Source organism: Vibrio sp. S234-5 (genome assembly GCF_000960595.1).
In the GTDB taxonomy this organism is placed as follows: domain Bacteria; phylum Pseudomonadota; class Gammaproteobacteria; order Enterobacterales; family Vibrionaceae; genus Vibrio.
In genome coordinates, this window is record NZ_JZAM01000360.1 from 228,013 (window position 1) to 285,683 (window position 57,671).

Here is a 57,671-nt window from a genome sequence, read left to right on the forward strand (position 1 = left end):
ATTGAAAAACCATACGAGAAGCTGAAAGAGCTCACTCGTGGTAAGCGCGTAGACGGTGAAGCGATGCGTCAATTCATCGACGGGCTGGAGCTTCCAGAGCACGAAAAAGCGCGTTTGAAAGAGATGACGCCAGCGAACTACATAGGTCAGGCGATTGAGCTGACTGATAAACTGTAAGTCGCTCAGTGTTAAAAAAGGTTGATGTTTTTGCATCAACCTTTTTTTGTTCACCAAACTTTATTATTGCTTTTGGAAAAAGAGAGTAATCGTCCCTACCTCGATACCAAACTTCTTTATTTTGGTTAGATTGAACACGTGCTTGTCATCTTGACGATACAACCAATCGTCAAAAGCAACCGTCACCGTGCCGTCATCCATTTTCAGTTCAAAGTCGTACTGCCATTGCAGTGCATTACCCTGCTCGGCGCCGTGAGCCACACCAATAATATCGTCAGCTTCTCCTTGATACTGGCCATTCGCTAGACGGGTGATTGTCCAGATGCGCTGGTCGAGTTCGCCATCATCAAACACGAAGTCTTCCACCAGCGTAAGTTGGTTACCAGTGACTTGGCCGACAATAGTGACCTCGAATCGCCGCGTCTGCTGGCCACTGAAGTCTTGTACCATACCCCATGCGTGTGTCTTTCCTGCAAAATAGCCAAAAAGGTCAAAAGTCGGCGAGGTTGCTTTGTACTGGGTGAGATCCGTTGAACACGCACTCAACAAAAAACACAAGCAGGTGATCAGCCAGCTTTTCATCCCATTCGCTGTCAATGTCAATGTCCATTTCATCGGCTTACCTGCCCTATCAGTTGTTGACGAAGCTGCGGATAATTACTCTGCGGCGATAACCAAATGGATAAAAAAGCGTCATTGAGCTCTTCATCGGCCACATAGCCAATCACTTCGTACTCACTTTGTGCCAAGCGTTTAAACATCAATTGCCCAGTTTGCCCGTCGGTCAAATAAGTAAGGCTATCACCCGCTTGAACATCCGGAAAGAGCTCACTGAGTACTGCTATCCAACGTTGTTGCGCCGCTTTAGCAAAACCGAGTTTTTGCCACTGCTCCTGCGTTGCTTTGAGCAGATCTTTTTGGCTGATATCGCGCAGGTAATTGATCTCCAGTGCTAATGGATGAGGGCTGACATCCGCCCCCTCTTCAAAACGCCCAGTTGAGGTCAAAAGGCGGGACTGGTAGATATCAAAAAACAGCCAGCTCAGCTGCGCCTCGCCAACGGTACGCCATTGTCGCCAATTCTGGGTATCAGCACCGCTCAGTTGCGCTTTCACCGGCAACGCAGCACTCGCCAACACGCACATCATTGCAATCAGAGTTTGCTTAACACGCGCTTTCACGAACGAAATTTTCATTGTCGTATACCTTGAGTATGCAAAACGTTATCACTATCCACTGCATCAACAAAATGAGAGAGGTCATCAAAAAGCCGTAACCAAACTGCACCGCGCCCAACTGCTCACCCGCGATGTAACTCAACGCTCCTGCGACGCCGCCAATCGCGCAGACTTGCGCGCAGCGAAAGCGCTTGAGAACCAAAATGAGCTGACTGGCATACCAAGCAAACAGCCACCACAAGCAGACCATCCACAGCGGTAACGCATCGGAGACAAAGTTGAGCAGCTCAACTTGCTGATTTATGCTGTCCAACACTGTGCCACTGATGGCAACTATAGCGATGCTTTTCAGCTGCCGAGGCTGGGTTTTACAGTTCCATAGCAAGGTGGCAATCACATAACCGAGCGCCACCCACTGCCAAGTCTCTTTGCCGAGCACGCACAGAAACCAACCAAGTTGGAACCAAGTCGAGACAAGCAACAATCGCATCATGCTGGCCGCTGAAAAGTCATGTGCACTGTGCTGATGGTGCGTGCTAAAAAGCCCCCTTCACAGTAGCTCAGGTAGTAACGCCACATGCGAATGAAGCGTTCGTCATAACCCAAAGCACGCACTTCAGTTTCGGCTTGATTAAAACGACGGTGCCACTGAGCCAAGGTTTTGGCATAGTCGAGGCCGATATCGTAAAGATCCCTCAACAGCAAGTCGCTATGTTGTGTCGTTGCCTGAGCCAACGAGGTCACGGAAGGCAAAAAGCCACCGGGGAAAATGTATTTCTGGATGAAATCGACGTTATCGCTGTAGTACTCATAACGCTGATCGGCGATGGTAATGGCCTGAATCGCCATCAGACCACCAGGTTTCAGCAGTGATTGGCAGGTCTTGATGTAAGATGGCAAGTACTGCTTACCTACCGCTTCAATCATTTCAATCGAAACCAGTTTGTCGAATTGACCGCACAGATCGCGATAATCTTGCTTGAGCAGCGTGATCTGCCCAGACAAGCCAAGCCTATCGACCTGCTGCTGAGTGTATTCATATTGCTGCTCGGAGATGGTGGTAGTGGTCACCTTACATCCGTAGTGCTTAGCCATGTAGACAGCCATCGCTCCCCAGCCTGTGCCAATTTCGATCACGTGGTCACTGGGCTTGAGTTTCAACTGTTGGCACAAACGATCCATCTTATGGATTTGCGCTTGCTCTAAGCTGTCGGTCTCCTGCTGAAAAATCGCCGACGAGTAGAGCATATTTTCATCTAGAAAAGCACGATAGAGATCGTTACCAAGATCGTAGTGCGCATGAATGTTCTTTTTCGAGTTTTGCTGGGTATTGCGATTTGCCCAGTGGGCCATTTTATACACCAGCTTGCTCAGCCAGCTGCTTTGCTCTTCCAAACCGTCTAAGGCCGCTAAGTTGAGGGCCATCAGCTTCATCAGAGCCGTCAGATCCGGGCTGTCCCACCAACCGTCCATGTAGGCTTCTCCGGCAGCAATACTGCCACCGCGTAACACACGCGAGTAAAAGCCGGGATGTTTGACTTCGATCGTCGCAACGACATTTGCCCCAGAGTGATCGTTACCCGTGGTACCAAAACGCTCGCTGCGTTCGCGACTCTCAGTATGAAAGCTTTCAATAACGGTCAGAGTGCCCGTTTCCATCTTCTGCAGACATTGGAAAATGATTCTGCGCGCCGCCTTTTGCGTGGTAGAGAGTTGACGAGGCATAACCATGGATGACGTATTTAGCATGCAGAATTCTCCTTGTGCTTTTTATTTTTTGTCTCTGTTGCTGACGTTTGCTTATCTGAGTGCGAATCAGACTGGTATTTAGGATGGGAATAAAAGGGCGCCCCTTTTAGCCACAGCTTTAACGCATGCCAATAAATACCGAACACCACTTTTACTGTCTGGCTCGGCATTTTGATCAACTGCATCAACAAGTTTCTGCTGTTGAATGGCAACGCTTTCATCGCCATGGTCGCATCGAAGTGTTTTTCGCCTTTGTGGCACTCAAGATGAACACTCAAGTGATCACAAAGTGGTTTCAGCCGCCATTGATATTGTTGATCAAGCGGATTAAAAGGCGACACATGGAACGCTTTTTGTTGCGTCCAACCATATGTTTCATCGTCTTGATTGGCAGACACCACATAGTAGTGGCGCTCATTCCACGGAGTATTACTCACTTCCGCCAACATATAGCGCCAATTCCCTTCCGCGTCATGCAAGTAATAAAAATTGACCGGACTGAAATAGAGCCCGAGATAACGTAGATGACAAACTGCGATCACTTTGCCCTGGCAATCCACCCCAGTCAGTTGGCGTACTTTTTCTTGCACCGCCGTTTTCAGATCGCCGCTGCCTAGGTAGTCACTGCGTTTCCATCTTGCCCAATGCCACCAGCGCTGGCCAAACCCCCAAACGGACTGCTGCAATGTTTCCAGTTCATCGAGATCAATCGCGGGCATAAACAGTGGGTAATTCAACGCGTGTTGTACCGGCGTAAAGCGCCTATGACGCACTGTGCCGACGTACAGCTGACTTTGGGTTGGGCTTGCCATATCATGCCGCTCCTTTGCGCTGCGCTTCAGATTGCGTTGCAGCAGAGATTGCTTTCACCACGTCGATCGCGCTGCGCACGCCGTCTTCGTGAAAACCGTTGTACCAATAGGCGCCGCAAAACCAAGCTTGATGTTGTCCTTGGATCTCTTCGCGACGTGTCTGGGCGGCAATCGACTGAGTGGTAAAGACCGGATGGTGATAGACAAAACGGCGCAGAATTTTGTCTTGTTGAATCGCTTCGCTGCGATTTAGCGTGACGCAAAACGTGTGCTCTGATTGGATATGCTGCAAAATGTTCATGTTGTAAGTCAGTGCAGGCAGGCGCTGCGCTTCTTCGGCATGACCATCTAAAAAATAGTTCCATGAGGCCCAAGCGGCTTTGCGTTTAGGCAATAACGATGTGTCAGAATGCAGTACCACTTCATTGGCCTGGTAGGCCATATTAGACAAAATCTCTGTTTCCGCTGCGCTGGCATCCTGCAACATGTACAGCGCTTGATCGCTGTGACAGGCGAAAATCACTTGATCGAACCACTCCGTTTGCCCATTGACATGCAGTACCACCTTGTCCGCTTGACGTACCACTTTGCTGACTGGGCTATTTAAACGAATCTTATCGGCGAAACCTTGTGTCAGCGGAGGAATATACGCCTTGGAGCCCCCCTGAATCACATACCACTGTGGGCGGTTGGTGATGTCCAATAAGCCGTGATTGAGGAAAAAACGCAAGAAGAACGTCAGCGGAAACGCGCGCATATCAGCCAAGGTCGAAGACCAGATTGCCGCGCCCATAGGCAGAATATAGTTATCACTAAAGTAGTCACTGAAGCTATGTAACTGCAAAAACTCGCCGAGTGTCTGCACTTGCGCTGAGGAATCCTGCGCCGCCTGCTTGGCCAGACGGTTGAAGCGTAAGATTTCGCTGATAAAGCGATAAAACTGTGGCTTAAACCAATTGCGTTTTTGCGCAAACAGCGTGGTGGCGGTGTGTCCGTTGTACTCCAGCCCATTGCTGTCGTTGCGCACACTGAAACTCATCTGCGTCGGCAAGCCTTGCACACCAATTTCGTCCATCATTTTCATGAAGTTGGGATAGGTGCGGTCGTTATAAACGATAAACCCAGTATCAATCGAGTAGTTCTGTCCGTCTTTTTCTATCTCCACCGTGGCGGTGTGACCACCGATATAATCGTTGGCTTCGAACAAAGTGACATCATGTTCTTTGTGCAGGTAGTAACCGCAGGTGAGGCCTGAAATGCCAGTGCCTATGATCGCAATCTTCATGCTTGATCCTTTTTGTTAAACAGCAGTTTTGACGTTAGCCACCTTTGCCATCGATAAGGCAAGCAAGCAATTAAGCGTAGGATGGTGGTAAAGCCCGCAGGGAAATAGAGGTACTCTTTACCCGCATTCAGTTGAGCTCGAATGGATTGTGACGCTTCATCGACCGATATCATCATCGGCATAGCAAAGGTGTTTTTATCGGTCAAAGGTGTTTGTACAAACCCAGGAAAAACCACCGAGACAGCGATACCTTTGGGTTGCAAATCCAGAGCTAAGCTTCTGGCAAAGTAGCTCACTGCAGCTTTCGACGCGCCATAAGCTTCTGCTCTTGGTAGCGCAAGCTCTGAGGCAATAGAGCCAACAATCACTAATCGATGCCCTGCTTGAAAGTGATGCTGGCAAGCCTCAATGCAGTTCACCACGCCCATCACGTTCACATTCATCACTCTTGCCACCAATTTGGCATCTACTACGCCATGGTCGAGGTATTCGCAATCACCAGCGTTGAAAATCCACATACTTGGGGTAAAAGGCAGAGCCGCCAAAGTCTCCTTCGTCTGCTCGTAGTCGGTGACGTCAAATTGCAAGCAGGAAATACGGGGGCTGTATGCCGCCAGCTCATTCAATGCCGCTTGGTTACGCCCACACGCAATCACATCAACGCCACTCGCCGCGTAATCTTGGGCAAGTTTTTTGCCGATGCCTGAAGTCGCGCCAGTAATGAAAACCGCTGTATTCATTGCCCTAGCCTCTTTTTAATCGCCTTAATCACACTGCCGAGCAGCGGTAGATGTTCATAAAGCATTTCGCCAAGATCAAAGTAGTCGCGGTGATAAATCACCTTACCCTCAGAAAAATGCAGATGAGAAACGCCCTGCACTTCAATCGCACAGCCTTTTTTGAGCTTGGGGTGTTGCAGTGTCATGGTCCAGGTAATAAAACCTCTGTCTTCCGCCTGGCAGCGCTCATGAATAGAGAAATCACAGCGAATCACATTGCGATACAAAGCCTGAAAGTAATGGAAGAGATTGGAAAAACCTTCGAGACGATGCGCAGCATCTTCAAAAACCACGTCTTGGTGGTAAATCTGCTCAAGTAAAAACAGATTGTCCTTACTCAAGGTTTGATAACATTGCGCCACCCGTGATACATCCATTAACACCGCCTCCCAGATTAGTTGTACAACTTTTATCTACGTACAAGATAGAACAGCTTACCAAAGTTGTACAAGAATTATTTTGTATAAGTTTGTTGTGCAATTTGATACGCAAAAAAGACGGGTAGAGATCACTGAATACGAAAAAGGCTTGGTTTTTCAACCAAGCCTTGAGTAAGAGAAGATGCACTGGAGTTAGAACTGTCCACCACGCAGAGCAGAGATTCGTTTATCCAGTGGCGGGTGGCTCATCAGCAGTTCAGTCAGCGACTGTTTACCATTGATGCCAAACGCCATCATGGTGCCATCCAGTTTCGACTCTTGGCTGATCTTCAAACGCTCCAGCGCCGCAATCATTTTCTCTTTACCCACTAAGCGAGCCGCGCCTGCATCAGCGTGGAACTCACGGTGGCGGCTGTACCACATGGTGATAAAGCTAGCGAGGAAACCAAAGACCAACTCCAGAGCGATAGAGACACCAAAGTAGACCATCATATTGCTGCCTTCGCCCTCTTCATCGTCGTTTGAAGCCACTAGATTGGCAATAAATCGCGATAGGAAGATAACAAAGGTGTTCACTACGCCTTGCATTAACGTCATGGTCACCATATCGCCATTGGCAATATGGCTCACTTCATGGGCCAATACCGCTTCAGCTTCATCACGGGTCATGTTATGCAACAGCCCGGTTGAAACAGCCACCAGTGAATCATCACGTTTCGCCCCTGTGGCAAACGCATTGATGTCTGGTGAATCGTAGATGGCCACCGTCGGCATGCCAATGCCCGCCTGCTGCGCCTGACGGCTAACCGTTTGCAGCAACCAATGTTCGGTTTCGTTACGTGGGCTTTCAATCACCATGCCGCCAACAGAGCGCAATGCCATGCTCTTTGACATCATCAGCGAGATGAACGCACCACCAAAACCAAACACCGCCGCCATAACCAGTAACCCGGATAGGCTACCCGGTTTCATTCCGGTAACGGCGTAAACAATATTCAACACTAAGCTCAGTACCAATACGACAGCTAGGTTGGTGATTAAGAACAACATGACTCGCTTCATGACTTTTCTCCAGGGAAGCTTTTTACTTTAACGTCAGTGTGATCTGACTTCTTTGACTGATAGATATAGTCTAATTTTTTTAAAACAAGGTTAAGCGATAAATTGCAACATTTGTTTACTAATACATAGTGCGTGATGATGTGCAAAATAAGCAAAAATAATGCATAGTTATTTAAACGAAATCGTTAGACTTTGGTCTTATTGTGGTTCTCGTTGATCATGATAGATTCTCTAGCAGACAAAACAACGTCGATGAATTCTCGAAGTACAGCTAGGTAGGGAATTGAGATTGACGTCATCCATCAAACTAAGGGAATGATTATGGTAGAGTCAAACAACTATCAAATGGCGATTGATCTATTGTGCTGCCATCTGGGAATTTCTGAAGAGGAAGCGAAGCAGCAACTGGGCATTTCGACAGAACAGCAGGTTGCCAAGCAACTCTCTGATACTCAGCAAGCTCTTATGGGGCTGGTACAAGATAAATAAGTATTGAATACGCAGAAGGGCTACCAATGGGCGGCCCTTCTGCGTTGTTATCTGACAGATAAATGTAGTTCGTTATGAACTAAGCAATACTGTTACATCAATGTACTTACCCAAATCTTTTCGTTTTGCCTTGGGAATATAAGGAATTTCTCCGAGCTTAGGCACCGCTAACCGCGTTTCTAACATCTCAATGATGTCGGCATAGTGTTCGGTCCCCGGATTCACTCGATTAGCCACCCAGCCAATCAGATTCAAGCCATCGGATTTGATTACTTCTGCCGTCAACAAAGCGTGACTTAAACAACCCAACTTGATACCGACCACCAAAATAACGGCGAGTTGCTCTTGTTGCACCCAAGTAGACAAACTTTCTTCATCTGAGATGGGCACACGCCAACCGCCAGCGCCTTCGACTAACACCACATCGGCATTTTGCTTATGCTGCGCCAATTTGTTGCTTAGAAGGGCGTAGTCGATGGTGACCTGTTCATGTTTCGCCGCAATATGAGGAGAAGCGGGTAGTTCAAGCGCATACGGATTAACATCCTCATAGGCAACGTCAACCGTTGCAGCGGCTTGCAAATGCAGCGCATCGGAATTTCGCCAACCTTCTGCGGTTTTTTCACTGCCCGCAGCCACGGGCTTGTAACCGATCGTTTTTACCTCTCTCGCTGCCAACGCATGAAGAATGGCTTTTGAAGCCACGGTTTTGCCAACATCGGTATCCGTACCTGCAACAAAAAATGCCCTACTCATATCTCTATAACCCCTAAACAAACCTTATAACTGGCCGGTACATGCCCCAGATGGTTTTGAAATGTTTGATACTCGCGCTCAACCTGCATCAATACCTTGCGGCTGGTTAAACCATGTGAACGACCACTTACGTGATTCGCCCCAATACCTTTGAGATCTCGCATCACGGCAAACGCTGATGGGTACCAAACTGTGATGTCGGTCAAGTCTAGATGATGGTTATGGCAATGAGATTGCGCTAACGCAATTTTTACCTGATTGGCAGAGATGAAATGGTTGACGTGTTGATATACATCAATTTTTTTCCACGCGGTTTTCAGCTCCAGCAGTGAACCATCCAGCAATGTGGAGAAAAACGCCGTGCCTTTTGGCTTGAGCACGCGTTTGATTTCTCTTAACGGATAGGCCAAATCCTGACACCACTGCAAAGCCAGGCTGCTAAAAACGTAATCAAATTCAGCGGCGTAAAAAGGCAAAGCTTCGGCATCAGCAACCTGATAGGTGACGCGCCAATCGCCACAACGTTTGCGAGCCGTTGCTAACATCTGTGACGAGAGATCAGCGCACACCACCGAAGCTCCCCTATCACGCAGCAACTCTGAGAAATAGCCAGTACCGCAGCCTAGATCTAAAACACGCCGCCCAGTGAGGTCTTCAGGCATTTTCTCTAGTAACCGGTGGCCAACATCACGCTGAAACGCTGCGTGTTGGTCGTAAGTTTTCGCAGCTTTACCAAACGCCAATGCAATCGCCTGTTTATCGCTATTGGCAGTGTCGGATAATAATACACTTTCTGCTTGCTTCAATTGCTCTCTCCCATCGCCTGCAGCAAACTGCGAGCCAGCACTCTAAGTTGCTCGGCACTGTGGTTAGCGGTGAGGGTAATTCTCAAACGCGAAGTTCCTTGCAAAACCGTTGGCGGACGAATCGCCGTCAGCCATAAGCCTTGCTGTCGACAGTGATCAGAGATAGCCATCGTGCGTTGTGCATCGCCTATAATCCAAGGTTTTATTGGTGTCGATGTATCCACGTAACCCGTCTCATTTTTCAGCAACAGAGCATACGTTTGTTGCAACTCATCTAACTTTTCTCTTCGCCAACGTTGCGTACGTATCATCTCAATCGCGTGTGTTAAGGCAAACGCCTGAGCGGGTGGAATCGCCGTCGAATAGACATGATGACGGGCAAATTGGGCCAGATAGTCGCCAGTGGATTGGTCGCATAAGATCGCCGCACCGGACAAGCCGAACGCTTTGCCAAAAGTGACCACCAAAAGCTCTGGTTTAATCGCAGCCAGATCGCAACTGCCCCGCCCCTCCTCACCAAGCACGCCAATGCCGTGCGCATCATCGATCGCCAGCCAAGCGTTTTTTTGCTTGGCGACCTGAGCGATGTTTGCCAACGGAGCGAGATCGCCATCCATACTGAAAACGCCCTCAGTAACCACAAGGCTGCGCCCTTTGGCATCCAGAAAAGTATCGAGATGATGAGTGTCGTTATGCTTCCACCGTTTCATCGTCGCGGGCGAAAGGTGGCCAGCTTCCTGCAAAGAGGCGTGATTAAGTTTATCTTGGTAAAGAAAATCGCCTTTTTCTAACAAACTGAACAACATGGCTTGATTGGCCGCAAAGCCCGAGCCAAACAAGATGGCCCGTTCAAAGCCTAACCAATCACATAAGGCTGCTTCGAGGTTGCTGTGCGCCGGGGAAAACCCCGTCACTATCGGCGACGCACCACTGCCACAGCCGTATAAACTCAGTCCTTGCTGCCATGCGCGTACTAGCGACTGGTCGTTTGCTAAGCCGAGATAATCATTGGCAGAGAAGTTGATATAGCGTTTGCCATCACATTCGAGCTCGGTTTGGTTGCCAGAGAAAATCACCTGAGTGCGCCGGCTCAAACCTTGCTGCGCTCTTTGCGAAAGCGCGCCTTCAATTCTGGACTTAAACGCTGGCGTCATAAAACAGGTCGTCTTTCGCCGGACGAGCAGCCACTCGTTCTACCACGCGATCAAGCAAGTCGTTTTCTTCAATTTCATCCGGTTTTTGCGACACTTGCTGGCGGTTAATCCCCAGCTTGTTAAACAGCAACATGTCTTTGTCTTCGGATGGATTGGGAGTGGTCAAAAGTTTGCAACCGTAGAAAATGGAGTTGGCACCCGCCATAAAGCATAAGGTTTGCATCTGCTCATTCATATTTTCGCGGCCAGCAGAGAGACGTACCGCCGATTGCGGCATCATGATGCGGGCGATGGCAATTAAGCGAATAAAGTCAAAAGGATCGACATCTTCTGCGCTTTCCAGAGGCGTCCCTTTGACTTTGACCAGCATATTGATCGGCACACTTTCCGGATGCACTGGCAAGTTGGCTAATTCCACCAGCAATCCGGCGCGGTCATGGGCACTCTCACCCATGCCAATGATACCGCCAGAACAGATTTTCATTCCCGCGTCACGCACGTGAGAAAGTGTATCTAGGCGATCTTGATAGGTGCGAGTGGTGATGATGTTGCCGTAAAACTCTGGCGAGGTATCAAGGTTATGGTTGTAATAATCAAGGCCCGCTTCGGCAAGCTGATTCGCTTGTTCGGGCGTGAGCATGCCCAGCGTCATACAGGTTTCTAGCCCCATCCCTTTAACGCCTTGGATCATCTCTTTGAGCAGCGGCATATCACGCTCTTTCGGATTTTTCCACGCAGCACCCATACAAAAACGCGTAGAACCTGCGTTTTTCGCTTTCTGCGCGGCATCCAGCACCCGTTCGACTTCCATTAAACGCTCTTTCTCAACGTCCGTTTGATAACGGGCACTCTGCGGACAATACTTGCAATCTTCAGGGCAAGCGCCGGTTTTAATCGACAGCAAAGTGCTGACTTGCACTTGGTTGGCGGGATGGTAATGACGGTGAACTTGCTGCGCTGCAAAAAGCAAATCCATAAAAGGCTTATCCATTAGCTCACGCACTTGCGCATGAGTCCAGTTGTGACGTACTTCCACGTGTATTCCTTGCGTAACTTTTTGTTAAGTCGTTTTCGTTTTGTTGACAGTCTACTGAGTCCCGATAAACTGTCAACGAAATCAAACACAACAAAGTTTACATTGGGTTATTTTTTAAACATCAAGTTATTGGAACAACACATGGATTTAGCCTTCGACCGCCGCCACATCTGGCATCCTTACACTTCAACCTTAACACCTCTGACCTGCTATCCGGTCAGTGCCGCGCAAGGTGTGACACTGCAGTTAGAGGACGGTCGAACGCTGGTTGACGGCATGTCCTCATGGTGGTCAACCATTCATGGCTATAACCATCCACACCTGAACGCTGCGGCGCACGCTCAGATTGATCGAGTTTCCCATGTCATGTTTGGTGGCATCACGCACCAACCCGCCATTAATCTATGCAAGAAACTGCTGTCACTCGCACCGAGCAACCTTGAGCACGTCTTCTTAGCCGATTCGGGATCAGTGGCTGTGGAAGTGAGTTTGAAAATGGCGTTGCAATATTGGCACGCCAAAGGCGAGTCTCGCCCTAAGTTCCTCACGTTACGCCACGGCTATCACGGTGACACGTTCGCCGCAATGTCGGTCACCGACCCTAACAACTCCATGCACTCTTTATACAAAGGTTTTTTACCAGAGCACATTTTCGCTGATTCACCTACTGTCGGTTTTTGGGATGAGTGGAACCCAGACGATTTAGCCGATTTCACACAGCAAATCGACCAGCACCATGCTCAGGTAGCGGCGGTGATCTTAGAGCCTATCGTCCAAGGTGCGGGCGGCATGCGTATCTATCATCCTGAGTTTTTAAAAGGCGTCCGATCGGCTTGTGACCAATATGGCCTGCTGCTGATTGCCGATGAAATCGCCACGGGTTTTGGCCGCACGGGCAAACTGTTTGCTTGCGAACACGCGGATATTCAACCAGACATTTTGTGCGTAGGAAAAGCGTTGACGGGCGGCTATATGACGCTGTCCGCTACCTTGACCAGCAAACAGGTCGCCGACACCGTGTGCAGCGGGGAAGCTGGCTGCTTTATGCATGGGCCGACATTCATGGGCAATCCCCTCGCCTGCGCGGTTGCAACGGCGAGTTTAGAGCTAATCGAACAAGGAGATTGGCAGAAGCAAACGAGTGAGATTGAACAGCTGTTTTCTCAATTACTGCCATCACTGCAAGCCTACCCAATCGTCAAAGAGACGCGCTGGCTAGGCGCGATTGGCGTAGTTGAAACTCATCGTCCAGTCAATATGGAAGTGGTCCAAGCTCTGTTTGTCGAGCTCGGCGTGTGGATTCGTCCATTTGGCAAACTGATCTATATCATGCCGCCCTTTATCAGTGAGCGAGAGCATATTGAACAATTGGTCAACGCCATCGAGAGCGCGTTACAAAGGGAAGAGTGTTTTTTGATATAAAAAACCCAGCGCAGAGGCTGGGTTTGATATTTATTTGATCAAATTAACCGATGTGCGTTGCGCCGCCCATGTATTTCTGCAGCACTGTAGGGATAGCAATACGGCCGTCTGCTTCTTGGTTGTTTTCAAGAATCGCAACCATAGTACGACCAACGGCCAAACCAGAGCCGTTTAGAGTATGCACCAGCTCTGGTTTCTTCTCTGCTTTACGACGGAAGCGTGCTTGCATGCGACGAGCTTGGAAATCCCACATGTTTGAGCATGAAGAGATTTCACGGTAGGTATTTTGCGCAGGCACCCACACTTCTAAGTCGTAAGTCTTGTGAGAACCGAAACCCATGTCGCCAGTACAAAGTAGCACTTTACGGTAAGGTAGCTCGAGCAGCTGCAGTACTTTTTCTGCATGACCAGTCAGCTCTTCCAAGGCGCTCATTGAGTCTTCAGGTTTGGTGATTTGAACCAGTTCCACTTTGTCGAACTGATGCATACGGATCAAACCGCGCGTATCACGGCCGTAAGAGCCCGCTTCAGAGCGGAAACACGGCGTATGTGCCGTCATCTTGATTGGCAGATCCGCTTCGTCCGTGATGGTATCACGCACTAAGTTAGTCACAGGAACTTCGGCCGTTGGAATAAGAGAAAGCTTGCGCGGCTCTTCGTCACTGGCTTTTTCCGTCAACGGCTCAGTATGGAACAGATCCTTACCAAATTTAGGCAGTTGACCTGTGCCGAATAGGCTGTCTGCGTTAACTAGGTAAGGCACGTACATTTCTGTATAGCCATGCTCTTCTGTGTGCAGATCCAGCATAAACTGAGCGATTGCACGGTGCAGACGGGCAAACTGACCTTTCATTACGATAAAGCGTGCGCCCGTGATTTTTACTGCGCTTGCGAAGTCTAAACCACCGCCCATTTCGCCTAGGTCAACGTGATCTTTCACTGCGAAGTCGTAAGTTTTCGGCTCACCCCAGCGAGAGATTTCTAGGTTGTCGTTTTCATCTTTGCCATCTGGTACTTCATCGGCTGGCAGGTTTGGAACAGAAAGCGTGATCTCTTCCAGTTTTGCCATCAACGCGTCAAGTTCGACTTTCTTCGCATCCAGATCAGAACCTAGAGAACCGATTTGCTGCTTAACCGCTTCTGCGCCTTCTTTGTCGCCAGCGGCCATAAGCTGACCAATTTGCTTGGAGATGGAGTTACGCGTGGATTGTAAATTTTCAACTTCTACTTGAATGGACTTACGTTGTTCTTCAAGTTCACGAATAGTCTCTACGTCCAGCTTAAAGCCACGACGCGCCAGTTTAGCAGCTGTTTCATCCAGCTCTGTACGAAGTAATTTAGAATCCAGCATTGTTAATCCTATGCTTTTTGTTGTGAAATGACGTGCTCAATCCAGACGAACACGTTGAAAAAATTAACCAAATAAATGTATCCAAAAACGCCTACTTTTCATAGCGCTTTTGTGGGCTATTTGCGTCTAAATTAGCCAGGTAATCTAACTTTTCCGCGATTTTGCCCTCTAAACCGCGGTTTGTTGGCTGATAGTACTTACGTGATGCCATTTCTAATGGAAGGTAGCATTCTCCCGCAGCGTAAGCCCCGGGCTCATCATGTGCGTAGCGATAGCCTTCACCGTAGCCGAGATCTTTCATCAGTCCGGTTGGCGCGTTGCGCAAATGGAATGGCACCTCATATTCGGGCAAGTTGTGGGCATCGGCCAGCGCTTGTTTCCACGCGGTATACACGGCATTGCTTTTCGGCGCGCAGGCTAAGTAGACGATCGCCTGTGCAACAGCGCGTTCACCTTCTGCCGGACCTACACGGGTGAAACAATCCCACGCGGCGAGCGCCACTTGCATCGCTCTCGGATCCGCATTACCAACGTCTTCAGACGCAATCGCCAGCAGACGGCGGGCGATGTAGAGTGGATCACAACCTGCGGCAATCATTCGCGCAGCCCAATACAAGGCCGCATCGGGATTCGATCCGCGAATCGACTTATGCAGCGCGGAGATCAGGTCGTACCAAATATCGCCTTTGTTATCAAAGCGGGAGACTTTTTCTCCCGCCACTTCCGCCAACAGCGCCAAGGTGATCTGCTTTTCGCCTTGCGCGTTTTCTTCGGCCATGTCGTAGAGCAGTTCCAGATAGTTGAGTGACATTCTCGCGTCACCATTCACCAACTCAGCGAGGCGACTTAGGACGTTGTCGGCAAAATGCGCAGAAATATTACCCAACCCGCGCGACTTGTCTTCTATCGCTTGACGCAGCGCAAGCAAGATTTCATCGCGACTAAGTGACGTGAGCTTGTAAACTCGCGCTCGCGACAGTAATGCGTTGTTAAGTTCAAAAGAAGGGTTTTCTGTGGTCGCACCAATAAACGTCACCGTGCCATCTTCAATGTGGGGCAAAAAGGCATCCTGCTGAGATTTATTAAAGCGGTGCACCTCATCGACAAACAAAATGGTTCGTCGCCCAGCAAGTTTGTTTTCACGCGCTTTTTCAATCGCCGCACGGATCTCTTTGACCCCCGATGTCACCGCAGAAACGCGCTCAACTTCCGCATTGGCGTAGTTTGCGGCCACTTCAGCCAAGGTGGTTTTACCCGTGCCGGGTGGGCCCCAAAGAATCATCGAGTGCAAATGGCCGGCTTCCAAAGCTCGGCGCAGCGGCTTTCCCGGCCCAAGAATATGTTGCTGACCGATATACTGTTCTACCGTTTCTGGCCTCATACGAGCAGCAAGGGGACGAAAATCCTCGTCCCCTGAAAAATCTAACGTGTAATTGGTCACGAGCGATTAATTCCTTTGATCATCCACTTCCACTCCCTCTGGAATGGCGAAGGTAAATCTGTCTGCATTCGGTTTGCCCAGCTTCACTTGGCTGAACTTGAACAGCCCTTTTTGGCCATCTTGTTCAATCACATTAAAGCCATTGACGATGCCTTTGGCATCGATATCGATTTGAAACTGGCCTTGGGTCGAATCGACTGCTTTCGGGCTTAAGGTAAAGACATTGCCTTGTTGCTCAACGCGATAATTCTGCCAATCACTGGCTCGATTGCGTGTGAGTAGAACAAAGGGGGTTTGCTCCGTCGCTTGCTCTTGCCAGTAAATGCTGACCTGTTCAATAAAAGGGCTGTAGTACCAGAGGGTTTTGCCATCGGAAACTAACAGGTTTTCATCCGGGAAAGTGGTGTTCCAGCGAAACAGACTCGGACGAGCAATTTCAACGGTTCCTTCCCCTTCCATAATGGTTTCCCCTTCGGGGCTGAGGACCGTTTGGGAAAATTGGGCGCTAAAGCCATCGTTGATCGCCAAGCGGTTGCTGAGCTCCTCCTGTGGGGAAGCCATTACCGACGCGGTTAGAAACATCAACGTAAACCATTTCTTCATTTTTCTACCTTTCTACAACTTGTGGCGAGAAAACTCGTGTTATTGGACGGCGATTCAATCCGTAAGTTCACTAATCTCTGGGTGGCGCGGGAGCTAGGACTTCTCGATTGCCGTTATGGCCCGGCGCGCTGACAATGCCCTGCGCTTCGAGTTGCTCTACGATCCGTGCTGCTCGGTTATAACCAATTTTAAAGCGACGTTGAACGCCAGACACAGAGCCACGACGCGATTGAACCACGTGCTCTACGACTTGATCGAATAGAGGGTCCAATTCATCGTCGCTTTCCATCTGTTCACCCGGCAACAGCGCTTCGGGGCCTTGATCGCCGCTGACAATCTCTTCGATATAATTGGGTTTACCACGCGCTTTCCAATTATTTACCACGGCATGCACATCGTCATCGGAAGCAAACGCACCATGAACGCGAATAGTGTGACTTGAACCGGGAGGCAAATAGAGCATATCGCCCATTCCCAGTAGCGATTCCGCGCCGCCTTGGTCCAAAATGGTCCGTGAGTCCGTTTTGGTTGACACGGTAAACGCCACACGCGTTGGAATGTTTGCTTTGATCAAACCAGTGATCACGTCAACTGACGGGCGTTGGGTCGCGAGGATCAAGTGAATACCCGCCGCGCGAGCCTTTTGCGCCAAACGTGCGATCAACTCTTCCACTTTTTTACCCACCACCATTATCAGGTCGGCAAACTCGTCGACGACCACGACAATGTAGGGCAGTTTTTCCAGTAATGGCGGTTCCGTGTCCATGCTGTCGCCGTCTTGCCACAGCGGATCGTGAATCGGATGACCCGCTTCTGTGGCCATTTTCAGCTTTTCATTAAAGCCTTTAATGTTACGGACACCCATCACCGACATCAGTTTATAGCGACGCTCCATCTCACCCACACACCAGCGTAGCGCGTTAGAAGCATCCTTCATGTCGGTAACCACTTCGGCCAACAGATGCGGAATGCCTTCGTAGACAGACAACTCAAGCATTTTCGGGTCGATCATGATAAAGCGCACCTCTTCCGGGCTGGCTTTATACAGCATGCTCAGGATCATCACGTTGACCCCGACAGATTTACCAGAACCTGTCGTGCCCGCCACCAGCACATGCGGCATTTTCGCCAAATCCGCCACCAGAGCTTCGCCCGCAATATCTTGCCCCAGAACCACGGTCGTCGGTGAAGTTGCCTGCTCAAACTGAGGGCTCGCAATCACATCAGAGAGATAGACGGTCTGGCGGCTCATGTTGGGCAGTTCGAGACCGACATACGGCTTGCCGGGGATCACCTCGACAACACGCACCGCCATAGCAGACAGCGAGCGCGCCAAGTCCATCGACAGGCTGGAAATGCGGCTAACCTTCACCCCTGGTGCCAAATCCAACTCAAAGCGCGTAATCACAGGGCCAGGGAAAATCCCCACAACGCGCGCTTTAATCTTGTAATCGGCCAGTTTTGACTCCACCAAACGTGCAATGTGCTCCAGCGCTTCTTTATCGATGAAATTTTCTCGCTTTTCTGGATGATAAAGCAGCTCTAACGTCGGCAACGGCTCTTGTGGTACAGGCAGGTTCTGCTCTTTTTTCATTAAGAACGGATTGTTTGCCCCTGCCATGTTTTGCTGAGCTTGGCTGACCATATTCTGAAAAGCGGTGACATCTTCATCGACTTGAGGCTCTTCTTCACTCTCCTCATTTTCATAAGGTGCGGATGTCTCTGTTTCTGACAAAGACCACGACTGCTGCCCAAATGGAGTTTGCGCTTGATACTCTTCTGGCTCTTGCATCCAAGGCGGTGAATCGAGTTCGTCTTCCAAGCTCGACATTACTGGCTCACGTCGATGTGGCTCAACCACTTCATCCCCAATCTTATCCAGCTCGGAGGCCGAAATGACAGGCTCAAACGATGGCTCATCTTGAGACCATGGCAGCTCTGCGCTCTCTGGCGCTGATTCTGCTGGCGACCTTGCCGTGTAAGATGTCACCGTCACAGGCTCTGAATACGAGGGCAATTCGGCTGGCATGTCATCGGCAAACATCGCCTCTTGCTCCAACTCCTCAATCGTCGCTGTCAGCTTTTGACTGCGCGTTTCTTGCGGAATTTCTGCGGCGATGTCTGCATGATAATTTGCCTGAGAAGGCATATGGATGGGATAGTCAGTTTGCGGCGAAGCGGCCATCGCTGGCTCTTCAAGGTATTCTTCGTCATGGTGCTGCGGCAAGTCTTGCGTTTTCTCGCTCACATTGGGCGTGTCTAACGACTCACGTTCTAAGCTGATGTTTTGTAGCTGAGGCTCTAATGTCTCCCCCGCGTCACCACGCACTTTGTTGACTAGCCAAACAAACAACCCAATGGCCAGATTACCGAGCGATTCAACAATGGCCAACCAAGAAATCCCGGTCAGCAAGGTAAAGCCCGCCCCCCATAAAAAGAGCAGCACTAACGTGGTGCCTAATAAATTGAGTACAGGTAAGGCCAAGTTAGTCAAGACATCGCCAATCACGCCACCAGAGGAGAAATACCAAATATCATCGAAATTGATGTCTGCCAAACCACAGCTGGTCAGAATTAGGATCACGAGGCCAAGTAGACGCGTCCCCCACAGCATCAAGTCGATGTGTTCGTCTTCATCTCGTTTGCGGAAAAACACCCACGCGGCGATGGTAAGTAACAAAGGAAGTGGGTAGGCTAACAAGCCAAAAGCGAAAAAGAGGGTATCGGCGATCCAAGCGCCTAAAATGCCACCGGCATTGCTAATTCCCCCACCCCATGCCGTTTGCGACCAAGAAGGATCGGCTGGGCTGAAAGTGATGAGTGCTGTCGCCAGCAAAACAGAGCTGAGCACACCGAGGATCAGACCGCACTCTTTCAGACGTTGAAAACCGTTCAGACGGGAAGACTGAGGCTCTTCGCTTGTTTTTATAATCGTTTCGACTTTCTTCGCGTTCTCTTTGAACATAAATCAACTTGAATCATTATTAATCTGAAACACTCCGAGCGGCCAAAGCCGCTCGGATTAATAAGTTGATTTAACCACATCGAAAGGAAAAACCCAACGTCTCGTCTGCGAAAGCAGGCATATAACCTGCTTTCCTTACAAGAATTTAACGGGTTTTAATCACCAGTTGATTGCTTTGCTTCACTTCTTCCATAACCACGTAGGTTCGCGTGTCGTTCACACCCGGTAGACGCAAAAGCGTGTCACCCAACAATTTACGGTATGCCCCCATGTCAGATACACGGGTTTTCAGCAAATAGTCGAAGTCACCAGAAACCAGATGACACTCTTGGATATCATCGAGCTTTTGCACTGCGGTGTTGAATTGCTCAAACACATCCGGTGCACCACGGTTTAACGTAATCTCAACAAATACCAATAGAGAAGCGTCAAGATACTGAGGGTTCAACAACGCGGTATAACCCGTGATGTAACCTTGACGTTCGAGACGGCGCACACGCTCCAAACACGGCGTTGGCGAGAGGCCTACGCGTTTTGAGAGTTCTACGTTTGAAATTCGACCATCTTTTTGCAACTCATTCAGAATGTTGCGGTCGATACGGTCTAGATCCTTGGACGGCTTTTTGTAGTTGTCTGCCATTTTTTATTCCACCTTATTACTTCCTTGCAAAAAAATATACTACAACTTTTTAATATTCAGTATCAAATTTTATTTAAACCCATCTATACTAGGCGTTAATTCGACAATACTACCCTACACATAGTCAATACAACCATAATAACTTAAGGAGTCAGGATGATTATTGGCGTTCCAAAGGAAATCAAGAACCATGAATACCGTGTTGGCATGATCCCAGCCAGCGTGAGAGAAGTGATCTCTCATGGTCACCAAGTGTTTGTTGAAACTAATGCCGGCGCAGGCATCGGTTTTTCAGACGATGACTATATTGCTGCAGGCGCATCCATTCTTCCTACTGCTGCTGACGTGTTTGCGAAAGCAGAAATGATTGTAAAGGTTAAAGAACCTCAAGCTGTCGAACGAGCAATGCTTCGTGAAGGGCAAATTTTATTTACCTATTTACACTTAGCCCCAGATTTTCCACAAACTGAAGAGCTAATCAAGAGCAAAGCTGTCTGCATAGCCTATGAGACTGTAACAGATCATATGGGTCGCTTGCCACTACTCGCACCGATGTCTGAAGTTGCTGGTCGCATGTCTATCCAAGCTGGCGCACAGACTCTTGAGAAGTCTCACGGCGGTCGTGGTCTTCTTCTGGGCGGTGTACCTGGCGTTGAACCAGCAAAAGTCGTTGTTATCGGCGGCGGCGTTGTGGGCGCGAACGCAGCGCGCATGGCGGTTGGTCTACGTGCGGATGTCACTATCCTTGACCGTAGCGTAGACACGCTTCGTAAACTGGACGAAGAATTCCAAGGTCGCGCTAAAGTGGTTTATTCTACAGAAGATGCGATCGAGAAGCACGTTCTAGAAGCGGATCTTGTTATCGGTGCCGTATTAATTCCGGGTGCAGCAGCGCCAAAACTGGTAACTAAAGAGCACATTGCGAAAATGAAACCAGGCTCGGCGGTGGTTGACGTGGCGATTGACCAAGGCGGCTGCTTTGAAACGTCTCACGCGACCACTCACGCAGAACCTACCTACATCGTTGATGACGTGGTTCACTACTGCGTGGCCAACATGCCAGGTGCAGTTGCACGTACGTCCACCTTCGCATTGAACAATGCCACCCTCCCTTACATCGTGAAACTGGCTAATCTGGGTTACCAGCGTGCGCTGACCGACGACAAAGGCTTCTTAAAAGGCTTGAACGTCATTCACGGCAAAGTCACTTGTAAAGAAGTTGCAGACAACTTCAACCTTGAGTACATCGCACCAGCTGACGCTATTGCTATGTTCAACTAAGGTTGTCCTGCTAGTCGAGCACTCGGCTAGAAACGCAAAAAGCTCGCTACTGATGCGAGCTTTTTTATTCCTTTATTAATATAAATTATGAATAAAAGATCTATCTAAAAATCAATTTCATAGCAATGTTGCTTGGTAGGTGCCATTTTTCGCGCTTGGATCAGCAGATTCCTTGGTGTAACCCTGCGTTCGCAAAAGGTGAACAGATCGACATGGTAACCGTGCTGCTGCAAAAACAACGCTCGGTCATAGACTAGCCACATTTCCAACGGACGCTGAAAAATTTGCTGCACTAGGCTCAATCGCTCCATACGCCAGAAGCGCTCTTCACCCAATGTCTCAAAACGGCCATAATCGACCTTAGGCAAACACAACGACTTTTGCTTCGCGGCCCAGTGGCAAAATGCTTCAAAACCTGCATTTAATTGCGATTTTTTAACACTGGGCACAGGCACGTACTCTTCCAACTGCAACTGCTCTCGGCATATCAGATCAAAAGCAAGTCGATAAATCATTTCCTGCTCACGTTGGCGTTTGACACGCTCACCACCGGTAACGGTTTGTTGCAGAGGAATGCGTAGCTCTTTTTTACTCAGCTTCAGTTTGGATTGCTGCGCGGGTATCGATAACGCTTGATAAGCTTCATCCTGAATTAAATGATAACAGCAGGGCGCAATGCTCATTGCAGCAACGTTAGCGCTCGCGCCGTGCTGTATCAGGCGAACGTGCAGATCACCGCACGCGTGAAGCGCAACTGCGTGTTGATTGGGGTGAAAAAACCGCTTAGATCGCCCATCAAACGCATCGCCTTGGACAAACGACATCTCTAGATTGAGCTCGTTTGCCGCTTTCTGGCCCTCTTCACACAAAGCATGCTGATATTCAAAACTGGTAACAGGCTGCTGACTTTCACCTGCCAAGACCCGCCCGAGGTACCCTTTCCCCGCACACCATTCTAACCACGAATCACCGACGTGGTGATTCAGGCAAACCGCTCCCATCGAGTTAATTTGCTGCAGTTTTCGACCTGGAATGCCGTTACTGATCATGGGTGATAGGCTGATTTCTGTTTCAGTGAGCGAAGCAACATCTAGCATACCTTTCACAATAGATAAGCTAGGGAAGAAAGGCTTTAGCTGCTCCTCCAGTATATCTGGCTGTGTTTTAAGTTGTGCGATTTGCTGATGGCTCAACAAAGACAGCCAATTGCAAAGTTCAGGATGGGAAGCTTGCCAAGGCAGAGTGCTGGCTAAGCTGCGGTGAAATGGTTCGAAGCGCCAGAAATCTTGGTTTTCTAGCAACCAGTCGTTTATGAAATGAAATTGAGCCTGCATACTTCCCCCAAAACAAGCGAGTATTTTGGAGGAAGTCGATACGATTGGAAAGCGCTTAGCGTACTGGGAGGACGATATCTTTAAACATCTCTTCAATTTCCGCGTTCGATTTGAGCGAGATCGCCTGCTCAACCACAGGGCGAGTCAGATGCGGTGCAAAACGTTCCATAAAATCGTACATATAAGAGCGCAAGAAAGTCCCTCGACGAAAACCGATACTGGTGGTGCTGGCACCAAACAGGTGGCTGGCATCAATCGAGACCAAATCTTTATCCTGCTCTTTATCGACTGCCATACTGGCAATGACACCAACGCCAATGCCCATACGCACGTAAGTTTTGATCACATCGGCATCCGTCGCGGTAAAGACGACTTTCGGAGTGAGGCCGACACGATTAAACGCCGTATCTAACTCAGAGCGCCCTGTGAAACCAAATACGTACGTCACCAATGGGTAAGTCGCTAAGTCTTGAATAGTCACCTTCTCTTTGCGCGCCAGCGGATGATCTTTCGGCACAACAATTGAGCGATTCCAATGGTAGCAAGGCAACATGACGGCATCTTGGTACAGATGCAGAGCTTCAGTCGCAATGGCGAAGTTAGCCGTGCCTTTAGCTATCGCCTCTGACATTTGGCTCGGTGTACCTTGATGCATGTGCAGAGAAACTTTCGGATAGCGAGCGGTAAAGCCTTTAATCACATCCGGTAACGCATAGCGGGCCTGAGTGTGGGTCGTTGAGATGTTCAGTGTGCCCATTTCCGGGTGAGTGTGCTCACCAGCCACGGCTTTGATACTTTCTACTCGCGCGAGAATTTCTTGGGAAATCCGCACGATGTCCTCACCCGCTCGAGTCACTTGAGTAAGATGTTTCCCACTTCGCTCAAAGATTTGGATACCCAGCTCATCTTCCAGCAATCGCACTTGCTTACTGATACCCGGCTGCGAGGTATACAGACTCTCTGCTGTCGCAGACACATTGAGATTGTGGTTCACAACCTCAACAATGTATTTCAGTTGTTGCAGTTTCATAGTCGCCTTGTAGTCCGTTACTCATAACTAAACTTCATCCACATGAGTAAAAACCATGCATTTTAGGTTCTCAAATATAATAATAAGTTATAACGTGGATAACGTATAAAGAACAGCGAAATTACAAACTTTCTATCCCCTCACAGCTCAGGATGCGACCAGACGACTATTTTGCAATCCACGCCTCATTCTTTACTTCGATTCGTAAGTTTTGATTACTAATCTTTTTCAGAACAGCAATAATCACTAAGAATATGATTAATAGGTGCATGAATGCCTTGTGTTCGTGTATCCTTACTTGTTAGCCGTCAATAATAAAAGCAGACACACACAGATATGAATATTGGTTTAATTATCGCTTTGGTCGCCGTATTACTGGTTCTGGTTCTTGGTTACAACATCATGCTTCAGTACAAGGTCAAAGTGGAAACCGCGAAACGACAGGAATCCGCCCGCTATGTCGCTGTCATAGATGCCACTGAAGAGCTGATTGGCCATGCGCACCATATTCCTTTTAGTAAGGAATTGCTTGTCTGCCTAAACAATCGCATCCTAGATGCGCTGGAAAATATGTCGGCGTTAGATCCTAAGAGCAAACAGCTCGCACAGCGAGTTGAAGGCATGAAGCAGCAGATTGAACATCTGAAGAACAACTATCAAGGCGGTGAAAGCACCGCGTTTAAAGTGCCCACCAGCGACAAGCAAGCCATTGTGATGCTCAAATTGGTTAAGCGCTTACGTGACACCATACGAAATGAACACAACAAAGGCCGTTTTGAAACCCAAGCCTATGTAGAAGAAAACGCTCGTTTGGAAACCATGCAGATCCGCATTAACATCGAAAACGTGATTAAACGTGCCAATGACTCGATTGCTCGTGGGCAAGCTGGTACCGCGGTGCAACTTCTGCGTAAAGGCATTGACGTCCTTAGCACCAAAAACGACGCCTACTCCATCCAAGCCAAAGAGAAGCTTGATATGATGCTCAGTGAGCTCGATAAACGTCGTTCCGACAAGCACGCTGAAGAGTTGCAGCAGATGGAAGATAAAGAGCGCAATAACGATATGGATGCACTCTTCGGTGACAAGAAAAAGTGGTAGAATCCGCTTCCAGGTTTCCAATCAACAAGGTCGCCATTGGCGGCCTTTTTACTTTGTTAGAACAGAACTATGATCAGTCTCAATGCCTATCAGGAGCTACTCGCGCCTATCCACGCTTTTTTGCACTGTGAAACACCGGATGAATGGGTTGAGCAAGCCAAAAAGCCAGAAAATCTAGCCACTATTTTGCTCGATCACTTACTGTGTGAGTTGAAAGCAGGCCAATCTGCCATGTATCTTATCCGCAAATACGCGGTTGATAAAGAAAGCGCGCACACACTGCTGGATTGGTTTAAACCCTATGAAGATTTTGCTTATCGGGGGATTGGCTCGATTGAAACACTCAAGGGAAAGAGCAATATTTCTAAAGCGATTATAGCCAAATCGAACTCACCATACAGCCAAGATCTGATAGATAAGATGGTGTTGCTTATCAAAGAAGAACTGCATCACTTTTATCAGGTACTGGAAATCATGCAAAGCCGTGGGATTGAATATCAAAGCATTCCGGCCAGCCGCTATGCAAAAGGTTTGCTCTCACACATGAAGACTCACGAACCTGAGACACTGATTGATAAGTTGATCATCGGTGGCTATATCGAGGCCCGCTCTTGTGAACGCTTCGCCAAACTGGCTCCGCACATGGATGATGAAATCGCGAAATTTTACATCTCTTTGCTGCGCTCAGAAGCCAGGCATTACCAAGATTATCTCTCGTTAGCCGAGCAAATCGCAGGAAAAGATATCAGCGCAAGAATCACCTATTTTGGCAAAATCGAAGCGCAACTTATCTCTTCGCCAGACGATGACTTTAAGTTTCATAGTGGTGTGCCAGCTTAGAGCATCAGGCATCAAAAAAAAGCCCGCGTCTCAGCGGGCTTAATATTCTCGAACTTTACGCTTAAGGTGCAATCACTTCCTCTACAATTGGTGTGGCACGTAAAGCCAAGCTCTGGACATAATTCATAACGTTCGTTCTATATACGGTGTTAGAAGAGCCTTCAGCATTAGCTTTAGACCAGTAAAAGTAGTTTGATTTAGGCTGCTTGCTAAATACTACATCAAAATAGCTACTCTCTGTTAAGAATGCAGGCGAGAGATCGCTGAGATCATACTTGAATGTACAAGTCGGTTCATTTTCACCATTAATAATCGTATATGCTGTCACTTCTGCCCCTGTGTTTGAATAAGCACCGATTGACATAACTGGTGATTGTGAATAAGTACTATAACTATCTAAGCGCAGACTTGGGCAGCTTTCAGAAAAACGAAGGGTCAACTGAGGGTTTTCACCAAGCGAATAAGCTACCGTCGCTTTAATATCACGGTGATCCCAAATGTCTTCACCATCGATATTATAGAAATTTCCGTTTGGTGCTTGCACTCTGGCAATACCTGGGAACACCGTAGAGTTGGCAAAAAAGCTATCAACCAGTGGAGAACTTACATCCACTAGAACCATACGTTGTTTACTAAATGGGTTGTCAGCTGCAGTTCGAATCAGAGCTATTTCACCCGTCGGCTGCTCATCTTCTATAATTTCACCTTCTTTACTCTCTACTTCAACTTTAGTTGTGAGAGCAACAGCGCTGAAATGGTATTTCTGGTCACCTATCGTCGCAATCAGACCATCGTAATCTTGAGTATAAGAGCCAGCTTCTTGTAGGGGTACGCTTAAATCACACTTTTCAAAGTCAGTAACCTTAAACTCAGAGAGCGATATTGTACCGTTTTGGAAAGAAACTAAAGAACACGACTTATAATGATCCATTGTTTTTTCGGAGAATAAGTGACCTTCAAGAACAAAGGTTTTTCCTGAAAGAGCTTTCGCTGTCGTATCTGTGACACTACCAAACACACTAACTTGAGCAACTTCTTCTACAATGGCTGAGACAACCTGTTCCACTTCACCTTGAGCGGATTTGGCTGAGTATTGAGCTTGAACGGTAATGTGGATTTGAGCACCATTTTTACCCGCTTTAATATAAGCTACCCACTTATCTAACTCTGCCAGCTTCTCATCCTTAGTTAGCTTTTCATTAGCTACAATGGGATCTGCCAGCTCTGCGATATTCTTTTTTTGCTCCCATAGGAACGGGACGTCACCTGCCAATATCACTTCTAACTCAGAACCTTCAGGCGCCTTAAACAGTGCTTCAAGCTCTTCTTTTGCGACTTCAACTATATGAATTTCATCCGCTTTCATTTGCAACGGAAATTTAGCGGAGAGCGCGAGAATACCTTGGTCAAAGGAAGAAGACTTTTCTATTTGAGCATACTGATGTTGAATGTCGATATAGTATGGTAGCAGCACATAGTCACCACTTTCATTACTAGAGATCTTAACAATTATCTGATGTGTGCCCACCACTGTTGGTATGCCGCCTAGCACCAATTCAAATACATTCGATGGCGTATTTTCTGAATCTCCAGCCCCATCCTTATTTACAGCAATAGAAATACCAGCAACGCTTTGAATTTTGTTACCTTTCATGTCTAATACTTCAATGTTTGCATCATCAATATTAGAGAAAAATTCGTTGAGTGATCGACTAGTTGTTGCTGTTTCAGTATTTTTCGTAAAACTGAGTGATGAGAAGTAAGTATCTAGGGCTTCCTTAAGAGCAGGGTTTAAACTAAACTCAACTTCAATATCAACCGATTGAATATAACCAAGCCCATCACCCAAATTAACTACTCGAGCTTTTATGTAGTTATTTTTATCGTTCAACTGCTGGTCAGACATTTTGTTTGCCGCATCAATAAACTCATTGAGCAGGTCGATGCCCCACGAACGATGTCCGTCAGCGAAAGCGTAGCCTAGCGATTTTGCGACCACTGCGAGACGTTGTTCTGCTGGAGTCTGAGCGTTTAAATAATTAAATGCAAGCACATCATCAGTATCTAAATCAACGATATGAGACAAGGCATTAGACACACTTTTTGCTGAGACCGCCAAACTCTCTTCTAGCGTAAGCCCATCACGAGCAGCAAGTTTTTTTGCTTCATCAACAACAATGGTCGTCAATGGCGATACAAAGGTATTCCCTTTTGGTGCTTCAAAAAGCGCACTTTTCGTAATGAGTTGAGCCGGTTTTGAAACTAGCTTTGATTGATACGCCACCGCCTGAAGAAGAATAGCATGTTCTTTAACAATACTTTCTGAGATAAAAAAACCACCATTGACTCCGGTTTTTCCCAACAACTCTTTCTCTGAAGGGAATCCGTCTCCGTTGGTGTCAGCATAAATGTTTGCATTTATAAAGCGGGTGATAATTTCGTATCCATTTGAATCTGGCGTAGCTACTAACGTTTTTTCTGACTCATTCGAAACTGTATTCGCTATATTTTCTTCTGTACTACAACCTGCAAGCAAAATTGCAGGAATTAGTGTAGATAAAATTTTCTTTTTCATTGTTTGCTCCATGCAAATCTTGTATGGGGATTGCTCCCCATACATATCATTAGTCACTTAAAATATTGAAAATGAGCTATCTTCATCTACGATAACAAGATTGCGTAGACCTTGGTCATCAACCGCTTCCAAACGCAACTTTTCATTACCAAAGTTTCTATCTAAATAGCTTTTGATTGAAGCCTCTGCGACTCGGTAAATAGCATCTAAAGAAGCCACCTGAGCTTCGTAATTCGCCAAGTATGTTGGCGTAACTAGCGCTAAAGTATTATTAGCACTCCACAGGCCATCATAAGCCAGTGCAGATTGAATAGCTGACGAATAAAGATTGCTTTGATCACTCTTGTCATTGCTAAACATACAACCCATGTCGTCTAAAGCAAAACAGCTGCCTGTCCAAACCATGTCTCCGGAAGTAATAAGTTTATCTCTAGCCCCCCATAAATGACCATAAGTAATAAAGCCAGGATAAGAAGACTCAAACTCATTTTTCAAAGCTGCTATCCATTTAGCCGTACCCGATTTGCCGTTGCGAAGTGTAGAGACAGCAGCATCGCTGGCTAAAGCAGCCTGCAAAACGTCATCATCTGTGGACTGTAGTGCCGCAGCGCTAATCAAGCCTTTGAGATGTGCAGCACGCCCGACTAAATGTTCGTTTAGCTCAGAACGGCTATACTGAGAAATAATAAAGATATCCGATTTTTTTATCTCTTTAATCATTTGCTCTGCTAAAACGTTAGACTCATCGGCATAGTAAGTTTTGCCCAAGATATCAATTTTCTGTGTATATCCTGGAAGGTAATCCTCACTAATAGATATATAGCGCCCCATCTCATACGCTTCAGGTTTGTAATCATCCGTGCGGAAACTGTCGTACTTGTAAATTGAATACAAGAAGCTTTTCGCTGCCGATGTACCACCACTACGATTGGTGCCGTACCAACGGTTCAAAATCCACGAAAGTCGACTTGGTGTCGCTCGTATCTCTGAACTATTCCACTGTGGATCGTAGCTGATGCCTGGTACTGCGTTACCATTTGCATCTACAAAAACATACGGATCGGCTATGTGACCAAATTCCTTAGCTAGTTCTGATGCTTTAGGAAGAGGCTTACCCGTAGCCCAATGATCTACCAGAGCTTTTATCTCATCTCGAACTCCAGGCAAATCAATCAGAGCAAAGTCTACACCTCGCAAACCAGATGGTTGGAACAAGCTTTCAATCGCTAAAAGTTTATCCATCCAAATACCAAGGTGCTCGACTTCATAGCCAATATACGAAGCGTCTTCCTCACTCGGACGATTACTAAATGTCACTTTATTCAAGAAATCGCCATGTTTAGACTCTGCTACAACGCTGTAAGCAAATCGGTATGAATTTCCGTTTGTAGGGCTGGTATAGTAGCGGTACCCACTTTCTACTGCTGCTTTCAGATCAGTATCAAAACACGACTCTGGCAGCTTGAACTTCGAGGTATAGACCTCACCAGCTACTTGCCCTGCGAGCCAGTTGGTAGAACTCAAAGACCAATCTGAATTGCCAGACCAGTTTTCTAAATAAGAACCATCAGCTTGTTTCAATTCTTGCTTAGTATGCAAGATACACTGCTTCTCAGGAGTCTTCAGAATGTCCAAGTAGAAATAGGCTTGTTTGTATGCTGCTTTAGCAACGTCACACGTCGCCTGTTTTGTTGCCGTACTGACATCAGAGCAAGCCTGAGCTGGAGTCTGGTAGTCCCCAGTAAAATAAGCTTGGTAATAATCATCAACCACCATATTCATTCTACCGAATGAATTCCACGTGCTGAAAAGTTTGCTCAAATAGCGGTTGTTTTCGTTAAACTCTAGGCGGTTTCGGCGAGAGTTGACCAGATCAGAGCGAGTTTCATAGCGTTCGATATAGGCATCCGTAATCGCTTCTATTGACGTCCCTTCATCAAAGACTAGACAGCCCGTTTCTGTCGTCGCACGCCCTCTACCATCCGTACAATAGCCAAATTCTTTCAGCTGTAAACCTTGAGACTGCAATTCATAACCCTGTTCTAAACTGGCAAGTGCAGAAGGTTGTGACAAATTTGAACGTTTCACTTTGTCAAACGGAGCGAGATCAACAAACTTGATCTGAGACTCATCACGTTTAACCGCCAAGATTTCTTCTTTTGTCTGGCTGTCTTCATCGATTTCTGGGTGTACTTCGACTTTACGTTGGTAGGCGAAACGAAGTGCAGCGCGGTCATACAAACCATAAGCAGGATGCACGTTGATCTCTGATGGCGTGTAGTCCATGATTGATGACGTAGCTGACACTCCTTTTAAACCAAGTGATCTAGCTTGAGCTTCAGTAAAGAAGTTGTCACCATCAAACGAGCCTTTGAAGTTATGGCGTAAACCAAGGTTGTGGCCCACCTCATGCACGAGGGTGGTTAGATATTGGTGAGTAGAAATTGCTCGGCTGATTTTCGCACGTTGTGCTAAGTCCAACTCATCCCACATCTTAAGCTTGCGAGCATCTACTGGCACTGAACTGTCGACAAACATGCCTTCTTCAAAAAAATCCAGCTCTGTAATATCGGTTTTATGAGCGACCATGCTTGCGGAAATACCAGCATATTCCGCTGGGAACATGTTGTTCGCCATCATTTGCTCAAGTGCGGTTTTTCTTGAAAGAATATCCGTTTCTTGAAGTGATTCATCTTCAGCAATTGTCTCGCTATATTGTTCCTGAGCTTTAAAAATACTTTTTTGTAATTCTTCAATACTCGCAGGTTGACCAACTATTGAGTTCTCTGCCAAGTTAACCAGTTGAAGTCCTTCCGTTAAAGGTGCGGATGATTGCGAGCCATATGACTTAACATCTTCAGGCTTTGCTAACTCTTTTTTGTTATACAGGTCAGCAAGCTCATCCCATGCTGTGCCAACACCCATTTGTGCTACACCCGGATACATAATGGTATAAGCACTGAGAATTTCGCCCGTTAACGGATTCGAGGTACTTGGACCAAAACCCAGCAAACCAGATTCACTTGCTTCAGGAACGATATGGATCACGTTTGTACGCACATTGCCAACCCGAACGTTGCTCGGTTCTGTGGCATCTTTGTTTACTAAGACTAGTTCTGGTACGAGTCTTCCATTTGGAGAAAACTTATCAACTAAACTTTTATTGATGTACTCAAAGCCCTTCACTGTGGCATCTAGCCAAACTTTGTTGACCAAATTGCCATTGGCATCCTTGCGAAAGAATTCGTCACTTAAATAGTATTCGATTTTTTCTTTACGGGGGTCAAAGCGGTTAACGAGATAGCCTTCATAGCCTTTTTGATTCTCAATGTAGTTTGGATCCAGCTTTTCGTATGCAGTTTTAAAAAAGCCAAACCGATGATGTTCTGAAAGATCGTAGTGGATAGGTTGATAGCCTTTCGAAGCAACAACATCTAAACGCACAAGAGAAAAGAACTCTGTCGCCGTTTCTGGCTGTCCATTACGCCCGACCAAATTGTGCTCGTATTCAATATTGATGACTCCATTCTTGGGGTTAAACTCCACATGAGTCACTGTCGTCTCTTTTTTATCTTCCAAATAATATTTGAATAGATACTGAGCATCATCAATAGTCACTGTTTCAAAATCCGGCGTAAAATGTGTTTTTTGCCACCAACGCACATTAGGATCAGAAACTTCAGTTTCTTTGTTAGTACAATCGCCATATGAGTCTTCATCACACTCATAGGATTCATATTCCCCACTGAGGCTGAAAAGTCTACGGTTTACGTTTTGACGTTGTTCAAAACGTGTCACTTCTCCTTCGAAGCTAATATCGCCCTCTAGGAGATCACCCACCAAACCATCTTTGGTCAATTTAAGCTGAACCAAACGCTCACCATTAATATAATCATACATATATGGTGTCGTTCCAGACGTACGAGAAACATCGCCAAGTGATTGTTGGAATATCCAAATACCATCTAGTGGGATTTCATATGCGTCTCTTTCGTTCGCTGCTTGAATTTTAATAGGCGAATTAGATGTAATATTAGCAATCGTTGTTTGATTACTGTCTTTATCCAAATATTCATATGCTTTATCATCTGCACCGCACCCTGCTAATGCGAGAGCGATAGCCGATGCTAACACCACTTTCCTAAATGTCATGTTTGTGTCCTATTTTTTAATTGTTACTTCCTAGAAGGAAAATGTTAACGTTGCTATATATGATGCTTTGTCTTGGTCGAAAAGATCGATATTACCTAACGTACCCCGTTCAGCATCTTGATACACTCCTGAGGTGGCTGCTTCCAAAGATGCAGACCAGTTATCACTAAAGCTATACGCCCCCCAAACAGAGGCTCCATAACTCCAACTTGAGCGTCTTGTTCCTTGATAACTTATTGTATTTCCACCAAGAATGGAGACTCCCGCAGAAAAGGATTCCCATGATTTGCTCACACTAGTAGACAGCGAATATGTCCACTCGGTAAGTGACTTACCGCCAGCTGTTTTATATTTATGAAAATTCTTTCTCAAACGAGGAGAAATACTAAAGTCAATGTCCCACGCTGTTAGCGCGACAGGAACCGAAAGACGAAACGCTGTTTGCAATTCGTCTTTTTCAGAGGATTCGGAGGTCGGAATAGTGAATTGTCCACTTGCACCAATTTTTCCAGTCTCACCAAAATTGTAGAGATTCGAATAGCTCAGACCTAGAACAGAATCCGTCGCGTAAGTGCCGGTTTCGTCCTCAAAGGCTCGATATCCACCAGTCGAAAAGTAAACTTTGGTGTTACTAGATAGCTTGTAGCTTAGATCACCACTCCAAGAGAGATTGCGAACAGAACGATGGTCATCTTTGTTGTAAATGTTGGTATCGTAAGATAGAGAGACGGCTCCACTCACATTACAAACAAAACAAGATGCGCTCTCTTCAGTTTTGGTCGATTCTGCCCCGCTGTTGTCAACCGTATTATCCTCATCGGCCAAGGCTGAGGTTGAGAATAATGCGGCTAATATCACAGCAAGTGGCGTCACCTTCCACTTTGTTGTGTGCTGCATACTTTTTAACTTCCATGAAAATTAAGTTTATTAGAATAAACTTAAAGTTAAACAGTTTATCAATTTTAAAATGCACGTGTCCTTCGTGGCATAATAACCTCGATAAACCTCTTAACCGCAAAGCGTATCTTTGCGATTAAATCCTTATTAATCTTTTGCTAATGTAATTAATACTAAATCAATTGAATTAATCTGTATTTTAAAAAAGCGCTTCGGCTTATATAGCTTCGCTAGGAAATTTTCCGAGGGAGTTCTCGCTTTTTCTTTCTATACTTTGGATGAGTAATTGGTATAGCAGAAAGCAATTTCTTTGTATATTCATTTTGTGGGTTATTATACAGTTCAATCGATTTTCCATATTCCACTATTTTTCCAAAGTACATGACGGCAACATTATCGGATACTTGTCTCACTACAGATAAATCATGAGAGATAAATATCATGGCCAGATTCATTTCTTGCTGCAGTCTTAAGAGTAAATTAATAATTTGTGCCTGTACGGAAACATCCAACGCCGAAACAGATTCATCACAAATAAGTAATTTAGGTTTAAGCGCAATAGCTCGGGCAATACCAATACGTTGACGCTGCCCACCAGAAAACTCATGCGGATAACGGCTGACCGCATTCGCTGGTAGACCGACTTTTTCAAGTAGTTCAACTACCCACTGTTTGCGCTCTGCCGCCGTGCCCACTTTATGGATAATAAACGGCTCTTCCAAAATCATGCCAACGGTATGGCGTTGATTGAGCGACTCGAGCGGGTCTTGAAAAACAATCTGCATCTCTTTACGTAAAGGACGCATCTCTTTCGGGCTGAGTTGGGTAATATCCCGCCCTTCAAAATAGATTTTGCCTTCAGTGGGCTCGAACAATTTTAAAATGGTTCGGCCCAAGGTGCTTTTACCACACCCCGATTCGCCCACGAGACCAAGCGTTTCACCACGTTTAACCGAGAGAGATACCCCATCAACGGCTTTGACTGTGTACCCTTTAGCAAACAATTTTTTACCCGAAATAAAGTGTTGCTTGAGATTGTCGATTCTCAATATCTCTTCCATGCTCATCCTCTGAATTCCGGAAATTTGCTGATATCGATGGGTTTAATCTCAATCAACTGTTTAGGGGCATGATCTAGGCTCGGCATGAGCCCCATTAAGCGCTCTGTGTACGGGTGCTTGGGGGCATCAAACAGTTCAAAGACGTCCGCATACTCGACGATTTTCCCTGCATACATGACTGCAACATCGTCACAAATCTCCGCTACCACCCCGAGATCGTGAGTGATAAAAACGACGGCCATACCCGTTTCCTGTTGCAACTCATTGATCAGATCGAGAATTGATGCCTGTACAGTCACATCCAGCGCTGTAGTCGGCTCATCACAGATCAATATTTCAGGCTTGCAAGCCAACGCCATAGCGATCATGACACGTTGTCTCATGCCGCCAGAAAGGTTATGGGGATACTCATCCAAACGCTTTTCCGGCATCGGGATATGCACTTTTTTCAGCATCTCCAATGCATGACTGCGGCGCTCACTGCGGCTTAATTCTGGGCGGTGCAGTTTAAGCACTTCCATCAATTGTTTGCCGACCGTGTGCACTGGGTTCAGTGCCGTCATAGGGTCTTGGAAGATGATAGAAATGCGATCACCACGCATGGCGTACATTTCTTGTGCCGGTAACACAGCCAAGTTTGTCCCACGGTAAAGGATCTCGCCACCGATGATTCGCCCGTAAGGTTTTGGCAATAACCCCATGATGGACATCGAGGTGACACTTTTGCCGCATCCTGACTCACCCACAAGGCCCAATGTGCGGCCTTTTTTGACATCAAAACTGACGCCATGCAGTACTTGCACAGGCCCGCTATCCGTTAGAAATTCAGTCTCTAAGTTTCTGACACTTAGTACAACTTCACTGTCCATCTTCCTGACCCTATATCCTTTGGTTACAGCTTAAATCTGTCGTCAACAACCGTGACTTCAGGGAACGTCTTGCTTGCTTTCATCGCTTTTTCTGTCTCTTTCTTCACATCCTGATCGATCCAGAAATTGCCGATGTCCATAGGATGGAAGAAATCTTCGGTTTTCTTCGTCATTGGGTTTGCTGGCATTTTCAGCCAACGCCAGTGAATTGCACGGGTGTAGGGCACCATATATCCAGGAACAATAATGGCAGCGTCACTAACGTAATCCTGTATTTGATGAGAGAGCTGGTAACGTTTTTGCTCATCAAACTCCGCATCATAGGCTTCGATCAACTTATCCAATTCAAGACTGCTGAAGTTCGTGTGGGCGTTGGTTTGCGGTTTATTCGCGTTGTCCGAATGGAGGTATTCCCAATAAGCCGGAATTTCACCCGACCCCATATTGAGGAAAGCCAGTTGATGCTTTTTCTCCAAAATGTACTTAAATGCCGATGAGCCATCGACCAGATTTAAGGTAAACTCCAAGCCTGCGAGTTTGGCTTGCTCTTTCAGATAAGCAATACGCGGCGTCCAACTTTGGTAACCGTAGGTGATGGCAAAAGACAAGCGCTGACCTTTGTCATTTATACGAATACCGTCAGGGCCAATCACGCTAAAGCCCGCTTTTTCAAAATGCGCTATCGCTTTCTCGGCGCTAAATTCTGGCGCTTTATTGTCTGCTTTGTCGTATTCACCATGGCCAAATCCGAGGCCGTGGGGTTTGCGTGAATAATCACCACGCATGATGTTTTCGATCATGCCATCGTAGTCAGTGGCAAACATTAACCCTTTGCGCACTTCTAAGTTATCAAGCAGCGGCATGGCGGTGTTGATCCACAAACCACCCGCGCCTTGCGAAGCTTGATTGAATCCCCAGAATTTATGAATGTAACCGTTTTTGAAGCCTTCAGAATCTGCTTTGCTGTGCCAATATTCGGGCAACACCATATCGAAAAAGTCCAAATTGCCTTTCTCGAAATGTTTCAACGCGATGTCTTGGTCACGAATGATGCTGATGCGTACTTTGTCAACATTGTAGCGATTTTGGTAGTAACGATTGTGGTAACCCCACCAGTTCTTCACATGCTTAAAGGTAACACGCTTACCTTTGTCCACTTCATCCATGTAGTATGGCGCCGTGGTTGGCTCAGCTTTGAAGTTGTAAGCACGTACGAAATCGTCCGGCATACCGTCGTTGTTCTCGTCTTTAGCACCTTTGAAAAAGTGCTGTGGACGCGGCTGTAAGCCGTTGCTTGGCATGTTGATCAACACCATCAAGGCATCGGCGCTTTGTGCCGTCGACGTTTTGATCGCGATAGTGTAGTCGTCAAACTTCACCACTTCTTTGATGCTGTTAGTGAAGAAATCGTTATACCAGGGATCAATAATGTCTTTCGATTGGTAGTATTTCATCATAAAGACATAGTCGTCGGCGGTTACTTTCTCACCGTCTGACCACTTAGCGTTTTTGTCCAGTTTGAAGTAAACCGTTTTATTGTCAGCATCAAACGCCCACGCCTCCGCTAATTGCGGGATCCACTTACCTGTGTTTGGATGACGCTGAGCCAATTTAGGCGCTCCATCCATAAAGTAGTGACGCAGACCGGAGTTGGCATCAGGGCCAACGCTACGCAATGTTTGTGGGAAACTGGTCAAGTATGTGCGCAGTGTTCCGCCCTGTTTTGCTTCCGGTGAAGCGAATAGCGGTTCCTCGGTATTGCTGACCCAAGTGATCTCAGCAGGCAAGCTCTGTGCGTGAAGATTAAAACTGACTGCCGCTAACGCAGCAAAAACGGACAGCGCCACTCTATTATTTTTCATTTCTGTTTCTTCCTTGTTTTGGCGTTTCTATACGTATCTGGTGAATTTCTTAGGATCAAATGCCGCGCGGATCGCTTCGCCAATGAACGTCACCATAACGAGAATGGCGACGATGGAAGTGACCACGGACGAGACTATCCAAGGTGAATCCAGATTCGACTTTCCTTGTTGTAACAACTCACCCCAACTTGGCGTTGGTGGCATCAGACCTAGCCCCAAATAATCCAGTGCGGTCAGCGCAGTAATATTCCCGGCAATGGTAAACGGTGCGAGCGTGACAATCATCACCATGGTATTTGGCAAGATGTGGTGCATTAAAATACGCCATGTAGACGCGCCCAATGCTTTCGCTGCCAGAACATATTCTCGAGCCGACTCTTTATAGGTCATGGTACGCATGTACCACGTCATCCCCATCCAGCCAAATAATACGTTTATGGCCACAAAGAGGGCAAAAGTCGGTTGCGTGATGGAGACCAAAATCATGATGACATAGAGAAAAGGCACCATAGACCAAATTTCGATAAGCCGCTGAACAAAAAGGTCGAACTTACCCCCAAAGAAGCCCATCGCACAGCCGACAACAGTGCCTATGGCATAGGAGACCGCCATCGTCACCAGAGCGAACCCCATCGCAGTTCGAAAGCCATACACCAATCTGGCAAGAATATCGCGGCCAATCACATCGGTACCGAGGTAGTGTTTGGCTTGGGCATCTGGTGCAACGGGCGGGAAATCACCGCTAAAATCCTGCTCGTAAGGGTTCCATGGCACCAGTGGCATCAGCACGAAATTGGAGCCACCTTCTTGTTCAAATTGTTTTTTCAAGCTGCGGTAATCCGTCTCGCTTGAATAGTCCAAGCCAAAATCACTGCCTGGGCGAACATCACTCACCACAGGGAAAAACCAATCGCCGTTATATTTCACTACCAGCGCTTTGCTGTTGACGAGAAATTCAGCAAACAGCGAAAGCACCAGCAAAGTGACCAAGACGATAAATGACCAGTAACCACGCTTAATCTCTTTAAATGCACGAATTTTCTTCTGTGTTAAAGGGCTTACATTGATCATCATGCGCCGAACCTCACTCGTGGATCCGTTAGCGCTACGCAGAGATCCGATAAAATATTTCCAACCATCAACATGACTGCATTAATTGCCACAATTCCCATCACAACGGGATAATCCCGTTCAATGATCGATTCATAACCGAGTAAACCGATACCATCGATATTAAAAATAACTTCAATTAAGAAGGAGCCCGTCATAAAGAACAACAATGAATTACCAAAGTGGCTAGCAATGGGAATTAAACTATTCTGCAGAGCATGTTTACGTACCGCTTTTTGAAATGGTAGACCTTTGGCAATCGCGGTACGAATATAATCGGAAGACAGATTCTCCATTAGGCTGTTTTTCATCGTCATGGTTAAGGTGGCAAAATCACCAATTAAATAGCAGATGAGAGGTAATATTGCGTGCCACATGATGTCTTTAACTTGCTCTAAGAGTGTTTCATAATCGGAGAAATCATCCCCGACAAATCCCCCCATTGGAAACCATTCAAGGTTATAGGCGAAAACAGTAATAAGAAAAACACCAACCACATAACCTGGTAAAGCATAACCAACGAAGATCAGAATGGAAGAGGTTGAATCAAATACAGAGCCGTGTTTGATCGCTTTAAAATAACCAAGAGGGATGGAGATGAAATAACTGATAAAAAAGGTCATACCACCGTAAAACAGCGAAACAGGCAGACGCTCAGCGATCATCGTACCAACGGGTTCGTAATAACGTGTCGATTCGCCGAAATCTAAAACCAATAATCGACTAAGCCACTCTGCGTACGCTTCAAAGACGGGTTTATCTAAGCCGTAAAATGCATTAAGTTCGGCCATTTGCTCTTCAGAAAGGGCGGAGTTATTTCCTGCAACATTGACGGTCGCGGTGTCATTGCCAGAATGCATGCTTGCTAACATACGCTCTACTGGACCGCCAGGGACAAATCGCGTAATCGCAAAAATGAGGATAGTGATGCCGAGAAACGTAGGGACAATTAAGGCCATACGTCGAAGGATATACGATAACACCTACAATGAGCTCCATGCTGTGACAAATCAGTTCCAAAAGTTGCAACAATCCCGTTGCAACAAAATCATGACCAAGCAGAAGGTACTCGATCACCTCAGCCGCCATGATTTGACAGCTAAGCACGCATTTAAAACAAAATACTGAACTGATATCAAATTCGAAACTGCTAATATGCCTGTCACATTAGCTTCACATCTTGAATAGATAATCACGGATTTTTTCTATCTTTCTCTCCTGTACTATTGAACTAGTCAATAGTTTCCCTTTTCATCAAGGTTTACCGAACTATCTCCTCCAGCAAAAGCAGAAAATGCACAAATAACATTCATTATTTGTGCATTTTTATGCATTTAAAACTTTTTATAAATATCCGCAAATAATGCGATCTATTTCACACTATACCTTCATAAGTATCACATGGCGAACCTATGAAACTAGAGAAGACTTGTATTTATAGACTCTAGTACATCTGCTGGATTTGCCGCTTGAGTGATTGGTCTGCCAATCACTAAGTAATCGGATCCCGCTGCGATTGCCTCAACCGGAGTCATAATACGTCGTTGATCCCCTTGCTCTGAGCCCTGAGGACGAATACCTGGAGTAACTAATTTAAACTCTTGCCCTAAATTTTGTTTCAATAGCGTTGCTTCTTGTGCCGAGCAGACTACACCGTCCAAACCTGCATTTTTTGTCAAAGAAGCCAAACGCATCACTTGCTGCTGAGGTTCCATATCTAAGCCAACACCTGCCAGATCGCTCTGTTCCATGCTGGTCAGCACAGTAACCCCAATTAAAAGCGGCCTTTCTTTTCCATACGGCAGTAGAATCTCTCGAGCAGCGCTCATCATACGTTCACCGCCACTGGCATGCACGTTTACCATCCATACCCCTAACTCCGCGGCCGCCCTCACTGCTTTGGCACAGGTATTTGGGATATCGTGAAATTTCAAATCCAAAAAGACGGAAAAACCACGCTTATGTAATTCACGAACGAAATCCGGACCAAATAGTGTAAACATCTCCTTGCCGACTTTCAGGCGACATGACATGGGATCAATTCTATCCACAAAGGCAAACGCGTCTGCTTGATTGTCATAGTCTAAAGCCACGATAACTTTTTGGTCGATCATTTCATCTCCTAATATGCTCATTGCTAAAAAAATGCAGCTGGTATTGTGATACCAACTGCATTAAAACTATTCACCGTCCAATCCTCGGATTGGCTTAATCGTCCCCCACCCCTTACAAGAAGGGCAATGCCAATACAGTGAGTGTGTGGAAAAGCCACATTTTCGACATCGATAGTGAGGTTTAACTTTCAGTTGTTCACCGACCATGGCTTGCAAGGTGGTTAAACTCTCTTTTGCTCGTCCTTCTTCCGCTTCCGTGAGGTGGTAATCCATCAAACGGTAGAAGCCTTTCATGGTTGGGTTTTTAATCAGTTGTCTGGTGAGCAAATCTTGAGCAGCGGCAACGCTATCGTGATGCGCGATAAGCTGAGCTAGCATCAATTCTGCCGATACGCCCGCTTTCTTATTGATACATTCGCGAAGAAATTCAACCAGCTCATCTTCTTGCCCTAAGTGATGGTAGCACTCCGCCAAAATGGGTAATGCTTCGCTGACAAAGTCGGGATCTTGCTCCAACACCGCTGTCAGGTACTGGATGGTTTTGCGATACTCTTCATTATCGAGATATATTCGCCCAAGCGAGATCGAAGCACGAACACATTGAGGATCTTCTGCTAAGGCTTTCTTGAAATAGCCAATGGCTTTGGTGCGATTGCCATCTTCCTGTTCCAACATCGCCAGTTCACACCAGTAATGCGCGATACTTTTACGAATCGAAGTTTTGCCTGTTTTGAGTAACAGATGGGCATAGTGAATGGCTTTTTCCCACTCACGAGTCTGTTGATAGATGCTCACCAACTGCTGTAAAGCCGCATCACGATGATCCGGTTCTTCGACAAGTTGCTCAAAAATCTTTTCTGCCCGATCCAAAAAGCCGGAAGCCATGTAATCTTTCGCTAACTGCTGCAGCGCTAAGTTTTTTTGATCCAATGTCAGGCCGGAGCGAGAGATAAGATTTTGGTGAATACGAATCGCACGATCAACCTCGCCCCGAGAGCGAAACAGATTGCCCAGAGCTAGATGCGTATCAATCGTTTCATTATCGACCTGTAGTAGCTCGATGAAGTGATCTACCGCTTTATCTGATTGATCAGATAAGAGTAGATTAAGACCCGTCATGTACTGCTGGGAGATCTGATGGGAGTGTTTCCGCTTGTCATCCTGTGCGCTACGATGGCCCATATACCAACCGTAAGCAGCCGCAATCGGGAGTAACAAGAAGAGTAATTCAAGCATTCAGCTAACTTGTCCTTAGGCTTGCTTTTCCACTTGGGTATTCTGCTTTTTCAACTGCTTGTTCAATTTGCGCAGTTTCAGTTGCATCTTAAATTGGATGCTAGCAAAGATGGCCCAAGAGAGAGCAAATCCCGCAACAAAAACCACGCCAAGCAAAGTTGATAAATGGAAGTCACCTTTTGCTAAAAGATAGTTAAATGTAACAACTTGCTGATTTTGTGAGCCTAAAGCCAGAGCTATAAGAAAGAGAGCTATAACAGCAATGATTTTTATAATTTTCATGTTTCATCACCCTTTGAGAGTTAGCCGATAGATTATGCAGGAAAACGTTTCTCCAGACCACGGATAATAACAATTATCTAATCATAAAAAAGCGGCATACACTAAGTATGCCGCTTTTAGTCAATATTCTGTTCATTTAGCCGAGATTTACGCGCTCACGTAACTCTTTACCCGGTTTAAAGTGTGGAACGTGCTTACCTTCCAATTCCACTTTGTCGCCCGTTTTAGGATTTCGGCCAACTCGTGGCTCACGGTAATGAAGTGAGAAACTACCAAAACCACGAATCTCAATACGATCGCCACTTTCTAAAGTCGAAGCCATGTGCTCCAGAATATCTTTGACAGCATCTTCAATCTCTTTCGCTGACAGATGCGTCTGTTCAGCACAGAGTCTTTCAATCAACTCAGACTTAGTCATAGTTTCCCCTTCGAGTCATTTTATCACTCATTATAGTAAGTAATATCAATTCCAACAAACACTTGCTACAAAATGTAGTGAAAAATCCACCACCAAACTACCTCTTTTAAGGGTAAGTGTAGATTTATCAGCAAAACTATCAAGACCTTGTGTAAATATCTTCTGAAATCAATACTATGATTTTTAACTTATGTGACGCGCAGACAAAAAAAGGAGCCTTTCGGCTCCTTTTTTAAGACGTAGATTATTCGCCTTTAGCTGCTTTGAAAGCGTCAGCCATTGCATTACCAAACGCAGCGTCGTCCGCTTTGTTGATAGTTGCCATTGCTTCTTGCTCTTCAGCTTCGTCTTTCGCTTTGATAGACAGGTTGATTACACGGTTCTTACGGTCAACGCCAGTAAATTTCGCTTCAACTTTGTCACCAACGCTCAGGATCAATGATGCATCTTCGATACGGTCACGTGATACTTCAGAAGCGCGGATGTAACCTTCAACACCATCTTCTAGCTCGATGGTTGCGCCTTTCGCGTCAACTGCAGTTACAGTACCGTTTACTAGAACGCCTTTCTTGTTGTCAGCTACATAAGCATTGAATGGGTCATTTTCCATTTGCTTAACGCCTAGAGAAATACGCTCACGCTCAGCGTCTACAGCTAGAACTACTGCAGAGATTTCATCGCCTTTCTTGAATTCACGAACTGCTTCTTCTCCTGGTACGTTCCAAGAGATATCAGACAGGTGAACTAGACCGTCGATGCCGCCATCTAGACCGATGAAGATACCGAAGTCAGTGATAGACTTGATCTTACCAGTAACTTTGTCGCCTTTAGCTTGAGCTTCAGCGAATGACTGCCATGGGTTAGCTTTACACTGTTTCAGACCTAGAGAGATACGACGACGTTCTTCGTCGATTTCCAGAACCATAACCTCAACTTCGTCGCCAACATTAACAACTTTAGATGGGTGGATGTTCTTGTTAGTCCAATCCATTTCAGAAACGTGTACTAAACCTTCAACGCCTTCTTCGATTTCAACGAAACAGCCGTAGTCAGTTAGGTTAGTAACGCGACCAGACAGTTTGTGACCTTCTGGGTAACGTTTAGCGATTGCTACCCATGGATCTTCGCCTAGTTGCTTCAGACCTAGTGATACGCGAGTGCGATCACGATCGAACTTAAGAACTTTAACTAAGATCTCGTCACCAACGTTAACGATTTCAGATGGGTGCTTAACGCGCTTCCACGCCATGTCAGTGATGTGTAGCAAGCCGTCAACGCCACCTAGATCTACGAACGCACCGTAGTCAGTTAGGTTCTTAACGATACCTTTAACTTCGCTGCCTTCTTGTAGAGTTTCTAGAAGTTCATCACGTTCTACGCTGCTTTCAGATTCGATAACAGCACGACGAGAAACAACGACGTTGTTACGCTTCTGATCAAGTTTGATAACTTTGAACTCTAGCTCTTTGTTTTCTAGGTGAGCAGTGTCACGGATAGGACGTACGTCTACTAGAGAACCAGGAAGGAAAGCACGGATACCGTTTAGTTCAACAGTGAAACCGCCTTTAACTTTACCGTTGATGATACCAACAACAGTTTCAGCTTCTTCGTAAGCTTTCTCAAGAACGATCCAAGCTTCGTGACGCTTCGCTTTCTCACGAGAAAGTTGAGTTTCACCGAAACCGTCTTCTACAGCGTCCAGAGCAACGTCTACTTCAGAACCAACTTCAACTTCAAGTTCGCCAGCAGCGTTCTTGAACTGTTCAGCAGGGATTGCAGACTCAGACTTAAGACCAGCGTCAACAAGAACGTAGCCGTTTTCGATAGCAACTACAGTACCTTTAACGATAGTACCTTGTTGGAATTGGGTCTCGCTTAGAAACTCTTCAAAGAGTTGAGCAAAAGATTCAGTCATTTATTTAATCTTCAAAAAATTAAACTTCCATGGGTATCCTACCGCATGGGGTTATTAAATTCGCCAATCATCATCCTTGCGATCAACGTTCTTCACTGACTCAGCAGAATTACTCAGCCAGCTTCGATTCGATATATTGTAGTGCTTTTTCGACCACTTCGTCGATACTCATCGACGTAGAATCGAGCACAAGCGCATCCTCTGCAGGGCGTAATGGCGCCACTGGGCGGTTACGATCTCGGTCGTCACGCTCTTGGATCTCGCTCAAAAGGTCGTCAAATCTAACATCTAACCCTTTATCTTGCAACTGTTTAAGGCGTCGATGCGCACGCTCTTGTGCGCTGGCATCAAGGAAAATTTTGGCCTGCGCTTGCGGGAAAACAACGGTACCCATATCGCGACCATCCGCCACCAAACCTGGAGCCGTCTCAAAGGCGCGTTGACGACGTAATAGCGCTTCACGCACTCGTGGCAATGCTGCAACTTTTGACGCCGCCATGCCGGTTTCTTCTTTACGCAGCTCTTTAGAAACGTCTTCACCCTCAAGAATGACCTTGACCAAGTCGCCTTCAGCAATAAATTGTACGTCAAGATGAGTGGCTAGCGGGACAAGTGCATCTTCCGACTCGGTATCCACACCATGATGAATCGCGGCCAATGCTAAAACACGGTAAATTGCGCCAGAATCTAACAGTTGAAAGCCGAGCTTTTTCGACAGCAACATACAAAGAGTGCCTTTACCCGCACCACTTGGTCCATCTACGGTGATCACCGGAGTCTGAGAGGACATGTTCTTCTCCACTTTGTTTTCTTTCTTTGGGCGTATGCCCCATATCAGCGGCGCATATTATAGAGCGAAACCGCTTCTCGGGCGAGGACAAAAGCTGTGTAAAGCATTGCACATGGAAATGCTTTCTCAACGCGATGGCAAAAAAGAAAAGCGGCGAAAGCTTTTACTCTCACCGCTAGAGGTTTTACAGGCTGATTTGCTCAGAGCTGTCGCTTTAACATGGCTCTTTTACAAGATGGGCTTTTGCCCTCTTTCGACCAATTTCAGCAGTACGCCATCGGCCACCTTGCCAGCGACGCCCGCTAATTTATCGGCTAACTTTTTCTTTTGCGTATAGTGAATTGAAAGCACCGTTTTCTCTTTACAAGCGGCCACAATCAGATCATCGGAAGTGGCAATCTCATCGACTAAGCCAAGCGTTTGTGCCTGAGTACCAAACCAATGTTCGCCAGTGGCTACTTTATCTAGATCTAATTCCGGACGATGCTGACGAATGAAATCTTTAAAGAGTCCATGTGTTTCTTCCAGCTCTTGCTTGAATTTGTCTCTGGCTTTGTCGGTGTTCTCACCAAACATAGTGAGGGTGCGCTTGTACTCACCGGCCGTTAACTGCTCGAACTCGATATCATTTTTTTTCAATAACTTATTGAAATTAGGCAACTGTGCAATCACCCCGATCGAGCCGACGATCGCAAATGGCGCAGAGACAATCTTATCGGCGATACAGGCCATCATATAGCCGCCACTGGCTGCCACTTTGTCGACCGCGATGGTCAAAGGCAACCCGGCCGCTTTAATGCGATCCAACTGCGAAGAGGCCAGCCCATAGCCATGAACCATACCGCCACCGCTTTCCAAGCGGAGTAACACTTCATCTCCGGGTTTTGCGACTGCTAAAATCGCGGTCACTTCCTCTCTAAGCGAAGCCACTTCTTTTGCATCAATACTGCCATGAAAATCAATCACAAACAGATGCGACTCGCGTTTACTCTCTAAACGTCCCTCTTTGGCCGCTTTTTTGATCTCTTTACCGCGCGCTTTGTCTTTCTCTTTTTCTTCTTTCTTACTCGCTTTATCGCGAGCCTTGAGAAAAGCGTTATCGTGCAGGTAATGTTCTAAGTGCTCAACGGTATGCTTGTACTGCTCAGATAGATCCGTCACTTCCAGTTGGCCTTTTCTCGAAGATGATTTGCTACTGACTGATTTGACCAGCACCAGCAGCACTACCACCGCAACAATAAAGGTGACAACTTTGGCCAAAAACAGGCCATAGTCCAATAAAAATTCCAATGTGATACCCCCTAAAGTGTGAATTAGTGTATTGTAACCATCTTGTCACGATTACCAAGACTTTCCGTTGCATATCTGTTTGATTTTGCAACATAGGAACCATACAAAAATCAAGAAGGATTGAGCACGGTGGACTATTCAACCTCTGCAGATGCCCTGAACAATAAAGTGATTCTGGTAACAGGTGCTGGTGCTGGCATTGGTCGCCAAGCAGCCCTAACCTACGCAAAACATGGCGCGACCGTTATCTTATTAGGCCGCAACGTCAAAAACCTCGAAAGTATTTACGATGAAATCGAAGCGGCGGGTTACCCTCAAGCGGCAATTATTCCGCTCGATCTCAAGGGCGCGAGCAAGCAAAACTACATCGATATGGCGGAGACCATTGAAGGCCAGTTTGGTCGCTTAGACGGCCTACTACATAATGCTGGCGTGCTCGCTACATTGAGCCCGTTTGATCAGATCAGCGAAGAAGACTTTGACGATACGATGCAAATCAACGTCAAGGCGGAGTTTCTGATGACACAAGCGCTGCTGCCCTTATTGCGTAACGCTGAAGCAGGGCGAATTATTTTTACTTCATCAACGGTGGGTCATGTAGGGCGCTCTTTCTGGGGCTCGTACTCTATTTCTAAGTTTGCCGTTGAAGGTATGATGCAGATTCTGGCTGACGAAATGAGCAATACGCCGATACGTGTGAACGCAATTAATCCGGGCGCTACCCGTACCCGCATGCGCGAAAAAGCTTACCCTGGCGAAGACGCAAATAGCTTGAAAACACCGGCAGACTTGATGCCGCTTTATCTGCACTTGATGGATCCAGCCACACAAGTCAATGGTCAGTGCATTGATGCTCAACCAAAGCGTTCATAATCGCCTCTCACTGTTTGAGTAACTCTCTACCTTTGGGCCGCAGTACTTTCGTATTGTGGCCCTTTTCATTTTTACCGCTAAATTTTCTTGCCAGTTTCTCTTGCATCAATATACTGTATTTATATACAGGTGTAATTCTATGCAAGATATCATTCAAACTTTAAAAAATCAGCACTTAATCTGGCAAGCCGATCAAACCTCGACTGAGCAGAGTGACATTGTCATAAGCTCAGGCTATACCGAGCTAGATCATCTACTTGGTGGCGGCTTTCCTTCTCACGGCGTGGTGGAGATAGAGTCTAAGTTGGCGATTGGCGAGCTGCGTTTGCTGACATCCTTGTTGCAACAACGCTTCCAAGAAGGCATGGTCGTTTTGCTGCAACCACCAGCTCAGGTTAATGCCGCCTTTTTAGCTTACTTAGGCTATCCGTTAGCAGAAACGCTGGTTCTCCTGCCTGACTCGGAAAAAAAAGCATTGTGGGCGGCAGAACAATGTTTAAAAAGTGGCGCTTGTCGCTGCGTTCTGCTGTGGCAAAACGAGCTTGAAATTCATCAGGTAAAACGGCTCCAAGTCGCCAGTGAACAAGGCGCCAGTCTGCTTTTCGTTTTTCGTTTACCGAAACCCATGCGCCTTTCATTACCTCTGTCACTCAGCCTCACTCTACAGCCAAGACCATTTGGCCTCAGTGTTCAGGTGAAAAAGCGCAAAGGCGGTTGGTCGCGAGGTACCACTGAGATCGACTTTCGGCCACTCTTTACATCGTTAACCTTACCGAGCGCGACGTTACCCGATAGCGTGCTTTCTTTTCCTGTGGTTCGAGAGGGCTAGTAGGATGAATCTATGGCTCTATCTCCATTTTCCAGCTTTGCAATTAGACAGTCTTGCTGAGGCAGAGAAGGACGTTGCAATTGCCATCGTCAATAAGCACTCTCACCAAATCATGCAAAGCAATGCGGCCGCCAAAGCAGCCGGAGTTCAGCCTAATATGGGCCTTGCAAGCGCTGCTGCGCTTTGTGCCCATTTGCAGGTCGTGCCTTATGATGCAGAAATTGAGAACAATAGGCTCAAAGAGATCGCCCAATGGCTCTATCTGGTGACCGCCGATCTGGTGCTGATACCTCCGCAAGGACTGTTGATCCGCGCTAGCCATATGTTGCAGTTGTACTCTGGCCTCGCAGGTTACTGGCAAGTTTTATCGGCTCATTTAAAACCGCTTTCACTGCGCTTCCATTATGCTTGTGCTTACTCTCCCCTTGCCGCCATGCTGTTAGCCAAAGCAGGCAATGATTTGCTAAGTGATGATCGTGATGCCATTGCCCTGCGCTTAGGGCAGCACGATTTGCAATGCACTGAACTGTCCGTTGCAACGGTCGAGAAACTGCGCCGCGTCGGGATTAACACCTTAGCGGATTTATTGGCTTTGCCTCTTGCAGAGGTTGCACGGCGTTTTGATATCGATCTGGTCAACTATATCGGTAAGCTGACCGGGCAATTTAAACATCCCGTCGATTTTTATCACCCGCCCGCCCATTTTCGCCAAGAACTTGAGCTACTGTATGAGATTGAAAATGTGCAGTGGTTAGAAAAGCCGTTGAGCAAGTTATTAAAGCAGCTTGAAAACCACCTCCGATTACAAGATCAGGTTGCCTATGAATTAGCACTGACATTGCAACAACGCGAAGGACAGCGCAAGCGCGTTATTTTTACTTCAGCACAAGGAGATTACCTCTGGCACAAGTGGCAAACGCTTGCTTGCCTAACACTGGAATCTTTAACCTTAGACGCCCCCGTAACGCGTTTAACGCTTGAAGTGCAAAGGCAAGGTGAGCATGGGCTCAATAAAGCGGAGCTGTTTTCAAAATCGACTGGCGTTCTATCCGCTGCTGAGCTTTGCTCGCTGTTGCAGGCTAAACTGGGTAACGAGGCCGTTGTACAACCTTCCCTTAAGCAAGATCCACGGCCAGAAAAAGCCACCGACTATCGGCCCGTTTTGCAGTCGTCCCCGCATCTCCTTCCTGATTGCCATGCATTGCGACCTAGCTTTCTTCTAACCACTCCTGAGGTTTTGCGCCAACAAGTCGATTTAATTCACGGGCCAGAAAGAGTGGTCAGCGGTTGGTGGGATGGCGATGATGTCATGCGCGACTACTTCATCGCCCGAACTCACGATGGTCAGTGGCTGTGGATCTTTCGCGATCAGCAGCAGCGCTGGTTTGTTCATGGACTTTTCTGTTGATTGACGATGCTTTACGCCGAACTTTTTTGCCAAAGTAACTTCTCTTTCCTCACTGGCGCTTCGCATCCAGAAGAACTGGTTTTACAAGCGGATTTTCTCCGTTATCACGCCATTGCCATCACCGATGAATGCTCACTAGCCGGTGTCGTGCGAGCTCATACCGCGATCAAAGAGCATCAACTCAACATCCGTCAGATAGTTGGCAGCATGTTTTGGTTAAGCGGTGAGTGCCAATGCCTGTTGTTGTGCCCGGACCGCCTTGCGTACGCTGAGTTATGCCGGATTATTACTAACGCCAGAAGGCGCTGCACTAAAGGAGAATATCAGTTATCGGAGTGGGACTTGATGGCTGCCAAGCACTGTTTGATCCTTTGGTTGCCTTGTGGGAAAAGCCGCGATCTGCATTGGGGAAGATGGTTGCAACGCCACCATACTTCCCGGCTCTGGATCGGGTTGCAAAGACATCTGCATCATGACGACCAAACGTACCGCGAGCATTGTCTATCTCTAGCCAAAGAGCTCAATCTACCTATCACGGCTTGTGGCGGCGTACTCATGCATCACAGCGAACGTTTGCCCTTGCAACACACCTTAACGGCCATTCGCCAAGGCTGTGCTGTCGAAGAGCTGGGGGCGGATAGATTAACCAATGCCGAGCGCAGTTTGCGCGACGCAGGGAAACTGCAAAAACTTTTCAAAGCCGAATGGCTAGCCGAAAGTGTACAGATTGCTAAACGCTGTACCTTCAGCCTTGACGAGCTGAGATATCAATACCCAAGTGAACTGATCCCTGATGGCTTTACCCCCGACGGCTATTTACAGCACCTCGTCCATGCGGGCAAATACCGCCGTTTTCCCAACGGCGTACCTGCTCATATCGAGGAGACCATTAGCAAAGAATTGGCATTAATCAAAGAGCTCCAATACGCCTTTTTCTTCCTCACTATTCACGACATCGTGATGTTTGCCAAACGGCAGAACATTCTTTATCAAGGCCGGGGCTCAGCCGCGAATTCTGTCGTTTGTTATTGCTTGGAAATTACCTCGGTCGATCCTCGTCAAATCTCAGTCTTGTTCGAACGTTTTATCAGCAAAGAACGCAATGAACCGCCTGATATTGACGTCGATTTTGAACATGAACGCCGCGAAGAAGTTATCCAATACGTTTACCGCAAATACGGTCGAGAGCGAGCAGCGATAGCTGCAACCGTGATCACCTACCGCTTCAAAAGCGCGCTACGAGAAGTGGGCAAAGCACTTGGGCTTGAAGAGACTCAGCTAGAGTTTTTTATTAAAAACATTAATCGCCGCGATCGCTCGCTCGGCTGGCAAGCACAAATTGTTGAGCTTGGTCTCAAGCCTGATTCACTCAAAGGGCAGCATTTTATTCACTTGGTTAACGAGATTATTGGCTTTCCCAGACACCTCTCTCAGCATGTGGGCGGCTTTGTCATCTCCGCAAGCCCACTGTATGAGCTGGTACCGGTGGAAAACGCGGCTATGCCGGCAAGAGCGATCATTCAATGGGATAAAGACGATCTTGAAAGCCTGCGGCTACTGAAGGTCGACATACTGGCGCTAGGCATGCTGACGGCGATCCGACGCTGCTTTCAATCGATTCAACATCACTACCACCGTACGCTTTCCCTCGCCGAGATCACCCGCCTGCAAGACGATCCTCAGGTGTACAAGATGATCCAACGTGCTGATACGATTGGTGTCTTCCAGATTGAATCACGCGCTCAAATGAGCATGCTGCCACGCTTAAAACCAGCCAATTATTATGACTTGGTGATCCAAATTGCGATAGTTCGCCCAGGGCCAATCCAAGGGGATATGGTCCACCCATTTTTAAAACGGCGGCGCAAAGAAGAAGCCGTGACTTACCCATCCAAAGAGGTACAAGCGGTATTAGAACGCACTTTAGGTGTGCCAATATTTCAAGAGCAAGTGATCAAACTGGCGATGGTCGCCGCAGGCTTTAGCGGCGGTGAAGCAGACCAGCTACGTCGTGCGATGGCCGCTTGGAAGAAAAATGGTAGCGTGTTCAAATTTAAATCGAAACTTATCAATGGCATGCTTGAGCGCGGCTATGAAGCGCAATTTGCCGAACGAATTTTTGAACAAATTTGCGGCTTTGGCGAGTATGGCTTTCCTGAAAGTCATTCTGCCTCTTTTGCGGTACTCGCCTACTGCTCCGCCTGGCTCAAACATTACTACCCTGCTGAATTTTATACGGCTTTACTCAACAGCTTACCGATGGGTTTTTACAGTGCATCACAACTTATTCAAGATGCGCAGCGACATGGTATCGAGGTGTTGCCTGTGTGCGTTAACGGCTCTGAAAAGCAGCACACTCTCGTACGTGTTGGGCAAAGGCCGCTTGCGATTCGCTTAGGGCTGAGTCTAGTCAAAGGGCTGAGCGAAGAAGGAATCCGTCGGCTGATCCAGCACCGCCCGGCACAAGGTTACCAGACGATCAATACGATCAAGCAGACACTTAATCACCAGCGAGATATGGAAAGTTTGGCTTCGGCCAACGCACTGCACAGCATTTCTGGAAATCGCTATCAGACTCGCTGGCAAGTGATGGATTCATTGAGCGACTTACCCCTATTTTCCAGCATGGTGAGTGCTGACCACTCGCTTCACTCCACGCCGAGTGACTACCAGAATTTGATTGAAGATTTTGCATCCACGGGCGTTTCTCTTGGCCAACATCCCATCACTATGCTGTCACGGGCCGGAATTTTGCCCAAATTCGTACGTTGTCAGGAGCTAAGCCAGCTTTCCCATCGCTCTGCCGTGACCGTCGCAGGTTTAGTAACGGGTCGCCAAGCACCGGGCACCGCGACGGGCGTGACTTTTGTCACCTTGGAAGATGATACTGGCAATATTAACGTGGTCGTTTGGCAAGCCACCGCAAGAGCGCAAAAGCACGCTTATCTTTCTGCAAAGGCGCTGATGGTGAAAGGCATTTTAGAAAGAGAGGGCGAGGTCATTCATGTGATTGCAGGCAAGCTCATCGACCTGACACCACATCTGACAGAACTGAGTACTCACTCGCGTGACTTTCACTAATCCATATGTCACGGCGAAGACACTCTTTGTGCCTAAAAAACATCTATAAAAAAGGAAGCACTCGCTTCCCTTTCTGGTCATGTACGACAAATCTGCGGTAGTTATAAGATTTCTCTCAAGCGGTCTTGCGCGACTTCCACCAGCAAGTCTGGCTGGAACTTGGAGATGAAGCGGTCACAACCCACTTTCTTCACCATAGCTTCATTAAAACTGCCACTAAGTGAAGTGTTTAAAGTGATGAAGAGTTTGGCCATTCTTGGATCGCTTCGCACTTCGTGTGTCAGCTTATAGCCATCCATTTCCGGCATTTCCGCGTCGGTAATCATCAACAGCAGTTCCTTGGTCAAATCTTTACCTTCATCACACCAAGATTTCAATAATCTCAGCGCTTCGAGGCCATCACGGCACTCAATAATATTCAGACCGAGCTGCGAGAGTGTATCGCGGATCTGGTTACGCGCGGTTGAAGAGTCATCCACCACCAACACATTGCGCCCAACCATGTTTTTGACCAGCTTCTCATCAAGCACTTCCTCTGAGATGGATACGTCATAGTCGATAATTTCCGCCAGTACTTTTTCCACGTCGATGATTTCGACAATCTGGGTTTTGTCGCCCTCTTTCACTTGCGTAATGGCGGTTAGGTAATTACTGCGTCCAGACGTTTTTGGCGGCGGCTGAATTTCGGTCCACGCGGTGTTAATAATGTTACGCACCTGTCCTACCAAAAAGCCTTGCACCGTACGGTTGTACTCCGTAATGATCAGGTTTTCTTCTTGACCGGCCATTTGCGAAGGTGGAAAACCGATAGAGCGTCTTAGGTCAATGACAGGCACAGGCTCGCCACGCAGCGATGCGACACCGCGAATGTTGTAATGCGCGCCAGGCAATTTAGTGAGAGGAGGCACTTTCATCACCTCTTTCACTTTAAACACGTTAATTGCAAATAACTGACGGCTATTCAAACTGAACAGCAAAAGCTCCAGACGGTTTTCGCCGACCAGATTGGTTCGCTGGTCTACAGTATTTAAAACTCCAGACATACAACATCCTAAATGGGTTAAAACTCTATTAAAAATAGCCTAAAAAATGCAAGTCATAGTAAAAGTACATGAATGAAAAATAGATAGCAATCAACTTACCTGATTTGGGATAAGCAGCTCACTAAACCTAGCGCAAGAACAATAGCGATATACGAGAAAATTGAAATTTTATAGTAGAAGCATTGGCCTGATGCTTGTTCAGGCCAGAATGGGACATTAACCTTCGACGACCTTCATTAACAGTAAACCATCGTATAGCGCTTGTTTAATTAACGCCGCCCCAGGCATGGTCGCTTGCTTATAAAAGCGTGATTCGACTAACTCAAGATCTTGGTGATAAACGGGCAGGCTTTGCTCTTCAATACATTGGCGAATCGAGGGATAGAGTACGTCTTTGGCTTGGTTAATGACTCCGCCAATAAGAATTTTTTCTGGGTTAAATAAGTTAATGACGATAGCAATCGCTGAGCCCAAATAGCGGCCAAGTTTCTCAATCACAGCGACACACAGCGGATCGCCATTCGCCGCCGCTTCACACACGCTCTCAATGGTGATCTCTTCCATGCCAGACAAAATGGATTCTTCTCCCTGAGCGATACGTTCAAACACCTCTTGGCGTATGGCTTGTGAACTGGCCACCGTCTCTAAACAGCCTCGGTTGCCACAATGGCACTGACGACCGTTGGGATCTATCTGAATATGACCCAACTCACCAATGTTGCCATGCCGTCCTTGCAGTACTCGACCGTCTAGGATGATCCCAGCGCCAAGACCGTGGTGAATCGAAATCAATACAGAGTTCTCATTTTCTTGCGAGTGGCCAAATAATTTTTCGGCCAACGCCCAAGCGCGGGTGTCATTAGCGATAAAAACAGGTAATCCGGTGGCTTTATAAATTTCAGGGCCCAATGCGAGATTTTCAACATTGTAATGGGGCATTTGCAGCACAATACCTTGCTCAGAATTGACCAAGCCAGGTAGCGTAATCGCGATACTGGTGACTCGATCGAGCTGCTCTGCATACGTTTGAAAGAATTCTTCGATTTCGTGTAGGAGGCGAGCTAACACATCCTCTTGATCGCGTTCATGAATATCAATTTTGGTATCAATAAGTACTTCGCCACCCAACTCGTGGAGTGCAATCGTCAGATAGCCGCGGCCTAACCGCATCGAGAGAAATTGCCAACCAGCATTATTTACCTGAAGCCCAACCGCCGGGCGCCCACGGCTGGTCGCTTCCTGCACTGTTGTTTCATGCACAAGATGCGCTTCGATCAACTCGCGGGTGATTTTTGTGATGCTCGCTGGTGCCAGTTGACTTTCTTTGGATAGGTCTATCCGAGAAATTGGCCCTTTGAGATCAATCAGTTTATATACACGACCAGCATTGATCTGTTTGATATGATCAATATGGCCCGGTTGAGCCATGTACATCTTGCACTCCAACATTCTATAACTAGGTAATTTTTTTACTTTGCGAAGTAATTGTGAAGTGAATTGATAGAACCCCGTGACAAGCATCACGTATAAACATGAATCTTTGTGTATTCAATCAAATATCCACAAATTAGTCGCTGGTAGATTTATTCTTGGATAACTTATTTTTAAATGAAAAATTTCCTATAACGCTGGAAAGTCAGCCATAAACCGACCACGCTTCTCAATAGAAAGTGTCACACACATTCCTGGAGTCTCTATGACCAGCAAGCTTAGAAGAACAAAAATTGTCACTACATTAGGCCCTTCAACTGACAAAGGTAATAATTTGGAGGAGATAATCCGCGCAGGAGCCAACGTAGTGCGCATGAATTTCTCACACGGTAGTACAGAAGATCACAAAAAACGTGCGGAAAAAGTGCGAACCATTGCGGCAAAATTAGGCAAACAGGTGGCGATTTTGGGTGATTTGCAAGGCCCAAAAATTCGGGTATCGACGTTTAAAGAAGGCAAAATAGAACTCAATGTCGGCGATCGATTTACGTTAGACAGCGACCTACCCAAAGGCGAAGGGGATCAATACTCGGTCGGTTTGGATTATAAAGCCTTACCAAGAGATGTTGGACCAAATGACATTCTGCTACTGGATGATGGCAGAGTTCAATTACAAGTACTAAACGTCGAGGGCAATCGGGTTCATACCGAAGTCATTGTCGGCGGACCGCTCTCCAACAACAAAGGCATCAACAAAAAAGGCGGCGGTTTATCGGCTGATGCACTCACCGAAAAAGACAAACAAGACATCCTAACGGCCGCTGAAATCCAAGTGGATTACTTAGCCATCTCGTTTCCTCGCAATGGCGAAGACATGAATTATGCCAGACGCCTCGCTCGGGATGCCGGATTAGAAGCCAAGCTGGTGGCTAAAGTGGAGCGGGCTGAAACAGTTAAGAATGACGAAAACATTGATGACATCATCATGGCTTCCGATGTGATCATGGTGGCTCGGGGCGATTTAGGGGTTGAAATTGGCGACCCCGAATTGATCGGTGTGCAGAAAAAGCTGATCCGACGATCCAAAGAACTCAATCGCGTGGTGATTACCGCGACACAAATGATGGAGTCCATGATCGAAAATCCCATGCCGACACGCGCCGAAGTCATGGACGTCGCTAACGCGGTTCTCGATGGAACCGATGCGGTAATGCTCTCTGGCGAAACCGCCGCGGGGAAATACCCGGTTGAGACCGTTCGTTCCATGGCGGAAGTGTGCATCGGCGCAGAGAAGATGATTGAAGCTGGTACGCAAAACTACCGAATCGACAAATCGTTCGCAACGGCTGAAGAAACCATTGCCATGTCCACCATTTATGCTGCCAACCATATGGAGGGAGTCAAAGCGATGGTCACCTTAACGGAATCCGGTCGCACCGCGCTGATGACATCTAGACTTAACTCTCTACTGCCCATCTTTGCCCTATCTCCCAACGAACGTACTCTCAATCGCTGTTCGCTCTATCGCGGTGTCACACCGGTTTTCTTTGATACCAAAGTGGAGACAGGCTTCGACGTTGCGCTCGCTGCACTCAATACGCTAAGAAAGAAAAAATTATTGGAATTTGGCGACCTAGTGATTATCACCCAAGGTGACATTATGGATGTAGAAGGCTCGACCAACTGTATGCGGATCCTACCTGTGTTTGAATAAGCTATGCCTTAATGATTAGAAAGCCAGTGATTACTGGCTTTCATCTAAACGCAGCAAGCTTTCTTTCACTCGCCCCTGTCGCAGCGATTCGTACTGAGTAATAAACCGATTTCCCGCTTGTACACCTAACTCATAATCCGCTAGTAGATCTTTTTTATCGCTAAGCAACGACGAAGAACGTAGCGGCCCATCCGGCGTTATTTGAATCACAAAGGTATCATCTGGCGGTTTGGCAAGAAAATCTCGCGTTAAGGTGTAGGTCTGATAGTGTACCATCAGCATATCCGCCAATCCTGAATCAAAGTTATCGCCAATAAGATGGCTGAGACGATAAATGTTATCGGCGCCAAACAACCAACGCCCTCCGTTCAGCAAGCGAATCGGCTCTCCTTTCTCACTTTGGGATGCGGCAATTTGCTGCTGGAAGAAATGACTCCAGTCGTCTTTCCATCGATTGAGCCGACTCTGCCACTTACCTTGCACGCTGCCAAAAGAGCGGCGAAACCATTCAATTTCCTCTCTCTGCGCTGCGGCCGATTGCTTCACATCCCCTTTTTCTGGCAACACGAACGGCTCCGTTCGAATCACGATAATGGCTCTGGCGTTACGGCGCCAAGCTTCCTGAACAGGAATGGAGGCTGATACACCGCCATCCACATATTCGCGCCCGCCAATCGTCACTGGATTGGAATAGAGTTTAGGAATCGCACAAGTTGCCAGCATAGTTTGATACCAATTGTGCCCAAAGATAGGCAAGTATTTATCAGTGAGTGTGCTGGTGTCGGTTACGGAAGCAAAAGCTTGACGACAGGCCAAGCTCGTTTCTCCTAGGTCTAGGTCAAGCTTGTAAGGATAAGCGCAGATCTTATCCAAGGCCCAGTCCAACCCTAAGTACTGCTTGTTCCTGATGTAACTGAAAAGATTGAAAAATTCTTGAGACGTCGTCAACTCGGTAATGAATGCTTTACCGAGCCCGTGTTGTCGACATAAATAAGAGCAAAGATTCAACGCCCCCGCAGACGTTCCAAAGAACTCATCAAAAGGGTCGAA

General features: G+C 46.9%; 49 protein-coding genes (2 of these 49 only partly in view). 11 read left to right on the forward strand and 38 right to left on the reverse strand.

Translation table 11 applies throughout. From position 1 onward, the window contains the following. On the forward strand, positions 1-177 hold the 3' end of the coding sequence (gene purB / locus UF06_RS20110) for an adenylosuccinate lyase (RefSeq protein ID WP_045572001.1). Its footprint begins 1,194 nt before the window's first position; only the last 177 of its 1,371 coding nucleotides appear in the window; its start codon lies beyond the left edge, outside the window; the stop codon is at positions 175-177. Positions 178-240: 63 nt separating this feature from the next. Here purB and UF06_RS20115 read toward each other — a convergent pair whose 3' ends face one another. The 9 genes from UF06_RS20115 to htpX form a co-directional block, all read right to left on the reverse strand. After that, positions 241-759, reverse strand: a complete 519-nt coding sequence (locus UF06_RS20115; RefSeq protein ID WP_045572070.1) for a DUF3833 domain-containing protein — start codon at positions 757-759, stop codon at positions 241-243. 29 nt (positions 760-788) lie between these two features. Then, on the reverse strand, positions 789-1,322 hold the full coding sequence (locus UF06_RS20120; RefSeq protein WP_045572071.1) for a chalcone isomerase family protein: 534 nt from the start codon (positions 1,320-1,322) through the stop codon (positions 789-791). Between the two features lie 19 nt (positions 1,323-1,341). Further along, the gene (locus UF06_RS20125) at positions 1,342-1,848 is read right to left on the reverse strand and encodes a DUF2878 domain-containing protein (protein WP_052702601.1); all 507 of its coding nucleotides are present in this window, start codon (positions 1,846-1,848) and stop codon (positions 1,342-1,344) included. Continuing rightward, on the reverse strand, positions 1,845-3,104 hold the full coding sequence (locus tag UF06_RS20130; RefSeq protein ID WP_045572002.1) for a cyclopropane-fatty-acyl-phospholipid synthase family protein: 1,260 nt from the start codon (positions 3,102-3,104) through the stop codon (positions 1,845-1,847). Before UF06_RS20130 ends, UF06_RS20125 begins: the two co-directional genes overlap by 4 nt. Then, positions 3,098-3,916 carry a DUF1365 family protein gene (locus UF06_RS20135; protein ID WP_045572003.1) on the reverse strand — a complete coding sequence of 273 codons (819 nt, stop codon included), beginning with the start codon at positions 3,914-3,916 and terminating at the stop codon, positions 3,098-3,100. Before UF06_RS20135 ends, UF06_RS20130 begins: the two co-directional genes overlap by 7 nt. Before the next feature lies 1 nt (position 3,917). Next, positions 3,918-5,201 carry an NAD(P)/FAD-dependent oxidoreductase gene (locus tag UF06_RS20140; RefSeq protein WP_045572004.1) on the reverse strand — a complete coding sequence of 428 codons (1,284 nt, stop codon included), beginning with the start codon at positions 5,199-5,201 and terminating at the stop codon, positions 3,918-3,920. After that, on the reverse strand, positions 5,198-5,941 hold the full coding sequence (locus UF06_RS20145) for an SDR family oxidoreductase (protein WP_045572005.1): 744 nt from the start codon (positions 5,939-5,941) through the stop codon (positions 5,198-5,200). Before UF06_RS20145 ends, UF06_RS20140 begins: the two co-directional genes overlap by 4 nt. Next, a complete protein-coding gene (locus tag UF06_RS20150; protein ID WP_045572006.1) occupies positions 5,938-6,357 on the reverse strand; it encodes a nuclear transport factor 2 family protein in 420 nt (139 codons plus the stop codon). Before UF06_RS20150 ends, UF06_RS20145 begins: the two co-directional genes overlap by 4 nt. A gap of 195 nt (positions 6,358-6,552) precedes the next feature. Then, positions 6,553-7,422, reverse strand: a complete 870-nt coding sequence (gene htpX, locus UF06_RS20155) for a protease HtpX (protein ID WP_039432456.1) — start codon at positions 7,420-7,422, stop codon at positions 6,553-6,555. Positions 7,423-7,743: 321 nt separating this feature from the next. Here htpX and UF06_RS26995 point away from each other — a divergent pair, with 321 nt between their 5' ends. Next, positions 7,744-7,911, forward strand: coding sequence for a hypothetical protein (locus UF06_RS26995; RefSeq protein ID WP_171816764.1), 168 nt, complete (start codon positions 7,744-7,746; stop codon positions 7,909-7,911). Between the two features lie 72 nt (positions 7,912-7,983). Here UF06_RS26995 and bioD read toward each other — a convergent pair whose 3' ends face one another. From bioD to bioB, 4 genes are read right to left on the reverse strand one after another with little or no spacing between them, the layout of a single operon-like run. After that, positions 7,984-8,667 (reverse strand): dethiobiotin synthase, encoded by a 684-nt coding sequence (bioD, locus tag UF06_RS20160; protein ID WP_045572007.1) that lies wholly within the window; start codon positions 8,665-8,667, stop codon positions 7,984-7,986. After that, a complete protein-coding gene (gene bioC, locus UF06_RS20165) occupies positions 8,664-9,473 on the reverse strand; it encodes a malonyl-ACP O-methyltransferase BioC (RefSeq protein ID WP_045572008.1) in 810 nt (269 codons plus the stop codon). The genes bioD and bioC overlap by 4 nt, the downstream gene beginning before the upstream one ends. Beyond that, entirely contained in the window at positions 9,470-10,627 is a 1,158-nt protein-coding gene (bioF, locus tag UF06_RS20170; RefSeq protein ID WP_045572009.1) for an 8-amino-7-oxononanoate synthase, read from the reverse strand. Before bioF ends, bioC begins: the two co-directional genes overlap by 4 nt. Continuing rightward, positions 10,611-11,663, reverse strand: a complete 1,053-nt coding sequence (gene bioB, locus UF06_RS20175) for a biotin synthase BioB (protein WP_039429718.1) — start codon at positions 11,661-11,663, stop codon at positions 10,611-10,613. Before bioB ends, bioF begins: the two co-directional genes overlap by 17 nt. Positions 11,664-11,804: 141 nt before the next feature. Here bioB and bioA point away from each other — a divergent pair, with 141 nt between their 5' ends. Next, positions 11,805-13,085 carry an adenosylmethionine--8-amino-7-oxononanoate transaminase gene (gene bioA, locus UF06_RS20180; protein ID WP_045572010.1) on the forward strand — a complete coding sequence of 427 codons (1,281 nt, stop codon included), beginning with the start codon at positions 11,805-11,807 and terminating at the stop codon, positions 13,083-13,085. A gap of 43 nt (positions 13,086-13,128) precedes the next feature. On the opposite strand, the gene serS is transcribed toward bioA, so the two are convergent. From serS to lrp, 5 genes are all read right to left on the reverse strand, one after another. Further along, the gene (serS, locus tag UF06_RS20185; protein ID WP_045572011.1) at positions 13,129-14,436 is read right to left on the reverse strand and encodes a serine--tRNA ligase; all 1,308 of its coding nucleotides are present in this window, start codon (positions 14,434-14,436) and stop codon (positions 13,129-13,131) included. A gap of 91 nt (positions 14,437-14,527) precedes the next feature. After that, positions 14,528-15,877, reverse strand: coding sequence for a replication-associated recombination protein A (locus UF06_RS20190; RefSeq protein ID WP_045572012.1), 1,350 nt, complete (start codon positions 15,875-15,877; stop codon positions 14,528-14,530). A 6-nt stretch (positions 15,878-15,883) separates the two neighbouring features. Further along, a complete protein-coding gene (gene lolA, locus UF06_RS26505) occupies positions 15,884-16,480 on the reverse strand; it encodes an outer membrane lipoprotein chaperone LolA (protein WP_045572013.1) in 597 nt (198 codons plus the stop codon). 70 nt (positions 16,481-16,550) lie between these two features. Beyond that, entirely contained in the window at positions 16,551-19,445 is a 2,895-nt protein-coding gene (locus tag UF06_RS20200; protein ID WP_045572014.1) for a DNA translocase FtsK, read from the reverse strand. Between the two features lie 145 nt (positions 19,446-19,590). Beyond that, on the reverse strand, positions 19,591-20,085 hold the full coding sequence (lrp, locus tag UF06_RS20205) for a leucine-responsive transcriptional regulator Lrp (RefSeq protein WP_039429735.1): 495 nt from the start codon (positions 20,083-20,085) through the stop codon (positions 19,591-19,593). Between the two features lie 156 nt (positions 20,086-20,241). On the opposite strand from lrp, the gene ald reads away from it, so the two are divergent. Then, complete coding sequence (gene ald, locus UF06_RS20210) at positions 20,242-21,366, forward strand: alanine dehydrogenase (RefSeq protein ID WP_045572015.1); 1,125 nt, start codon at positions 20,242-20,244, stop codon at positions 21,364-21,366. Positions 21,367-21,470: 104 nt separating this feature from the next. Here the strand turns inward: ald and UF06_RS20215 are convergent, their stop codons facing one another. After that, the gene (locus UF06_RS20215) at positions 21,471-22,700 is read right to left on the reverse strand and encodes a methyltransferase (RefSeq protein ID WP_045572016.1); all 1,230 of its coding nucleotides are present in this window, start codon (positions 22,698-22,700) and stop codon (positions 21,471-21,473) included. Between the two features lie 55 nt (positions 22,701-22,755). Beyond that, entirely contained in the window at positions 22,756-23,730 is a 975-nt protein-coding gene (gene cysB, locus UF06_RS20220; RefSeq protein ID WP_045572017.1) for an HTH-type transcriptional regulator CysB, read from the reverse strand. Positions 23,731-24,066: 336 nt separating this feature from the next. Here cysB and UF06_RS20225 point away from each other — a divergent pair, with 336 nt between their 5' ends. After that, on the forward strand, positions 24,067-24,831 hold the full coding sequence (locus UF06_RS20225; RefSeq protein ID WP_045572018.1) for a hypothetical protein: 765 nt from the start codon (positions 24,067-24,069) through the stop codon (positions 24,829-24,831). Positions 24,832-24,900: 69 nt separating this feature from the next. Continuing rightward, complete coding sequence (locus UF06_RS20230; RefSeq protein WP_045572019.1) at positions 24,901-25,671, forward strand: tRNA isopentenyl-2-thiomethyl-A-37 hydroxylase MiaE; 771 nt, start codon at positions 24,901-24,903, stop codon at positions 25,669-25,671. 61 nt (positions 25,672-25,732) lie between these two features. On the opposite strand, the gene UF06_RS20235 is transcribed toward UF06_RS20230, so the two are convergent. The 15 genes from UF06_RS20235 to sohB form a co-directional block, all read right to left on the reverse strand. Then, positions 25,733-28,246: a hypothetical protein gene (locus tag UF06_RS20235; protein WP_045572020.1), complete on the reverse strand. Its 2,514-nt coding sequence runs from the start codon at positions 28,244-28,246 to the stop codon at positions 25,733-25,735. A 57-nt stretch (positions 28,247-28,303) separates the two neighbouring features. Then, on the reverse strand, positions 28,304-32,398 hold the full coding sequence (locus tag UF06_RS20240; RefSeq protein ID WP_045572021.1) for a zinc-dependent metalloprotease: 4,095 nt from the start codon (positions 32,396-32,398) through the stop codon (positions 28,304-28,306). 30 nt (positions 32,399-32,428) lie between these two features. Beyond that, positions 32,429-33,295: a hypothetical protein gene (locus tag UF06_RS20245; protein WP_045572022.1), complete on the reverse strand. Its 867-nt coding sequence runs from the start codon at positions 33,293-33,295 to the stop codon at positions 32,429-32,431. A 230-nt stretch (positions 33,296-33,525) separates the two neighbouring features. Beyond that, entirely contained in the window at positions 33,526-34,356 is an 831-nt protein-coding gene (locus UF06_RS20250) for an ATP-binding cassette domain-containing protein (RefSeq protein WP_045572073.1), read from the reverse strand. 2 nt (positions 34,357-34,358) lie between these two features. Then, entirely contained in the window at positions 34,359-35,225 is an 867-nt protein-coding gene (locus UF06_RS20255; protein WP_052702602.1) for an ABC transporter ATP-binding protein, read from the reverse strand. Positions 35,226-35,248: 23 nt separating this feature from the next. After that, positions 35,249-37,087: an extracellular solute-binding protein gene (locus tag UF06_RS20260; RefSeq protein WP_045572023.1), complete on the reverse strand. Its 1,839-nt coding sequence runs from the start codon at positions 37,085-37,087 to the stop codon at positions 35,249-35,251. 27 nt (positions 37,088-37,114) lie between these two features. Next, positions 37,115-38,158: an ABC transporter permease subunit gene (locus UF06_RS20265; protein ID WP_045572075.1), complete on the reverse strand. Its 1,044-nt coding sequence runs from the start codon at positions 38,156-38,158 to the stop codon at positions 37,115-37,117. Then, on the reverse strand, positions 38,158-39,180 hold the full coding sequence (locus tag UF06_RS20270; RefSeq protein ID WP_082069789.1) for an ABC transporter permease subunit: 1,023 nt from the start codon (positions 39,178-39,180) through the stop codon (positions 38,158-38,160). The genes UF06_RS20265 and UF06_RS20270 overlap by 1 nt, the downstream gene beginning before the upstream one ends. Before the next feature lie 435 nt (positions 39,181-39,615). Next, positions 39,616-40,311: an orotidine-5'-phosphate decarboxylase gene (gene pyrF, locus UF06_RS20280; RefSeq protein WP_045572026.1), complete on the reverse strand. Its 696-nt coding sequence runs from the start codon at positions 40,309-40,311 to the stop codon at positions 39,616-39,618. A gap of 66 nt (positions 40,312-40,377) precedes the next feature. Continuing rightward, positions 40,378-41,547: a lipopolysaccharide assembly protein LapB gene (gene lapB, locus UF06_RS20285; RefSeq protein ID WP_045572027.1), complete on the reverse strand. Its 1,170-nt coding sequence runs from the start codon at positions 41,545-41,547 to the stop codon at positions 40,378-40,380. A gap of 15 nt (positions 41,548-41,562) precedes the next feature. Continuing rightward, positions 41,563-41,829 (reverse strand): lipopolysaccharide assembly protein LapA domain-containing protein, encoded by a 267-nt coding sequence (locus UF06_RS20290; protein ID WP_045572028.1) that lies wholly within the window; start codon positions 41,827-41,829, stop codon positions 41,563-41,565. A 136-nt stretch (positions 41,830-41,965) separates the two neighbouring features. Further along, positions 41,966-42,247, reverse strand: coding sequence for an integration host factor subunit beta (gene ihfB, locus UF06_RS20295; RefSeq protein ID WP_039429764.1), 282 nt, complete (start codon positions 42,245-42,247; stop codon positions 41,966-41,968). A gap of 244 nt (positions 42,248-42,491) precedes the next feature. After that, positions 42,492-44,162 carry a 30S ribosomal protein S1 gene (gene rpsA, locus UF06_RS20300; RefSeq protein WP_045572029.1) on the reverse strand — a complete coding sequence of 557 codons (1,671 nt, stop codon included), beginning with the start codon at positions 44,160-44,162 and terminating at the stop codon, positions 42,492-42,494. 109 nt (positions 44,163-44,271) lie between these two features. After that, positions 44,272-44,952, reverse strand: a complete 681-nt coding sequence (gene cmk / locus UF06_RS20305; RefSeq protein ID WP_045572030.1) for a (d)CMP kinase — start codon at positions 44,950-44,952, stop codon at positions 44,272-44,274. A 228-nt stretch (positions 44,953-45,180) separates the two neighbouring features. Further along, complete coding sequence (gene sohB / locus UF06_RS20310; RefSeq protein ID WP_045572031.1) at positions 45,181-46,242, reverse strand: protease SohB; 1,062 nt, start codon at positions 46,240-46,242, stop codon at positions 45,181-45,183. 129 nt (positions 46,243-46,371) lie between these two features. Between sohB and UF06_RS20315 the strand changes: the two genes are divergently transcribed. The 4 genes from UF06_RS20315 to UF06_RS20330 all read left to right on the forward strand — a co-directional run bounded on the left by UF06_RS20315 (position 46,372) and on the right by UF06_RS20330 (position 52,433). Beyond that, positions 46,372-47,115 (forward strand): YciK family oxidoreductase, encoded by a 744-nt coding sequence (locus UF06_RS20315; RefSeq protein WP_045572032.1) that lies wholly within the window; start codon positions 46,372-46,374, stop codon positions 47,113-47,115. A 139-nt stretch (positions 47,116-47,254) separates the two neighbouring features. After that, on the forward strand, positions 47,255-47,944 hold the full coding sequence (gene imuA / locus UF06_RS20320; RefSeq protein ID WP_045572033.1) for a translesion DNA synthesis-associated protein ImuA: 690 nt from the start codon (positions 47,255-47,257) through the stop codon (positions 47,942-47,944). Positions 47,945-47,948: 4 nt separating this feature from the next. Further along, positions 47,949-49,352, forward strand: coding sequence for a DNA polymerase Y family protein (locus UF06_RS20325; RefSeq protein WP_045572034.1), 1,404 nt, complete (start codon positions 47,949-47,951; stop codon positions 49,350-49,352). A 6-nt stretch (positions 49,353-49,358) separates the two neighbouring features. Further along, the gene (locus tag UF06_RS20330) at positions 49,359-52,433 is read left to right on the forward strand and encodes an error-prone DNA polymerase (RefSeq protein ID WP_045572035.1); all 3,075 of its coding nucleotides are present in this window, start codon (positions 49,359-49,361) and stop codon (positions 52,431-52,433) included. A 101-nt stretch (positions 52,434-52,534) separates the two neighbouring features. On the opposite strand, the gene UF06_RS20335 is transcribed toward UF06_RS20330, so the two are convergent. Together UF06_RS20335 and UF06_RS20340 are read right to left on the reverse strand one after the other, a co-directional pair. Then, positions 52,535-53,476, reverse strand: a complete 942-nt coding sequence (locus UF06_RS20335) for a chemotaxis protein CheV (RefSeq protein WP_045572036.1) — start codon at positions 53,474-53,476, stop codon at positions 52,535-52,537. A 216-nt stretch (positions 53,477-53,692) separates the two neighbouring features. After that, positions 53,693-54,910: an ROK family protein gene (locus UF06_RS20340; protein WP_039429783.1), complete on the reverse strand. Its 1,218-nt coding sequence runs from the start codon at positions 54,908-54,910 to the stop codon at positions 53,693-53,695. A gap of 262 nt (positions 54,911-55,172) precedes the next feature. On the opposite strand from UF06_RS20340, the gene pyk reads away from it, so the two are divergent. Beyond that, complete coding sequence (gene pyk / locus UF06_RS20345) at positions 55,173-56,621, forward strand: pyruvate kinase (protein WP_045572037.1); 1,449 nt, start codon at positions 55,173-55,175, stop codon at positions 56,619-56,621. A 30-nt stretch (positions 56,622-56,651) separates the two neighbouring features. Here pyk and UF06_RS20350 read toward each other — a convergent pair whose 3' ends face one another. Further along, a protein-coding gene (locus UF06_RS20350) for a patatin-like phospholipase family protein (RefSeq protein ID WP_045572038.1) crosses the window boundary here: on the reverse strand, positions 56,652-57,671 show its 3' portion. Its footprint extends 159 nt past the window's final position; the window shows 1,020 of its 1,179 coding nt (coding positions 160-1,179); its start codon lies beyond the right edge, outside the window; the stop codon is at positions 56,652-56,654.

What these genes read in the sequence shown, in the direction of transcription:
- cmk (WP_045572030.1), bottom strand. Translation starts at nt 44,952, where the DNA reads ATGTCCTCTCAGACTCCGGTGATCACCGTAGATGGACCAAGTGGTGCG.
- htpX (WP_039432456.1), bottom strand. Translation starts at nt 7,422, where the DNA reads ATGAAGCGAGTCATGTTGTTCTTAATCACCAACCTAGCTGTCGTATTG.
- pyk (WP_045572037.1), top strand. Translation starts at nt 55,173, where the DNA reads ATGACCAGCAAGCTTAGAAGAACAAAAATTGTCACTACATTAGGCCCT.
- UF06_RS20265 (WP_045572075.1), bottom strand. Translation starts at nt 38,158, where the DNA reads ATGATCAATGTAAGCCCTTTAACACAGAAGAAAATTCGTGCATTTAAA.
- UF06_RS20150 (WP_045572006.1), bottom strand. Translation starts at nt 6,357, where the DNA reads ATGGATGTATCACGGGTGGCGCAATGTTATCAAACCTTGAGTAAGGAC.
- UF06_RS20325 (WP_045572034.1), top strand. Translation starts at nt 47,949, where the DNA reads ATGAATCTATGGCTCTATCTCCATTTTCCAGCTTTGCAATTAGACAGT.
- lolA (WP_045572013.1), bottom strand. Translation starts at nt 16,480, where the DNA reads ATGAAGAAATGGTTTACGTTGATGTTTCTAACCGCGTCGGTAATGGCT.
- UF06_RS20135 (WP_045572003.1), bottom strand. Translation starts at nt 3,916, where the DNA reads ATGGCAAGCCCAACCCAAAGTCAGCTGTACGTCGGCACAGTGCGTCAT.
- pyrF (WP_045572026.1), bottom strand. Translation starts at nt 40,311, where the DNA reads ATGATCGACCAAAAAGTTATCGTGGCTTTAGACTATGACAATCAAGCA.
- bioD (WP_045572007.1), bottom strand. Translation starts at nt 8,667, where the DNA reads ATGAGTAGGGCATTTTTTGTTGCAGGTACGGATACCGATGTTGGCAAA.
- UF06_RS20115 (WP_045572070.1), bottom strand. Translation starts at nt 759, where the DNA reads ATGAAAAGCTGGCTGATCACCTGCTTGTGTTTTTTGTTGAGTGCGTGT.
- ald (WP_045572015.1), top strand. Translation starts at nt 20,242, where the DNA reads ATGATTATTGGCGTTCCAAAGGAAATCAAGAACCATGAATACCGTGTT.
- UF06_RS20145 (WP_045572005.1), bottom strand. Translation starts at nt 5,941, where the DNA reads ATGAATACAGCGGTTTTCATTACTGGCGCGACTTCAGGCATCGGCAAA.
- lapB (WP_045572027.1), bottom strand. Translation starts at nt 41,547, where the DNA reads ATGCTTGAATTACTCTTCTTGTTACTCCCGATTGCGGCTGCTTACGGT.
- UF06_RS20245 (WP_045572022.1), bottom strand. Translation starts at nt 33,295, where the DNA reads ATGCAGCACACAACAAAGTGGAAGGTGACGCCACTTGCTGTGATATTA.
- UF06_RS20130 (WP_045572002.1), bottom strand. Translation starts at nt 3,104, where the DNA reads ATGCTAAATACGTCATCCATGGTTATGCCTCGTCAACTCTCTACCACG.
- lrp (WP_039429735.1), bottom strand. Translation starts at nt 20,085, where the DNA reads ATGGCAGACAACTACAAAAAGCCGTCCAAGGATCTAGACCGTATCGAC.
- UF06_RS20240 (WP_045572021.1), bottom strand. Translation starts at nt 32,398, where the DNA reads ATGACATTTAGGAAAGTGGTGTTAGCATCGGCTATCGCTCTCGCATTA.
- ihfB (WP_039429764.1), bottom strand. Translation starts at nt 42,247, where the DNA reads ATGACTAAGTCTGAGTTGATTGAAAGACTCTGTGCTGAACAGACGCAT.
- UF06_RS20260 (WP_045572023.1), bottom strand. Translation starts at nt 37,087, where the DNA reads ATGAAAAATAATAGAGTGGCGCTGTCCGTTTTTGCTGCGTTAGCGGCA.
- UF06_RS20335 (WP_045572036.1), bottom strand. Translation starts at nt 53,476, where the DNA reads ATGTCTGGAGTTTTAAATACTGTAGACCAGCGAACCAATCTGGTCGGC.
- UF06_RS20215 (WP_045572016.1), bottom strand. Translation starts at nt 22,700, where the DNA reads ATGCAGGCTCAATTTCATTTCATAAACGACTGGTTGCTAGAAAACCAA.
- UF06_RS20290 (WP_045572028.1), bottom strand. Translation starts at nt 41,829, where the DNA reads ATGAAAATTATAAAAATCATTGCTGTTATAGCTCTCTTTCTTATAGCT.
- rpsA (WP_045572029.1), bottom strand. Translation starts at nt 44,162, where the DNA reads ATGACTGAATCTTTTGCTCAACTCTTTGAAGAGTTTCTAAGCGAGACC.
- UF06_RS20235 (WP_045572020.1), bottom strand. Translation starts at nt 28,246, where the DNA reads ATGAAAAAGAAAATTTTATCTACACTAATTCCTGCAATTTTGCTTGCA.
- UF06_RS26995 (WP_171816764.1), top strand. Translation starts at nt 7,744, where the DNA reads ATGGTAGAGTCAAACAACTATCAAATGGCGATTGATCTATTGTGCTGC.
- bioA (WP_045572010.1), top strand. Translation starts at nt 11,805, where the DNA reads ATGGATTTAGCCTTCGACCGCCGCCACATCTGGCATCCTTACACTTCA.
- cysB (WP_045572017.1), bottom strand. Translation starts at nt 23,730, where the DNA reads ATGAAACTGCAACAACTGAAATACATTGTTGAGGTTGTGAACCACAAT.
- UF06_RS20255 (WP_052702602.1), bottom strand. Translation starts at nt 35,225, where the DNA reads ATGGACAGTGAAGTTGTACTAAGTGTCAGAAACTTAGAGACTGAATTT.
- UF06_RS20250 (WP_045572073.1), bottom strand. Translation starts at nt 34,356, where the DNA reads ATGGAAGAGATATTGAGAATCGACAATCTCAAGCAACACTTTATTTCG.
- serS (WP_045572011.1), bottom strand. Translation starts at nt 14,436, where the DNA reads ATGCTGGATTCTAAATTACTTCGTACAGAGCTGGATGAAACAGCTGCT.
- bioF (WP_045572009.1), bottom strand. Translation starts at nt 10,627, where the DNA reads ATGACGCCAGCGTTTAAGTCCAGAATTGAAGGCGCGCTTTCGCAAAGA.
- UF06_RS20125 (WP_052702601.1), bottom strand. Translation starts at nt 1,848, where the DNA reads ATGATGCGATTGTTGCTTGTCTCGACTTGGTTCCAACTTGGTTGGTTT.
- UF06_RS20340 (WP_039429783.1), bottom strand. Translation starts at nt 54,910, where the DNA reads ATGTACATGGCTCAACCGGGCCATATTGATCATATCAAACAGATCAAT.
- UF06_RS20330 (WP_045572035.1), top strand. Translation starts at nt 49,359, where the DNA reads ATGCTTTACGCCGAACTTTTTTGCCAAAGTAACTTCTCTTTCCTCACT.
- UF06_RS20140 (WP_045572004.1), bottom strand. Translation starts at nt 5,201, where the DNA reads ATGAAGATTGCGATCATAGGCACTGGCATTTCAGGCCTCACCTGCGGT.
- UF06_RS20120 (WP_045572071.1), bottom strand. Translation starts at nt 1,322, where the DNA reads ATGTGCGTGTTGGCGAGTGCTGCGTTGCCGGTGAAAGCGCAACTGAGC.
- UF06_RS20230 (WP_045572019.1), top strand. Translation starts at nt 24,901, where the DNA reads ATGATCAGTCTCAATGCCTATCAGGAGCTACTCGCGCCTATCCACGCT.
- UF06_RS20200 (WP_045572014.1), bottom strand. Translation starts at nt 19,445, where the DNA reads ATGTTCAAAGAGAACGCGAAGAAAGTCGAAACGATTATAAAAACAAGC.
- UF06_RS20225 (WP_045572018.1), top strand. Translation starts at nt 24,067, where the DNA reads ATGAATATTGGTTTAATTATCGCTTTGGTCGCCGTATTACTGGTTCTG.
- imuA (WP_045572033.1), top strand. Translation starts at nt 47,255, where the DNA reads ATGCAAGATATCATTCAAACTTTAAAAAATCAGCACTTAATCTGGCAA.